The 55474-nt window shown below is 66.8% G+C and carries 60 protein-coding genes (1 of these 60 only partly in view); 26 read left to right on the top strand and 34 right to left on the bottom strand.

Annotation, left to right across the window (positions count from 1 at the left end; translation table 11 throughout):
- Positions 1-199: 199 nt before the first annotated feature.
- Complete coding sequence (locus tag ACWEKS_RS05880; protein ID WP_452339023.1) at positions 200-976, bottom strand: alpha/beta fold hydrolase; 777 nt, start codon at positions 974-976, stop codon at positions 200-202.
- A gap of 241 nt (positions 977-1217) precedes the next feature.
- On the opposite strand from ACWEKS_RS05880, the gene ACWEKS_RS05875 reads away from it, so the two are divergent.
- A complete protein-coding gene (locus ACWEKS_RS05875) occupies positions 1218-1841 on the top strand; it encodes a hypothetical protein (protein ID WP_452339022.1) in 624 nt (207 codons plus the stop codon).
- Between the two features lie 201 nt (positions 1842-2042).
- Here the strand turns inward: ACWEKS_RS05875 and ACWEKS_RS05870 are convergent, their stop codons facing one another.
- Positions 2043-2552 carry a hypothetical protein gene (locus ACWEKS_RS05870; protein WP_452339021.1) on the bottom strand — a complete coding sequence of 170 codons (510 nt, stop codon included), beginning with the start codon at positions 2550-2552 and terminating at the stop codon, positions 2043-2045.
- A gap of 179 nt (positions 2553-2731) precedes the next feature.
- The gene (locus tag ACWEKS_RS05865) at positions 2732-3127 is read right to left on the bottom strand and encodes a hypothetical protein (RefSeq protein ID WP_452339020.1); all 396 of its coding nucleotides are present in this window, start codon (positions 3125-3127) and stop codon (positions 2732-2734) included.
- A gap of 104 nt (positions 3128-3231) precedes the next feature.
- Between ACWEKS_RS05865 and ACWEKS_RS05860 the strand changes: the two genes are divergently transcribed.
- Together ACWEKS_RS05860 and ACWEKS_RS05855 are read left to right on the top strand one after the other, a co-directional pair.
- Entirely contained in the window at positions 3232-3687 is a 456-nt protein-coding gene (locus ACWEKS_RS05860; RefSeq protein ID WP_452339019.1) for a MarR family transcriptional regulator, read from the top strand.
- 547 nt (positions 3688-4234) lie between these two features.
- The gene (locus ACWEKS_RS05855) at positions 4235-4594 is read left to right on the top strand and encodes a hypothetical protein (RefSeq protein ID WP_452339018.1); all 360 of its coding nucleotides are present in this window, start codon (positions 4235-4237) and stop codon (positions 4592-4594) included.
- A 221-nt stretch (positions 4595-4815) separates the two neighbouring features.
- On the opposite strand, the gene ACWEKS_RS05850 is transcribed toward ACWEKS_RS05855, so the two are convergent.
- The 4 genes from ACWEKS_RS05850 to ACWEKS_RS05835 all read right to left on the bottom strand — a co-directional run bounded on the left by ACWEKS_RS05850 (position 4816) and on the right by ACWEKS_RS05835 (position 7952).
- On the bottom strand, positions 4816-5175 hold the full coding sequence (locus ACWEKS_RS05850; protein ID WP_452339017.1) for a VOC family protein: 360 nt from the start codon (positions 5173-5175) through the stop codon (positions 4816-4818).
- A 502-nt stretch (positions 5176-5677) separates the two neighbouring features.
- The gene (locus ACWEKS_RS05845) at positions 5678-6037 is read right to left on the bottom strand and encodes a hypothetical protein (protein WP_452339016.1); all 360 of its coding nucleotides are present in this window, start codon (positions 6035-6037) and stop codon (positions 5678-5680) included.
- Positions 6038-6472: 435 nt separating this feature from the next.
- On the bottom strand, positions 6473-6940 hold the full coding sequence (locus ACWEKS_RS05840) for a hypothetical protein (protein ID WP_452339015.1): 468 nt from the start codon (positions 6938-6940) through the stop codon (positions 6473-6475).
- Positions 6941-6944: 4 nt separating this feature from the next.
- Positions 6945-7952, bottom strand: a complete 1008-nt coding sequence (locus ACWEKS_RS05835; RefSeq protein WP_452339014.1) for a hypothetical protein — start codon at positions 7950-7952, stop codon at positions 6945-6947.
- Positions 7953-8775: 823 nt separating this feature from the next.
- On the opposite strand from ACWEKS_RS05835, the gene ACWEKS_RS05830 reads away from it, so the two are divergent.
- From ACWEKS_RS05830 to ACWEKS_RS05815, 4 genes are all read left to right on the top strand, one after another.
- Complete coding sequence (locus ACWEKS_RS05830) at positions 8776-8880, top strand: zinc-binding dehydrogenase (protein WP_452339013.1); 105 nt, start codon at positions 8776-8778, stop codon at positions 8878-8880.
- A gap of 11 nt (positions 8881-8891) precedes the next feature.
- Entirely contained in the window at positions 8892-9866 is a 975-nt protein-coding gene (locus ACWEKS_RS05825) for a MaoC family dehydratase (RefSeq protein WP_452339012.1), read from the top strand.
- A 625-nt stretch (positions 9867-10491) separates the two neighbouring features.
- Positions 10492-11529: a fused (3R)-hydroxyacyl-ACP dehydratase subunits HadA/HadB gene (locus ACWEKS_RS05820; protein WP_452339011.1), complete on the top strand. Its 1038-nt coding sequence runs from the start codon at positions 10492-10494 to the stop codon at positions 11527-11529.
- A 250-nt stretch (positions 11530-11779) separates the two neighbouring features.
- The gene (locus tag ACWEKS_RS05815) at positions 11780-12187 is read left to right on the top strand and encodes a hypothetical protein (protein ID WP_452339010.1); all 408 of its coding nucleotides are present in this window, start codon (positions 11780-11782) and stop codon (positions 12185-12187) included.
- 116 nt (positions 12188-12303) lie between these two features.
- Here ACWEKS_RS05815 and ACWEKS_RS05810 read toward each other — a convergent pair whose 3' ends face one another.
- Complete coding sequence (locus tag ACWEKS_RS05810) at positions 12304-12873, bottom strand: TetR/AcrR family transcriptional regulator (RefSeq protein WP_452339039.1); 570 nt, start codon at positions 12871-12873, stop codon at positions 12304-12306.
- 169 nt (positions 12874-13042) lie between these two features.
- On the opposite strand from ACWEKS_RS05810, the gene ACWEKS_RS05805 reads away from it, so the two are divergent.
- Both ACWEKS_RS05805 and ACWEKS_RS05800 read left to right on the top strand, forming a co-directional pair.
- The gene (locus tag ACWEKS_RS05805) at positions 13043-13987 is read left to right on the top strand and encodes an alpha/beta hydrolase family protein (RefSeq protein WP_452339009.1); all 945 of its coding nucleotides are present in this window, start codon (positions 13043-13045) and stop codon (positions 13985-13987) included.
- A gap of 280 nt (positions 13988-14267) precedes the next feature.
- Complete coding sequence (locus tag ACWEKS_RS05800; RefSeq protein ID WP_452339008.1) at positions 14268-14459, top strand: hypothetical protein; 192 nt, start codon at positions 14268-14270, stop codon at positions 14457-14459.
- Positions 14460-14816: 357 nt separating this feature from the next.
- Here the strand turns inward: ACWEKS_RS05800 and ACWEKS_RS05795 are convergent, their stop codons facing one another.
- From ACWEKS_RS05795 to ACWEKS_RS05775, 5 genes are all read right to left on the bottom strand, one after another.
- Positions 14817-15959, bottom strand: coding sequence for an RNA polymerase sigma factor (locus ACWEKS_RS05795; protein WP_452339007.1), 1143 nt, complete (start codon positions 15957-15959; stop codon positions 14817-14819).
- Entirely contained in the window at positions 15956-16363 is a 408-nt protein-coding gene (locus ACWEKS_RS05790; protein ID WP_452339006.1) for a YciI family protein, read from the bottom strand. Before ACWEKS_RS05790 ends, ACWEKS_RS05795 begins: the two co-directional genes overlap by 4 nt.
- Positions 16364-16411: 48 nt before the next feature.
- Positions 16412-16909 carry a pyridoxamine 5'-phosphate oxidase family protein gene (locus ACWEKS_RS05785; protein ID WP_452339005.1) on the bottom strand — a complete coding sequence of 166 codons (498 nt, stop codon included), beginning with the start codon at positions 16907-16909 and terminating at the stop codon, positions 16412-16414.
- A 106-nt stretch (positions 16910-17015) separates the two neighbouring features.
- Positions 17016-17378 (bottom strand): DoxX family protein, encoded by a 363-nt coding sequence (locus ACWEKS_RS05780; protein ID WP_452339004.1) that lies wholly within the window; start codon positions 17376-17378, stop codon positions 17016-17018.
- Positions 17379-17437: 59 nt separating this feature from the next.
- Positions 17438-17932 (bottom strand): cupin domain-containing protein, encoded by a 495-nt coding sequence (locus ACWEKS_RS05775; RefSeq protein ID WP_452339003.1) that lies wholly within the window; start codon positions 17930-17932, stop codon positions 17438-17440.
- 80 nt (positions 17933-18012) lie between these two features.
- On the opposite strand from ACWEKS_RS05775, the gene ACWEKS_RS05770 reads away from it, so the two are divergent.
- From ACWEKS_RS05770 to ACWEKS_RS05755, 4 genes are all read left to right on the top strand, one after another.
- Complete coding sequence (locus tag ACWEKS_RS05770; protein WP_452339002.1) at positions 18013-18879, top strand: LysR substrate-binding domain-containing protein; 867 nt, start codon at positions 18013-18015, stop codon at positions 18877-18879.
- Positions 18880-19236: 357 nt separating this feature from the next.
- A complete protein-coding gene (locus ACWEKS_RS05765; RefSeq protein ID WP_452339001.1) occupies positions 19237-19566 on the top strand; it encodes an ArsR/SmtB family transcription factor in 330 nt (109 codons plus the stop codon).
- A complete protein-coding gene (locus tag ACWEKS_RS05760; protein WP_452339000.1) occupies positions 19566-20282 on the top strand; it encodes a cation transporter in 717 nt (238 codons plus the stop codon). Before ACWEKS_RS05765 ends, ACWEKS_RS05760 begins: the two co-directional genes overlap by 1 nt.
- A 346-nt stretch (positions 20283-20628) precedes the next feature.
- A complete protein-coding gene (locus ACWEKS_RS05755) occupies positions 20629-21051 on the top strand; it encodes a nuclear transport factor 2 family protein (RefSeq protein ID WP_452338999.1) in 423 nt (140 codons plus the stop codon).
- A gap of 16 nt (positions 21052-21067) precedes the next feature.
- Here ACWEKS_RS05755 and ACWEKS_RS05750 read toward each other — a convergent pair whose 3' ends face one another.
- The gene (locus tag ACWEKS_RS05750) at positions 21068-22102 is read right to left on the bottom strand and encodes a cytochrome P450 (RefSeq protein ID WP_452338998.1); all 1035 of its coding nucleotides are present in this window, start codon (positions 22100-22102) and stop codon (positions 21068-21070) included.
- Positions 22103-22105: 3 nt separating this feature from the next.
- On the opposite strand from ACWEKS_RS05750, the gene ACWEKS_RS05745 reads away from it, so the two are divergent.
- Entirely contained in the window at positions 22106-22459 is a 354-nt protein-coding gene (locus tag ACWEKS_RS05745; protein ID WP_452338997.1) for a hypothetical protein, read from the top strand.
- Positions 22460-22607: 148 nt separating this feature from the next.
- On the opposite strand, the gene ACWEKS_RS05740 is transcribed toward ACWEKS_RS05745, so the two are convergent.
- The 3 genes from ACWEKS_RS05740 to ACWEKS_RS05730 all read right to left on the bottom strand — a co-directional run bounded on the left by ACWEKS_RS05740 (position 22608) and on the right by ACWEKS_RS05730 (position 25658).
- Positions 22608-23522: a D-alanyl-D-alanine carboxypeptidase family protein gene (locus ACWEKS_RS05740; RefSeq protein WP_452338996.1), complete on the bottom strand. Its 915-nt coding sequence runs from the start codon at positions 23520-23522 to the stop codon at positions 22608-22610.
- 282 nt (positions 23523-23804) lie between these two features.
- Positions 23805-24623, bottom strand: a complete 819-nt coding sequence (locus ACWEKS_RS05735) for a class I SAM-dependent methyltransferase (RefSeq protein ID WP_452338995.1) — start codon at positions 24621-24623, stop codon at positions 23805-23807.
- A 261-nt stretch (positions 24624-24884) separates the two neighbouring features.
- The gene (locus ACWEKS_RS05730) at positions 24885-25658 is read right to left on the bottom strand and encodes an SDR family NAD(P)-dependent oxidoreductase (RefSeq protein ID WP_452338994.1); all 774 of its coding nucleotides are present in this window, start codon (positions 25656-25658) and stop codon (positions 24885-24887) included.
- 330 nt (positions 25659-25988) lie between these two features.
- On the opposite strand from ACWEKS_RS05730, the gene ACWEKS_RS05725 reads away from it, so the two are divergent.
- Both ACWEKS_RS05725 and ACWEKS_RS05720 read left to right on the top strand, forming a co-directional pair.
- Positions 25989-26579 (top strand): TIGR03086 family metal-binding protein, encoded by a 591-nt coding sequence (locus ACWEKS_RS05725; RefSeq protein WP_452338993.1) that lies wholly within the window; start codon positions 25989-25991, stop codon positions 26577-26579.
- Positions 26580-26646: 67 nt separating this feature from the next.
- Positions 26647-27063: a DoxX family protein gene (locus tag ACWEKS_RS05720; RefSeq protein WP_452338992.1), complete on the top strand. Its 417-nt coding sequence runs from the start codon at positions 26647-26649 to the stop codon at positions 27061-27063.
- Positions 27064-27252: 189 nt separating this feature from the next.
- On the opposite strand, the gene ACWEKS_RS05715 is transcribed toward ACWEKS_RS05720, so the two are convergent.
- The 4 genes from ACWEKS_RS05715 to ACWEKS_RS05700 all read right to left on the bottom strand — a co-directional run bounded on the left by ACWEKS_RS05715 (position 27253) and on the right by ACWEKS_RS05700 (position 29707).
- Complete coding sequence (locus ACWEKS_RS05715; RefSeq protein ID WP_452338991.1) at positions 27253-27867, bottom strand: class I SAM-dependent methyltransferase; 615 nt, start codon at positions 27865-27867, stop codon at positions 27253-27255.
- 155 nt (positions 27868-28022) lie between these two features.
- Positions 28023-28439, bottom strand: a complete 417-nt coding sequence (locus ACWEKS_RS05710) for a nuclear transport factor 2 family protein (RefSeq protein ID WP_452338990.1) — start codon at positions 28437-28439, stop codon at positions 28023-28025.
- Positions 28440-28580: 141 nt separating this feature from the next.
- Entirely contained in the window at positions 28581-28811 is a 231-nt protein-coding gene (locus ACWEKS_RS05705) for a hypothetical protein (protein WP_452338989.1), read from the bottom strand.
- Positions 28808-29707: a LysR family transcriptional regulator gene (locus tag ACWEKS_RS05700; protein ID WP_379446028.1), complete on the bottom strand. Its 900-nt coding sequence runs from the start codon at positions 29705-29707 to the stop codon at positions 28808-28810. Before ACWEKS_RS05700 ends, ACWEKS_RS05705 begins: the two co-directional genes overlap by 4 nt.
- A 140-nt stretch (positions 29708-29847) precedes the next feature.
- On the opposite strand from ACWEKS_RS05700, the gene ACWEKS_RS05695 reads away from it, so the two are divergent.
- From ACWEKS_RS05695 to ACWEKS_RS05685, 3 genes are read left to right on the top strand one after another with little or no spacing between them, the layout of a single operon-like run.
- On the top strand, positions 29848-31242 hold the full coding sequence (locus ACWEKS_RS05695; RefSeq protein ID WP_452338988.1) for an MFS transporter: 1395 nt from the start codon (positions 29848-29850) through the stop codon (positions 31240-31242).
- Between the two features lie 17 nt (positions 31243-31259).
- On the top strand, positions 31260-32006 hold the full coding sequence (locus ACWEKS_RS05690) for a 3-hydroxybutyrate dehydrogenase (RefSeq protein ID WP_452339038.1): 747 nt from the start codon (positions 31260-31262) through the stop codon (positions 32004-32006).
- On the top strand, positions 32003-33958 hold the full coding sequence (locus ACWEKS_RS05685; RefSeq protein WP_452338987.1) for an acetoacetate--CoA ligase: 1956 nt from the start codon (positions 32003-32005) through the stop codon (positions 33956-33958). Before ACWEKS_RS05690 ends, ACWEKS_RS05685 begins: the two co-directional genes overlap by 4 nt.
- Before the next feature lie 32 nt (positions 33959-33990).
- Here ACWEKS_RS05685 and ACWEKS_RS05680 read toward each other — a convergent pair whose 3' ends face one another.
- The gene (locus ACWEKS_RS05680) at positions 33991-34200 is read right to left on the bottom strand and encodes a PASTA domain-containing protein (RefSeq protein ID WP_452338986.1); all 210 of its coding nucleotides are present in this window, start codon (positions 34198-34200) and stop codon (positions 33991-33993) included.
- A 239-nt stretch (positions 34201-34439) separates the two neighbouring features.
- On the opposite strand from ACWEKS_RS05680, the gene ACWEKS_RS05675 reads away from it, so the two are divergent.
- Both ACWEKS_RS05675 and ACWEKS_RS05670 read left to right on the top strand, forming a co-directional pair.
- Positions 34440-34934: a hypothetical protein gene (locus ACWEKS_RS05675; RefSeq protein ID WP_452338985.1), complete on the top strand. Its 495-nt coding sequence runs from the start codon at positions 34440-34442 to the stop codon at positions 34932-34934.
- Positions 34935-34966: 32 nt separating this feature from the next.
- Positions 34967-35359 (top strand): NUDIX hydrolase, encoded by a 393-nt coding sequence (locus tag ACWEKS_RS05670; RefSeq protein ID WP_452338984.1) that lies wholly within the window; start codon positions 34967-34969, stop codon positions 35357-35359.
- Positions 35360-35407: 48 nt separating this feature from the next.
- On the opposite strand, the gene ACWEKS_RS05665 is transcribed toward ACWEKS_RS05670, so the two are convergent.
- Positions 35408-36007 (bottom strand): TetR/AcrR family transcriptional regulator, encoded by a 600-nt coding sequence (locus ACWEKS_RS05665; RefSeq protein ID WP_452338983.1) that lies wholly within the window; start codon positions 36005-36007, stop codon positions 35408-35410.
- Positions 36008-36157: 150 nt separating this feature from the next.
- Here ACWEKS_RS05665 and ACWEKS_RS05660 point away from each other — a divergent pair, with 150 nt between their 5' ends.
- From ACWEKS_RS05660 to ACWEKS_RS05650, 3 genes are all read left to right on the top strand, one after another.
- Positions 36158-37003, top strand: a complete 846-nt coding sequence (locus tag ACWEKS_RS05660; protein WP_452338982.1) for an alpha/beta fold hydrolase — start codon at positions 36158-36160, stop codon at positions 37001-37003.
- The gene (locus ACWEKS_RS05655; protein ID WP_452338981.1) at positions 37000-39375 is read left to right on the top strand and encodes a beta-glucosidase; all 2376 of its coding nucleotides are present in this window, start codon (positions 37000-37002) and stop codon (positions 39373-39375) included. The genes ACWEKS_RS05660 and ACWEKS_RS05655 overlap by 4 nt, the downstream gene beginning before the upstream one ends.
- A gap of 693 nt (positions 39376-40068) precedes the next feature.
- Entirely contained in the window at positions 40069-40935 is an 867-nt protein-coding gene (locus ACWEKS_RS05650) for a MinD/ParA family ATP-binding protein (RefSeq protein WP_452338980.1), read from the top strand.
- 479 nt (positions 40936-41414) lie between these two features.
- On the opposite strand, the gene ACWEKS_RS05645 is transcribed toward ACWEKS_RS05650, so the two are convergent.
- From ACWEKS_RS05645 to ACWEKS_RS05635, 3 genes are all read right to left on the bottom strand, one after another.
- A complete protein-coding gene (locus tag ACWEKS_RS05645) occupies positions 41415-41912 on the bottom strand; it encodes a hypothetical protein (RefSeq protein WP_452338979.1) in 498 nt (165 codons plus the stop codon).
- A gap of 113 nt (positions 41913-42025) precedes the next feature.
- Positions 42026-43297, bottom strand: coding sequence for a GDSL-type esterase/lipase family protein (locus ACWEKS_RS05640; protein WP_452339037.1), 1272 nt, complete (start codon positions 43295-43297; stop codon positions 42026-42028).
- A gap of 126 nt (positions 43298-43423) precedes the next feature.
- Positions 43424-43702: a hypothetical protein gene (locus ACWEKS_RS05635; RefSeq protein WP_452338978.1), complete on the bottom strand. Its 279-nt coding sequence runs from the start codon at positions 43700-43702 to the stop codon at positions 43424-43426.
- Between the two features lie 92 nt (positions 43703-43794).
- On the opposite strand from ACWEKS_RS05635, the gene ACWEKS_RS05630 reads away from it, so the two are divergent.
- Positions 43795-44406 carry a TetR/AcrR family transcriptional regulator gene (locus ACWEKS_RS05630; RefSeq protein WP_452338977.1) on the top strand — a complete coding sequence of 204 codons (612 nt, stop codon included), beginning with the start codon at positions 43795-43797 and terminating at the stop codon, positions 44404-44406.
- Between the two features lie 303 nt (positions 44407-44709).
- Here ACWEKS_RS05630 and ACWEKS_RS05625 read toward each other — a convergent pair whose 3' ends face one another.
- The 8 genes from ACWEKS_RS05625 to ACWEKS_RS05590 are packed head-to-tail and all read right to left on the bottom strand — an operon-like array spanning position 44710 to position 54620.
- Positions 44710-45708 carry a phosphatidylinositol-specific phospholipase C gene (locus ACWEKS_RS05625; protein WP_452338976.1) on the bottom strand — a complete coding sequence of 333 codons (999 nt, stop codon included), beginning with the start codon at positions 45706-45708 and terminating at the stop codon, positions 44710-44712.
- Between the two features lie 60 nt (positions 45709-45768).
- Positions 45769-46437, bottom strand: a complete 669-nt coding sequence (locus ACWEKS_RS05620) for an FHA domain-containing protein (protein ID WP_452338975.1) — start codon at positions 46435-46437, stop codon at positions 45769-45771.
- Positions 46437-47726 (bottom strand): vWA domain-containing protein, encoded by a 1290-nt coding sequence (locus ACWEKS_RS05615; protein WP_452338974.1) that lies wholly within the window; start codon positions 47724-47726, stop codon positions 46437-46439. Before ACWEKS_RS05615 ends, ACWEKS_RS05620 begins: the two co-directional genes overlap by 1 nt.
- Positions 47723-48826 carry a phosphatase gene (locus ACWEKS_RS05610; RefSeq protein WP_452338973.1) on the bottom strand — a complete coding sequence of 368 codons (1104 nt, stop codon included), beginning with the start codon at positions 48824-48826 and terminating at the stop codon, positions 47723-47725. The genes ACWEKS_RS05615 and ACWEKS_RS05610 overlap by 4 nt, the downstream gene beginning before the upstream one ends.
- Positions 48823-51243: a tetratricopeptide repeat protein gene (locus tag ACWEKS_RS05605; protein WP_452338972.1), complete on the bottom strand. Its 2421-nt coding sequence runs from the start codon at positions 51241-51243 to the stop codon at positions 48823-48825. Before ACWEKS_RS05605 ends, ACWEKS_RS05610 begins: the two co-directional genes overlap by 4 nt.
- Positions 51240-52421, bottom strand: a complete 1182-nt coding sequence (locus ACWEKS_RS05600) for a hypothetical protein (protein ID WP_452338971.1) — start codon at positions 52419-52421, stop codon at positions 51240-51242. The genes ACWEKS_RS05605 and ACWEKS_RS05600 overlap by 4 nt, the downstream gene beginning before the upstream one ends.
- A gap of 7 nt (positions 52422-52428) precedes the next feature.
- On the bottom strand, positions 52429-53388 hold the full coding sequence (locus ACWEKS_RS05595; protein ID WP_452339036.1) for a glutamate ABC transporter substrate-binding protein: 960 nt from the start codon (positions 53386-53388) through the stop codon (positions 52429-52431).
- Positions 53389-53393: 5 nt separating this feature from the next.
- The gene (locus ACWEKS_RS05590) at positions 53394-54620 is read right to left on the bottom strand and encodes a hypothetical protein (RefSeq protein WP_452338970.1); all 1227 of its coding nucleotides are present in this window, start codon (positions 54618-54620) and stop codon (positions 53394-53396) included.
- Between the two features lie 360 nt (positions 54621-54980).
- On the opposite strand from ACWEKS_RS05590, the gene ACWEKS_RS05585 reads away from it, so the two are divergent.
- Positions 54981-55474 carry the 5' end (the start) of an ammonium transporter gene (locus tag ACWEKS_RS05585; protein ID WP_354846267.1) on the top strand. 928 nt of this gene lie beyond the right edge of the window, so the window shows 494 of its 1422 coding nt (coding positions 1-494); its start codon is at positions 54981-54983; the stop codon falls past the right edge of the window.

The raw sequence follows: 55474 nt of genomic DNA, 5'->3' as shown, positions 1-55474 counted from the left end.
GTCCTTCCGTTTGGATAGCGGACCCAGCGTGGTCACCTTCACACTCTCGGGTGGCAAGGTGGTGGCGAAGGGGCGGTTCCCACCGACCAATTGAGTGTCAGGCCGATGCTGCGGGCGGGCGGACCCCGTCCGGAGCATCGGCGTGGATCAGCAGCGGCGTGCCCGTGCAGGACTCCGAACTGCGGCGACCGGTGAGCGGCTAGCGGAAAAATTCGCTCAAGGCGGCCGCGACCGGAGCGAAATCGTCGGGATTGTGGGTCAGCCCGGCCAGCAACGTAAACCGTGAATCAGGCAGGGCCGCATCGAGTTTCTCCATGCTTTCCGGCCCATACCGATCGCTGGCGGAGCCCGCCAGCAGCAGGGCCGGTGTGGTCGCGGTGGACCAGCGGTTCAGGTCCGGATCCATCGCGGCGAGGCATTCGAGGTCGGCGATCATCCCGGGCGCACGGGCGGCCATGGCGGCTCCCATCGCACGCAGGACGCTATCCGGAGCCGGCGGATCGATGATGGCCTTGAAGAATTCGAAGACCGCGTCGGCGGGGTGGTCGGCGACGAGCTCGCGGGCTCGGTCCAGTGTCGGTCGCAGCGGGCCACCCGCGAACGCCAGGGTTGCCTCGTACAGTGCGAACCGCCTGATGTTCGGAATGCCTGCGGCGAGTGCCTCCAGGGTGACCAGGCCGCCCGCGGAGTGTCCGAAAACGAAGCTCGGGCCGTCCTGGCGTTCGAGCACGGCAGCGAGGTCCTCCACCTGCCGGGCGAAAATGCTTGGCCGCGTGCCGTTTCCGCTCGGCGCATAGTCCCGTCGACCGACCAATACCACTCGGTAGTCGGTGGCGAGCAGCTCGGCCAGCGGCTGGTACATCTCCATAGTGACCAGCGCGCCGTGCAGGATCACCAGCGGTGGTCCGTCGCCGAGCGTTTGGAAGACGATGCGGGTGCCGTCGGCCGAGACGACGCTGTCGGTTGTTGTCCACATGGACCTATCGTGCGCGGCACATCTCTCACCGCGCTTGCGAAGACCTTGCGCCGCTGTCGCAGTCGATGTGGGAGCTACGGGCCGGGCGGAGATTGTCGAACAGAGATTGATTCCGAATGAGGGCGAGGCCGCCCGGAATTGCATCCCGCGCTCATCGGCAGAGGAGTGCGTTTCTTGCTTCGGTCCGAGCGTTTGCAACCCCACCTCGCGCGCTGATCAACTGCGCGACAGAATGTCGTCCATGCATTTCCCGGGCCGTCTTCCGTTCCGTGGCCGGATCATCTGGCTCACGCCCGAACAGGGCGGACGCTCGTCGGGCCCACCAACCACACCGGTCGATCAAGACTATGCCTCAACGGCATTCGTACCGCCGCGCACCGTGAGCAATGGGTTGGCATCGTTCGTCCTGCGGGTGGACGATCGTACGGCGTGGAACTCGCCCGCCAACGCAGGATGGTTGATAGTCGAGAACACGGGCGTGTACAGGATCCAGGTCGGCTCGGTCGTTGTCGTCACCGAGGGATCGCGTGCGGTCGGTCACTTTCACGTGGATGAAGTGCTCGACGCTGAAGTCGCGATGCCTGCAGCAGGTGACCTGATCCTGGAAGTGGAGCCGCTCACCTACTACTCCTACAACGACGAGGCGGCGTTCTTCGAATGGCTCGATAAGCTTCCCTGCGTCACCTCATATCGAGGTCGAGGCAGGGCACTGTTCATCGCCGTCAACGTCGCCGCGGTCGACGATGAAGCGTTCCGCGACCTACTCGCCCTGTACCAGCGCTACGGATTGAGCCGCGACCCGTTGCGCAGGCTAGCTCCCGAACGCTTCACGGCATTGTTCGAAACGGCAGCTCCGACCGATTAGATGAATCCTGCTGCGATATAAGGAATTCGGCAGGATAGTGCGTTCCGTCAGCCTCGAATCGGCACGGCCGATTGATCTTCCGTCGTGCCGGCGCCGGCCAGTTCGGTCAGCGTGGTCCGCGGCAACAGCGGATACTCCCAGAGGCACGAACCACCACGATGACCCTGGTCTGTCTACCTTCGGACGCCTTTGCCCGCAGTATCATTCGCTAGGTGCTGCTTCGCCGCCATCTACCACCTCATCAGCAGTGTCTGGTGCCGAGGGCGGCGCTGGCTTGGCCGTCTCGTCACGATGGGCATCGATCGCGGCAAGAAAGCGCTCCACCGATTCTATTGATGTGTCGGCCATCTGGATCCTGGTGCCGTCGGGTAGATCGACGAGAAGACCCTTGATCCGGTAGCGGGCAACCCAATCCCGCAGGATTTCCACCAGCATCTTGACCGCCCCGCCTGCCCCCAGGGTCCCGAGCACCAGCGCGGTGAGTTCCATGACCGGTTCCGGCGGTCCGGTCAGTCCCGTGTCATCATCGATGAACGCGCCATTGCCCAAACGCTTTGTGCGAGTGCTGAGGTCATCCCACAGGATGTCGCTCGTGCTGTCGTCCGCCCAATACCTGATTCGCAATGAATCCTGACGCACGACGAAGCTCACCTCGATAGCGTGCTTGGTCGGTTCTGACTGGGACCCGTTGACGTCGTCCGGCATGCTCACCGCCACAGCCTGCCATCACCGCGTCGATACCGCCCGGCGTCGGCTGGCGCCGAGTGCGCGAACCGGAAGTGACTGAAGCAGACAGCACGCTCATCGGTATTCGGCCGGCCTCGGATGGCCACGGCCAGTTGATCTTTCTGGTGGCCGCGTTGGCCGGTGCGATTGGTGCGTGTCGGGGTTCAGATGGCTGCGGATGCTCGGCGGAGGGCGGCGAGGGTGGTTTCGGGGGAAGTGTTGAAGCAGAATCGAATTCCCGGGGCTGCTTCGGCCAGGACGTTGATGATGCGCTCGAAGAGCGGGGTGTGGTCGGGGAGGGCTCGTATCGCACCGCCGATCATGACGAGGTCGAACCGCTGGTGGGCGAGCAGGGTTCGTATTTCGGTTTCGGCTTCCTCGGGTGAAGCGCCGACAAGGTATGGGGTGACATCGAATTCGGTGTCGCGCAGGGCGTCGTTGGCGGCGTCGACCCTGGCGGTCAGCTGTGCCTCGTCCAGATCGGGGAAGCGGCTGTAGTCCATGGCACGGGGGTGCAGCCCGATGGTCAGTGCCCTGGGCCGCGCAATCGGTTCGGACATTGGTTCTCCTCTGTGGAGGATGGGACCCGCGTGTTCGCATGGGACGATGGAGGTCCGGTTCGACAAAATTGCTTTGTATGCAAAGATATTTTGGAGAGAAAGGTATGTCAACGGAGCCTGGCCTGTCCTTGGACGACAGCGTTCGCGCCATGGTGCTGCTCATGCCACGGCTGATCGGGCGCGCGAAACGCCTGCCGGTCCCGGCAGCGTTGCAATCATTCGATCTGGCGCCTCGCCATCTGTCGATGCTGACCTACGTGCTGTTCGACGGGCCGCTGACGGTGAACGAGCTGGCGCAACGGCTGGAGGTGGCGCCCACGACCGTGAGTCTGATGGTCGCGGACCTCAGCCGCCAGGGCGTCGTGGATCGACGGACCGACGACAATGACCGCAGACGAACCCTTGTCACCATCGCCGATGCCCATCGAACGGCGGTCGCGGCGTGGCTCGGTGGCGCGGACCGCGGCTGGCGTACAGCCCTGGGCCCGCTGACGGCCGAGCAGCGCGCCCTCGTGATAGCGACGCTTCGCGCCTACGAGGAAGCCGTCTCCGAACACTGACAATCCCACTGCCGTGCCACCAAATAACATGCGAAACACGTCGAAGTCCGCCCGCAACTCGGCATATGATGCACTGCCGACCGACGTAAGGCGCTCAGCCCGTTGATTTCCCGAGGGCCGGGGTGAGCACCGTAGGTCAGCGCGGTATGCGGCAGAATTGGGCGTTGCCGATGTGTGCACCATACCGGCTCGGCCGGAAGAAACGGCGTCAGCGCTCGCCTGGCGAGAAACGGCTGGTACTCCGATCCGACAACGAGCTTCGACACCTGTGCCGCGCCTACTCGGAGGAGGCGCGATGCGCCGGATGCTCGAGCCGCCGAGTACTGCACTCGGCAGTTGCGGACGTTCCGTCAGCCCCGGATCGATACGGCCAGTTGATCTTTGCCTGCCCCGCGCGGGCCGGATCGGTCAGCGTGGGTAGGGGCATGTCAGGATGTTGAGCGGGGCGAGTATTCGCGCTGAACTTCAAAGTAGCCAGCAAGGAATTGTTCATGACCGACAGATCGGACGGTCTCGTGCGCATGACCCGGGGCCTCGGAAGGATCTGGTGGAGCATTCTTCACCGTTCCTGCCTGCCGGGAGCGTGATCCGGCAGGCGTTCATCTACCAGACCGCGCCGAGCTTCGCCCTGTTCGTGATCACCTATCTCACCGGGCTCACGATGTTCTGGATCAAATACCGCTGTGTAGCAGTCACTCCCGACGCCATCTATGTGCTGGAGAGCAGCAAACTGTCCGGCGGCGCCAAGCCTGTGCGTCTTATCGGCACGATCCCTCGCAATACACGGCTCGGCCCGGTCTCCGGACGATGGGGGCAGATGACGCTTCTCGGTGAGCGCGCTTGGGTTCACAAACGTTTTCATGACCAAATCGAGGCCGCCGACCACGAGGCAGGCTTCACGCGATAGGCACCAGACCCGTCGCGTCGAATCCAGGTCCCGGGCCATGCTGTGCGCGCCATTCGGTTGAGCGCTACTGCCGGCGGTCGTACGGCGCTCTCCCCGTTGATCTTCCGCCGCACTACACTGGCCGGTTCGGTCAGCGCGGTATGCAGCAACTTACAGGACGTTCGCAATGGCTTACCGCGGTCATCGATACTGCCGAAATCAGTGACAGGTTGCAGCCCGCCCTATCGTGCCTGCCTCTCAGCGCTGCCGACGTACTCGATGCCGACGTACTCGAAGATGGCACCGTCGGGATGGCGGAGAATCGCGCGGAGCCCGTTCGGAGTGGGCTGTGGGGGAGCGATTTCGCTGGCACCGGCAATCCGTGCTGCCGCAACAACCTGATGGAGGTTCTCCACAACCAAGGTCGCCGCGATATCCGCGAAGCGCGTTGCGATTTCCTCAGGACCGCTGAACAGCAGAAACGGTCCGACTGCGGCCAGCTGCAACCCACTGAACTCGAATGAGTTGGCTGCCTCGCCTGTCAGCTGTTCGTAGAACGGAATCGCAGCGTCGAGGTCATGCACTTTGTGACGCAGGGTCACCGAAGTAACTGGCACACAGGACATCGTCGCATCAAACGCACCGGTCCGCCGTTCAGCGCCGCCGATGTGAGCGCGTAGAAGAGGGAATGAATGTACTCAATTCGGCATTACCGTGCAGTGCCGACGGCTGTGCGTTACCCGAGATGGTCTCTGCCCGTTGATCTTCGAGGTCGCCGCGTGGCCGATCTGAGCCGCGCGCTACGCGGTAGGAGCGTGCGCTGCCATGCGGGCATGGACGGCCAGCCCAACCGTTCTAAACATGCACTACAGCTGAGGAATTGGCGCGAAATTGCTGTTCTACAGCGGATTGTGCGGGATTGCACCGGTCGAACGGAACTCGGCATGTGTAGACACTGGCTGGCCTCGGTTCGGCAACAGCCGGTTGATCTTCCGCGGTGCCGCGCTGACCGATTCGGTCAGCGCGACCAGCGGCAAGAGAGGACGTTCTCAAGTGTGGTCTCGCTGATGCGCTTGCTCGGCGGGTGGCTGTCGCCCGATGCGATTATTCGTGGGCGGCGATTTCGGCGCTGAGAGTCTGGACGGCTTTGTCGTACTGGTCGCGGTCGAACAGGAATGGGCCGAACGCGGTGTAGTCCCGAGTGGTGCGGTAGGGCTGTTCGAAGCAATCCCACACGACGAGGTTGCCGGTCAGGGTGACGCGGGTCAGCAGCGCCCAGCAGCCCAATTCCCCGCAACTGCAGACGAGTACGGGTGTCTTCTGTCCCGTCGTGAGGGGAGATGATCCGTGGAAATGGTCCATCGCTCGCCCGAATCGGACGAAACGTGGAACGAGACCACCGTAGACACCGCCCGCGGGCTGCATACTCGCGCTGATCTCGAAGCTGTCGATGAGATCGGTCAAGGGGATGGTGTCGATGCAAGCAATGGCCCGGCGGACATTCCCGTGTCCAGGTGGTCCTGGGCGGTAGTCAAATCTGATCTCGCTGGTGGTAGTCCGGCGCGGGCGCCGCAATCGCTTCCGATCTCGGGAAGGCAGCCGGTCTGCGCCCTCATGACGACGCATGTCGGCAGTCAGGGCCTCTCCGGGGGTCACCGGCTGAGGCGCACGGCGCCCTTTCCACACGAAACAATCACGGCCTCAACGTAACCAGCGATTGCACATCCAGCAAGGCGAACGCTGCCCGCTGTGCTGGTCGGGTGGGCGCTCATCGGCATTTCAGGGCGTTCGGCGCGCTCAGATCAGCACGGCCGGTTGATCTTCCGCTGCATCGCGGTGGCCGGTTTGGTCAGCGCGACATGAGCCATGAGGGTGTGCGACTACGCTCGGTGGGTGCTGTCAGAGCTGTAGTTCGGCGAGGACTGGGTTGGCCGCGAGCCGCGGATACTCCTCACAGAGTGAGGTCAGGACGGTGTCCCGAAAGGCCACCCATGCGTCTCTGAGCTCGGCGATGTCGCAGACCGCCTCAACGGCCGCCTCGACTGTCGAGTACGCGCACGAGATCCGGACCCTGCCGGCCTCGGGCGTGAACACGATCAGGTCGTCATTCTCAGTGAACCCAAGCCTGAAACGCTCGCCCCGTTCCATGTAGTCCGGCACTCGCTGCATCGACCAGACAAAGTCGAGCACTGGGGTCCACGACCACGGCGGGGCCAGCTCGACCCCGTCGACTATGAACGACAGGTCCGACAGGAAGTAGTACCAGCGCAGATGAACTCGGCTCACGGTCGCAAGGTCGACCCCCTCCTGGTGCTCGCGGCCATGCTCGACATATCTGCCGGACCGGAGATACTGCATCTTCACCATCAGATCACCCGCATTCGATCTCGTAGCGATACCACTGTCGGGGATTGCCCTCTTCGTGGATCCAGAGGTTTCCGTCGCGCCCGATCCTTCCTCGGGCCCAGTGTGTGGGCGGCCGACCGCCCGGCAGAAGCAGAGTCTCCCTACCGATTTCGGTGATCTCTGCATCCTGTCTGCGCGCTCGACGGATCTGCCACACGATCGCCTCGCCGCGACGATGGTGGTCCAGGAACGCGAAGGTCGATCCTGACACCGCCAGGCCGTGACATCGAGTGACCGGATTCGGTGTGATCGATCGGACTCCGCACGCATCGATCTCTACCAGCGGGAATTCGCTGTAGGGGCAAGCATGGACCAGTGACTGACCGACATTCAATGCGTAGCAGTCACACCAGTCGAGCTTGTCGCCGGTGTCGTCGAATGCGAACCAGGGATCGCTGCCAGGATCGTCCCAGCGGGCCAGGCCGGGCATATAGCTGCATGACCAGGTGCCGTCCGGGCCGAGTAATTGATATGTGGCTTCGTCGAAGTAGCTGATCCAGATCCTGCCACTGGAGTCGGTGAGCAATTGCTCGATGCCGTCTCCTGCGTAGAAGGCGCCCACGGGGTTTCCGGTGCTGTCGAAGGCTCGGACGTTGCAGGGCAAGATAACGTCGTTGGCTGGAGTCGACTGTTCGTACGTCCGACCGTAATCCGGGTGTGGAATGCGTGCGGCACCTGCGATGACACCCTCACCGAAGGCGTCGATCGTGGAGAACCACTGATCCAGGCCGTGCAGCGGAATCTCGTGAACATCGTCGCCGTCGCAGATGACGGCGGTCGCATCGAAACGCGGTATCGGCGGACTCCACGGCCCTTGCCGCCTCCACGGCAGGCCCGACGACCCATCCTGTGCGGGATCGACGAGCAAGACGAGCAATCGGCCACGGTGGTCGATCGTGGAAGCAAGAAGATCAAATCGTGCGTAGCGCTCCGGCAGGGTTGCGTGAAGCGCGAGATGGCGGCTACTGGCCACAGGCCTTTCCGGTTGTCATGCACGCGATCATGCCACAACAGAACGCTCTCGGTGCGCTCACATCTGAGCCACAGTCGGTACGAGCGCCCACAACCAGCGGCTGGCTCGGTGGCCGAGATGATCTCTGCCCGTTGATCTTCCGGCGCTCCGCGCTGGCCCGTGCGGTCAGCGCGAGATCCGGTGGCGTACGAAGACGGGCACCGGGCGCATCAGCCGAAGACAGCTGCCGGACTGTCCGGCATTCGGCATGTGCGCGCACTGTCGGCGGTCGTACGGCGCTCTGCCCGTTGATCTTCCGGTGTCCCGCGCTGGCCGGTTCGGTCAGCGCGGTATGCGGCATTACCGTGCGTTTCCTCAGCAGTGTTATGCATGTGGGTTCGGTTGCCGAGATGGGTTAGTGCACCGTCTACGAATCACGGTCGCCGAAACCCGGCAGATCGAACACGTTCAGGCACGCCGGCACCGCCCGGATCAGTGCTGGGGGTAGACCCGAGAAGCACACGCGTGCAATGGATCTCGGTGCGCTCTCGATGATCGACCACTACCGCGATGATGTCGTCGCGCGTACGGGAACTGATGCCGGGAGCAGGGGTGCACGTGGTTCTGGACCATGTTGGCGCGCCCGTGTTCGCGAACGCGATCCGCTAGCTCCGGCACTACGGCCGATACGTGAGCGCCGGGGTCACCGCAGGTCATCTCGCCGAGCTCCATCTCGGACGGGTCTTCTAGCGAGGGCTGTCGATACTCGGTGGTGTGGCGACCCGACGAACAGCGGGTTCGGCAGGTGCTCATCGAGCTGTTGCGCCTCGTCCAGTAGGGGGCGGTGACACCCGCTGTGCGCCAGGTATTCTCGCTCGAGCGCATCGCAGATGCACACCACCTGATGGAATCGTCAGATTTCTTCGGCAAGATCGTCCTCTCCGCCTGAAAGCAGGTCGCATGTTCGAATTCGTCGTTCACGGTTCGCATCTCATGCAGTTCGCGCGGGCGATCGGCGACACGGATCCGGAATTCGAGGATGTCGGTCGTTTGTCGGCGATCGAGCCCGATGCGCTCGTGGCTCCGCCGACATTCCTGATGGCTGCGGACCAGTTCGACCCCACCTGTCCGCGGCGTCCGCAACCGCACGTGCCCTGGATCGGGTCGCAGCCCCGCACGCTCGAGCAGCAGGCGTGGTTCCACTTGGAGCAGCACTTCGTCTATCACCGGCCGGTGCGTGCAGGGGATGTACTGACAGTCGATGCGCGGTCCGGCGCGGCGTGGGAGAAGAGTGGACGTCGCGCCGGCACAATGACGTTCAGCGAGACTCTCACCGACTACAGGGACGCTGACGGTGCGCTCGTCGCCAGCGCGCGCTGGGTCTCGGCCATGGTCGAGCGCAAGCCCGACGCTCCAACACCTGCGGGCAAGCCTGAGCAGTCCAGCACTTCGAGCGTCGTGAGTGGCCCGGAAGATTCTGCCGCAGCAGAACTCGTGGTCGGAAACACGTGGAGCACGGTCCTGGTCGAGGACCTGACCCGCACCCAGCTCGTGATGTACGCCGGTGCGTCCGGCGACTTCCATCCCCTGCACAGCGACGACGTCTACGCCCGTGACCACGGATTTCCCGGGGTATTTGCGCATGGCATGCTCACAATGGGGATGACCGGACGTATTATCACCGATCGCTTCGGTCATGCGAGCGTCCTGTCGTTCGGTGGTCGCATCGCCTCACAGGTCTGGCCCGGGGATAGCCTGACTGCCAGAGGTGAGATCGCAGCGCTACGCGAGAACGAGAATGGCCAAACCGTCGCGGACCTCGAGGTCGTGACGGTGAACCAGGATGGAACGCAAGTGTTCAGCGGAGAGGCGACGGTGCTACTTGAACAAGGTATGGACGCTTCCGAGGGCTCGCCGTCAGGCGCTGAGCGCTGAGCGCACGCATGCCGTCCGTTGAGTTAGCCGACCCATACTTTGCGACTATTGCTGAGGACAACGGTACGTCGAATTTGTCCAGCGGAAGAGGATCGCCCGATACAGTCATGATCACATTCGGTTCGTATGTGAATGTGCGCTCGTCGTTTTCGTCGTCGTCCTCTTCTTCGTCGTCGTCCTCGCTCTGGATGTCCAGATCGACGTAGTGGAGGAAGACAGCTGTCGCCGTAGCTGCTTGGCGGGCGTGATCGTACCCGGCGAGCCAGCAGCGTTCGGCGAGTCCGTCGCCGAGGTCGGTGAAGCGGTGGACTGAACCACGGGGTCCCGTCAACTGCACATCGCACCAGACCGATTCTCACGATCGAACGCTCATCGGCAGAAGAGGATGTTCTGGGCCGCAGGCGTTCTCGCTGTCGGTCGCGGCCGCCCTGGCCGATTCGAACCGCGCGGGTTGCGCCATGAGTGGATGTGCTTCGGGCCCTGGGCTGAGGCGTCGGCCGACTCGTCGGCAAGACCGTTTGTTCTCTTTAGCAAGCTTGCCGTCCTATGGAAGAGTGGTGCCCGCTCGTGAATTCGGCTCTGCGGATCCGGGTCTGAGGTTGGCGAACGATGAAGGGGTGGCTTGATGGAAGCAGCATTCGATGTGGCCGGGCTGATCGGCTATCGCTATCGCGTCGATGACTACTACGAAGTTGGTCGGGAGAAGATCCGCGAATACGCGCGAGCTGTCCAGGACTCCCATCCGGCACACTGGAGCGAGTCCGCTGCCAACGAGCTCGGGTTCGCCGGGCTGATCGCGCCGGCGACGTTCGCTTCGATCGTGGCGATGCGGGCCAATCGTGATCTGCTCGAGAACGTCCTGGCCGGCTACGACATGTTCGTGCACACCGACCAGGTCTTCGAGATGTACAAGCCCGTCCTGGCCGGTGACCGATTGATCAGTGATGTCGAACTGTCCTCGGTTCGCCGTGTCGCAGGCAAGGACCTGCTCACCGTCACCAATACGTTCACCGATCAGTCCGGCCAGATCGTGCAGATCATGCACACCACGATCGTCGGCATCACCGGCGATGACGTCGATGCCGACATCAGCGATGCCATCGGCGGCGTGATCATGAGCGGTTTGGAACCCGCGCCCGCGCCCGCAGCCTCGGCGCCACACGCCGGACACACACTGACCGATCAGCCTGCACAGGCCGCCGCCCGACATTCGCACGTATCGCGAACACGTTTGCCGCACACGGCAATCCGTTTCGAGGACATCGCCGTCGGCGACGAGCTACCGGCCCGGACAGTCCGACTGACGCGGGGCGACCTGGTGAACTATGCGGGAGTCGCCGGTGATGTGAACCCGATCCACTGGAACGAGGAAGTCGCTTCATTGGCCGGCCTTCCCGATGTGATCGCGCACGGCATGCTGACCATGGGCCTGGGGGCGGGGTTTGTCACCGACTGGCTCGGCGACCCCGGTGCCATCATCCGGTACGGAGCCCGGCTGTCGAACTACACCGTCGTCGGAGCTGTCTCGGCCGGGGACGTGGAGTTCACCGGGCGGATCAAATCGATCGACCCAGAAACCAGAACCGCCACAGTCGTTCTCACCGCGAAGTCCGCTGGGCGCAAGATCTTCGGTCTGGCCACCATAGACGTCCGCCTCAAATAGACGGGCGACTCCATGATGGCGCGCTCGGCGATCTGATGTGTACCGATCGCGCTCATCGGCAGAAGTGGATGTTCCTGCGCCGCAGTCGGTCTCGCCGCGGACCGGTCTGCGTTGGCCGGTTCGGTATGCGGCAAGGCAGGATTTTGGCGTCGGGATGTCATCGTGAGTTCTCGATGTCGCTGCTGATCAGCATGAACAGAGCTGGAACCATCCCGCGGCAAGAAGGTGCCCGCCACGGCATGATGGGCCCATGACGAAACCGGCGCCGTCCCAGGATGGGGTGAATGCACGAAGGTCGGCAGGGCGACTGTTCCTCGGACTGATCGTCGGTTTGGTTGGCGGGGTGGCTATTACGACGGTCGCGGCAGCCGGATTGTTCATGCATCGCACCGATACGGTTCAAACGTATCCGGCATGGTCGGCCGACAACTACGCTGCCGCGGTGAAACGAGTACATAGCCCCATGGATCTCGACCGCTACGAAGTCTGGCTCGGACGATTGGTCGACGGCGGGGTACCGCGCGGTCACGTCGTGACGATACCGCTCGCTTGGAGCACCCAGCCGCGCATCGACTGGAATCAGGACATGGTTGTCCTGCATTTCGAGCCCGGCGGTGAGATCCGTGTTCCGATGACGATGGTGCTGGATACCCGGTAGCCCAGAATCGCTTGGGGGCGTGAGGGTTCGGCGTATATCGGGTGGTTGCGGCCCGGCGGGGTAGTAGTGGCGATGCCTGGCCGGATGTGGCTGTGCACCTTCGAATTTCGCGGTCGTTACCGCCGGCACCCGTCGAGCAGCAGGCCGATGGTGAGATGCACGTCGTAGTTCGGGTCGACCATCTCTGCGCCCGCGCAGATGTCGCCGATGGCGCGCAGCAGTTGATAGGCGGAGACGTCGGCGGTGATCTCGCCGGCGTTGCGGCCGGCGGTGAGGAGACTGTCGAACACCGGCACGAGTCGGTCGAGGAAGAGTGTGTGCAGGGCGGTGAAGCTGTCGGGGTCGCTGCGCATCGCAGCGGCGAGTCCATGCTTGGTCACCAGGAAGTCCACGAACAGATCCACCCATCGACGCAGTGCGGCGAACGGTGAGGACTCCGCCGCGAGCAGAGCGGGTCCGGCCTCGGCGCAGGCGTCGATCTGATGGCGGTAGACGGCCGCGACGAGATCCGCTCGCGTGGGGAAGTGGCGGTAGATCGTGCCCATGCCGACGCCCGCCGCGGCGGAGATCTGGCGTACCGGTGCGTCCACGCCGTGGGTGACGAACACCGATGCCGCGGCATCGAGCAGGGCCCGCTCGTTCCGTCGCGCGTCGGCGCGTTTGGCCGAACTGGCGGCGGCCGGCATTCGCTCGTCGCGTGCGTCCACGTGACTTCCCTTCTTCACGGCAACGGTTGCCAATCGGAACACTGCTCCGTATATTCGGAACAGTGCTCCGCTTGAGTATATCCGCGGGTTCGCGCGGATTCTCGACCCCGCCACGGCGCAGCGCTCATCGCTATCGAAGGGAAACCTCATGCCCGGACCAGACACTGCCGCCCGCAGCGCTGTACCCGCCCTGACCACCCCGATCATCAGCGTCAAACCGGTCGTCCTGCCCGCGCCCGAACGCGGCGACGACCTGCAGGTGCGCGTATCCGCACCCATCGTCGGCACCGGTCTGCCCATCGTCGTGCTCGCCCATGGCTACGGCGAGTCGATGTCCTCCTATGACCCGCTGGTCGACTTCTGGGCAGGCAACGGTTTCGTGGTCGTGCAGCCCACATTTCTCGATTCACGGACCCTCGGCCTCACTCCGGCCGATCCGCGTTACCCGGACATCTGGCGCGTTCGAGTCCGCGACGTCACGCAGGTACTCGACCAGCTCGACCGGATCGTTGCCGCGATTCCAGGGCTCGACGAACGCATCGACCGCGACCGTATTGCCGTCGCAGGACATTCCTGGGGCGGACAGACCGTCGGCATGCTGCTCGGCGCACGCGTCATCGGCACGGACGGGCAGCCCGGACCCGATCTGAGCGATGCGCGGGTGAAAGCCGGTGTCCTGCTTGCTACTACCGGCCTCGGCGGCGACACCCTGACCCCGTTCGCCGCCGAGAACTTCTCCTTCATGAACCCTGACTTCGACAACCTGACCACACCGACCCTGGTGGTCGCGGGCGATCACGATCAATCCCATCTCTCGACCCGCGGCCCCGACTGGTTCACCGACGTCTACGCCTACAGCCCTGGAGCCCAAAGCTTGCTCACCGTCTTCGGCGGCGATCATTCACTGGGCGGAATCCATGGCTACAACGCCAAGGACACCACCGATGAAAGCCCCGACCGCGTCGCGCTGATCCGTAAGGCTTCGTGGGCCTACCTCCGCAGTGCCCTCGGAATCGATGACATGGCATGGAAGCAGGCGCAGACCGATCTCGCGCAGACAGCCGATCCGATCGGCCGCATCGACCACAAGTAGAGGTACCCATCGCAAGGCGGTGACCGGCTTCAGTGTTCTGGTAGCCAGCGGTAAGCTGCTATTGACGTCTTCCTCGGTACCCAATGACGTCTGGTCGGTGCTGCAGCTGTCGGCCCGGCTGAATGGGCGTTCCTGTCGGGACGCATGATGAACTTCATCAAGGAGCGAATCGGGTGTCGCAAAGTCGATTCGGCACGTGACGCACACGCAGACCCAGTCCGGTAGCTCGGCAGCGCCGCCCAGTACCCGGACGTCTCAAAGCTCGTTGTAAGGAAGCAAAATGTCTACCAAGATCATCAAATCCCTTGCCGCGACTGTTATTGCCGCGCCCCTGCTCGTCCTCGCCGCGCCCGCCGCAACTGCCGATTCGACTGCCACGGCGCCACCGTCGTCCTCCGCCACTCCGGTCGACGGATCGTTCGGATCAGCTACGTGGTGTATCCCCCTCGGCAGTGTCGTCTGGTGCATCTGAGTGAGCGTCTGAGAGCTCCGGTGTGGGTGCGTGACGCTCGAGATTCGAGTGAACTCCTGGCAGAGCGGTGATTGCTGAAATCAATTGCTGTACAAGGAGTTCATTCGTCGTCATTGCGTATTCCCGTGTGTTCGTCGTGCCCGAATGGCATTGCGTGGCCGCATGACCAGCAGATTCGAGCAGTGGCGTCGCGCAGTCTTCAGGGAGCAATCCCGACGACTGCCGCATTACATAATCGGCAGGAGAGGACGTTCTCGGCCGCAGTCGGTTCCGTGTGCCGGCCAAACAGTACTGGCTGCTCGCGTCCGTGCGGTGCTGCCACCCGGGAGGTCGAATGTGGTTGTGCAGCAACTGGGCTCAGCGCAGCAGCTGCCGCACCCGGGCTGCCTCGCGGGTGAGGTGGTCGCGCTCGGGCACGGTGGTGGCTGCGCGGAATGCCTCGGCGTAGAGGGTGGCGGCCTGCTCGAGGTTGCCGGCGCGTTCGTGGAGGTAGGCGCGGACTGCGGTGTGGCGGGGGAGTTCTGGGTCCAGTTCGGCAAGCGCGGCCAGGCCGGCCCGGGGGCCGTCGGCCTCGCCGACTGCCACTGCGCGGTTCAGGCGCACTACCGGGCTGTCGGTGAGGAGTAGCAGTTCGTCGTACCACTCCACGATCTGTACCCAGTCCGTTTCGGCGGTGCTCGGGGCATCGGCGTGCAGGGCGGCGATCGCGGCCTGGGCCTGGTATTCGCCCAGCCGGTCGCGGGCCAACGCGGTCTGCAGAATCGTGACCCCCTCGGCGATAAGGCCTGTGTCCCAAAGGGATCGGTCCTGGGCTGCAAGCGGCACAAGGCGACCGCCCGGGCCGGTGCGAGACGCGCGGCGAGCATGATGCAGCAGCATCAGCGCGAGCAGCCCCGCGACCTCGGGCTCGCCGGTCGAGGCGGCGAGCTGGCGGGTGAGGCGGATGGCTTCGGCCGCCAGGTCGACGTCCCCGCCGTAGCCCTCGTTGAAGACGAGGTAGAGCACGCGCAGCACCGTTGTGAGGTCGCCGGGCCGGTCGAGTGGCAGTCCCGTGATCCGCCGTTTGGCGCGGCTGATCCGTTGCCCCATAGTCGCTTCGGGGACGAGATAGGCCGTGGCTATCTGCCGGGTCGTCAGGCCGCCGACAGCGCGCAAGGTCAATGCGACGGCCGACCCGGGGGACAGGGAGGGGTGCGCGCACAGGAAATACAGCCACAGTGTGTCGTCCGTGGCGGGCACCGGACCTGCCGGAGGCTCGACCTCCATGGCGAGTTCCCGCCCCCGCCGGGATGTTTCGGCGCGGGCGGCATCGAGGAACTTGTGCCAGGCGGCCGCGACGAGCCACGCCTTGGCATCGCGCGGTGGCTCGTCCGGCCACGTTTCCAGTGCCCGGATCAGCGCCTCCTGCACCGCATCCTCGGCCGCGGCGAAGTCGGCTCCGCGGCGGACGAGGACCCCGATCACCGCGGGTACGAGTTCGCGTAGCAGCGACTCGTTCACTCGGTGACCGTGGGTGACGCGGTGAGAAACGGTCGCAGCTCGAGCCACTCCTGGATCGGCTTCCCGTCCGCGCCCGGCGCTGCGGACAGCTCGCCGGCCAGCTCGAGCGCCCGCTCGTAGGTCTCGACGTCGATGATCATCCACCCGGCGATCAGATCCTTGGTCTCCGCGAACGGGCCGTCGGTGACCGGCGGGCGACCCTCGCCGTCGGAGCGGACGAACGTGCCCTTCGGCGAGAGCGCCTGACTGTCGACGTACTCGCCGGTGGTCTCGAGTCGCGCGGCGAAGTCCTCCATGTACTGCACGTGGGCCGAGATCTCCTCCGGCGTCCACTGATCCATCGGCACGTCGTTGACCGAGGCCGGCGCGCCCCGGTAGTGCTTGAGCAGCAGGTATTTCGGCATGATGTTCTCCTCGGTTCGTACGGCCCATTCTGGCCGCGTTCGATCGGTTCAGGCGCTCTGACGCTCGGCCCGTTGCCGGACCAGTTCTTCGACCGCGGTCGGGAGGGTGGTTTCGAAGTCGATGAGTTTGACCCACGTCGGGGTGATGACAATCCGGACCATGCCGTCGTACAGCGAGCGAACCTCGGCCTCCCACTCGACCCGCTGCTCCGGGGTCATCTCGTAGCTGCCGTTCATCCGCAGATACTCCTCCGGGATGCCATCCACCACATCCATCTCTGCTCGACCGCGGATGAACAGGATCTTCGGCGGATGCACCTCGGTATCGATCGTCAGCGCGACCTCCGGGTTGCGCCGCAGGGAGGGCAGCTTCGGAGCATTCTTCGTGGTGCAGACGACGATCTCCGAGCCGTTCCAGGTGAATGCGATCGGGATGTTGCGAGGCGTGCCGTCCTTGGCGACATAGGCCATCCGCAGCAGGTCGCGAGCCAGCAGCTCCTGGCTGATCGGGAGGTTCAGGATCGCGGTGATCTCGTTCGCTTGCATGATGTTCGCTCCTTCGTCGGTGTCGTCGAGGCCCGTTCGCCTCCGTACCCTGGGACGGAGCCGCCCGGGCGTTCTCGACATCCACGACTCGAGAATTTCCGGACTTTCACATCCAGGTGGTCGCGAACAAAACGGTCACGGCTGCTGTGAGAAGAAGTGCGATGTTGAGGGCGACTTTTCGATCTCCGCCGGTCAGGTGGACCGGGATCGCACCGAATTGCAGGAGTGCGAACCCACCGGCCGCGATCGCAGCGAGCCAGGGCGCGACGCCGGTCAGGGGTGGAAGGATCAGCCCGAGCGCGCCGAGTACTTCGAGCACGCCGATGGCGCGGACGGCGGGTAGGGGTGTGCGGTCCACCCAGGCCATCATGGGCCGGAGTCGATCCCGGCTTCGGGTGATCTTCAGTGCGCCCGCATACAGGTAGAAGAGCGCGAGCAGGCCGGCGGCGATCCAGAATGCGATGTTCACAATTCCTATCCAGTGGTGACATCAGTGACCGTGACGAAAGCGCCTCGGTCCGCTGGGGTTCAGGTGAAGTCGGTGGCCGGTGCGGTGGCGTAGTGGCTCATCACGTCGATGTTCACCTGTGGTGTCAGTTCCCGGCCGTCGGCGATCATGTCCTGTAGGTCGCGGAAATACTGCACATACAGGTCGGGTGTGAAGGTGCTGAGCATGACGGCCGGTTGGCCGGTGATGTTGGCGAAGGTGTGCGGGGCGCCGGGTGGGACCATCACCAGCGTGCCCGGGGTCGCGTCGTAGACGGTGTCGCCGACGGTGAACCGCACCGTGCCGGAGATGATATAGAAGCCTTCGTCGTGCTGGGCGTGCCGGTGCTGCGGGGGTCCCGGAGTGTAGGGGGCCACGACGGATTCGGCGAGTCCGAGACGGTGGCCGGTATTGCTGCCGTCCTCGAGGATACGCATTCGCGTGGCACCCAACATGATCACCTCACCCTCGCCGGGACGCACTATCGAAACCGCTGTGGCGGAGTTCGTTTCGTCGCTGTGTGCTTCGTCGGTCATATTTCGATTGCACCGCCGAGACACCGGAGGTGTCCAAGACCTGTTCCGCGATCCCGATACCGGACGGGTATCGTGCCGGTGTGGAGCTACGTACGCTGCGTTACTTCGTAGCTGTCGCCGGGGAACGCCACTTCGGTCGCGCCGCCACCCGGCTGCACATGAGCCAACCGCCGCTGAGCCGCGCCATCCGGCAACTGGAGGCGGAAGTCGGTGCCGCCCTTTTCGATCGGTCGCCCACCGGTGTCGATCTCACCCCGGTCGGGGCGGTGCTACTCGACGAGGCGCGTGCTCTGCTCGAGCAGGCCGACCGGGTCAGCGTGCGGGTGGCCGCCGCGGCCGGAAACGCGATCCTCACCGTCGGCATCCTGGGTGACGCCGCCGACCCCGGCATCACCAGACTGGCTGCCGCTTACCGCCACCGGCATCCCGAGGTGGACATCCGTATCCGCGACACCGACCTCACCGACCCCACCTGCGGGCTGAAGGCCGGACTGGTCGACGTCGCCGTGACCCGTGCACCGTTCAACGACACCGCCCTGACCGTCCGTGAACTACGTGCCGACCGCGTCGGAGCCGTACTACGGGCCGACGACCCGCTGGCTCACCGCGACCACCTGAAACTGACCGACCTGGCCGACCGCCGCTGGTTCCAGTTTCCCGCCGGCACCGACCCCCTCTGGCAGACCTACTGGAACGGTGGCGAACCGCGCGAGGGCCCGGTCGTGCGGGTCGTTCAAGAATGTGTGCAAGCCGTGCTCTGGAACGGCACCGTCGGCATAACTCCGCTCGGGCACAACGTGCCCGAGGGACTGGCCGTGGTCCCGCTGATCGATATGGCGCCGAGCAGGGTGGTGGTGGTCTGGAACGAGGGCGACGCCAACCCATTGATCCGATCGTTCGTGCAAACAGCAACGGCCGCATACCTCGATCCCCCCTCTCGGCGGTGAATGCGACTCGGTCCACGAATTGACCCAACTCGGCCCCCGAACAGCCAGTATGGCTCGACACGCACTGGAATCGGCTACTCGAGCCTGGTGGTAAGTCCGAGGTACCCGTGCGAATCTCTCTAATCGGCTGCCCGCCAGCGGTTTTGGTGTGGCTTGCGTCCCATCGGGTCACCGTGCGGGTGTGGCCGATGGGGTTTGCTCCGGCTCGGTCGGCGGGCTCAGATGCCCCCTGCCCGTTGATCTTTGGGGCCCTTCATCGCCGTTCCACGGCGGGCGGCCGCGGCAAGAGCTCGCGTTGGTCGCGCCTTCTCATGATTCATGATTTTCTGAATACAGATTCTTCTGTACTGTCATGGTGTGGATACCCTGCTGCGTCGCGATGCGCTGGCCCGCTTCGGGCACGCCTTGTCGGACCCGACTCGCACCCAGATCTTGTTGAGCCTGCGCCGGGCGCCGGCGTATCCGTCCGATCTGGCCGAGCAGATCGGGGTGTCGCGTCAGATTCTGTCGAATCACCTTGCGTGCCTGCGGGGTTGCGGGCTGGTGGTGGCGGTGCCGGAAGGGCGGCGCTCGCGATATGAGCTGGCGGACGCTCGGATCGGGCGGGCTCTCGATGATCTGACGGGGCTGGTGCTGGCCGTCGATCCGGCGTGCTGCCCGGACTCGGGCACCGAGGGGTGCTGCTGATGCCGCAGTCGCTGGGAATGCCGTCGCTGCCTGCGGTGGTGGAAGTGGGGCCTGCGTCGCAGCGGCGGGCGTTGCTGGCGCGTCGTATTCGCTGGTTCGTGGCCGCGACGATCACCTACAACGTCGTCGAGGCGATCATCGCGCTGAGTGAAGGCAGGCGAGTGTCGTCGACGGCGTTGATCGGGTTCGGGTTGGACTCGGTGATCGAGGTGTCTTCTGCGGCCGCGGTCGCGTGGCAGTTCACCGGCCGCGACCCGGAGAAGCGGGAGAGGGTCGCGCTCCGGGTCATCGCGTTCTCGTTCTTCGCCCTGGCTGCCTACGTCAGCGTCGACGCGATCAGCGGCCTGCTCGGGGTCGGGGAGGCTCACCATTCCGCGATCGGCATCACCCTGGCAGCGGTGAGCCTGGCGGTGATGCCGGTGCTGTCGTGGGCCCAGCGCCGTGCAGGGCGTGAACTCGGATCCGCTTCCGCGGTGGCCGATTCCAAGCAGACGCTGCTGTGCACTTACCTGTCGGCGGTGCTGTTGGTGGGACTGCTGCTCAACAGCCTGTTCGGCTGGTCGTGGGCCGACCCGATCGCCGCACTCGTCATCGCCGGTATCGCGGTGAAGGAAGGCATCAACGCCTGGCGCGGCGACACCTGCTGCCCGGCACCGGCCGCGTCCACCACGAACCCCGACACCGCGGCGCGCGACTGCGCTTGCTGCGACGACTGAGCCACCCCGCAGGACAACGAGAGGCTGCAAGGTCATACCCCTACGGCAACGATCTCCGGACCCGCGGTGGTGATCGCGAACGCAGCCCGCAGCGGATGCCCGGCGCGAGTGTCGCCCTAGGCGCCGTCGACGCCGCCGGCTCCCGGTACTGGCACCAACAGCTCTACCAGCGCGAAATGCCGGCCGCGAGGTCCGTTTCCCGCCCGGCGATGGACGCACCTGGAACGCGCGCACATCGTCGTGTCGCAGCCGACTGTTGACCAATCCGAGTGCGGGTAAAGGTAATTGTCCCGATCAGCGAGACGACCACGGGTCGGGAGGTGGGTTCGGCCGTTACGGTCCGGCAATGACTAGCGAACGGCATGCAGTTATCGCTCTACTCCACAGGTATGCCGATGCGCTCGACCGGCGTGACTGGGCGGGCCTCGACGGCGTGTTCGCGCCCGATGTGAAGGCGGATTACGCGGGGGCCGAAATCGTCGACGGCCGAGACAATCTCGTCAGGATGATTCGTGGATATCTCGACAAGTGCGGTCCCACACAGCATTTGATGGGGCACGAGCAAGCGGCTGTCGACGGCGAGCGTGCCACGGTGTCGGCGAAGATGCGGGTCCACCATATCGGTGCGAATCGACCGGATCTCGTGTTCGAAGTGTTCGGTTGGTATCACGCCGAGGCTGCCTACACCTCGGACGGGTGGCGGATCGTGGGCTGGCGGCAAGAGGTCACCCACGAGGTCGGGACCCACGAGGTGTTCGGCCGTGCGTAGGCGAGACTCCGGCAGGTCAGGGCGCGACGGGCTCGAAGCGGAGATGTAGTTCGCGAGGTGCGCCGACGCTGATGCCGACCGACCGGTGCACTTCGGCGCCGGGGGCGAGGCGGAAGCCGGTGAGGCGGTTCAGGAGGCGGGTGATGCCGATGTCGAGCTGCATGCGGGCGAAGTGGCGGCCGACGCAACGATGGATGCCGATGCCGAAGGCCAAGTGCGGGTTGCGGTTACGGTCGAAGTCGAGTTGGCCGGGGTTGTCGAAACGGTCGCTGTCGCGGTTGCCCGAGCGCCAGTGGACTGCGATGCGGTCGCCCTTGGCCATCGGGACGCCGAGCAGGTCGTTGTCCTCCATGACGAGTCTGCCCATGACGCTCACGGTCGAGGTGTAGCGCAGCAGCTCGTCCAGATCGCCTGCGGCCCAATCAGGTTCACGCAGGCGCGCTTCGAGGCCGGGTATCTCGGTCAGGAACTCGGCGATGTAGGCGAGTGCGCCGCGGGTGGTGTCGAGCCCGCCCAGCAGTAGCACGGTGACCACGCCGAGCCGTTCCTCCATGGTGAGCGGTCGGCCGCCGGCGACGGTGGCATCGACAATATACTGCAGCAGATCCGCGCGCGGCGCGGCCTCGCGTTCGGCCATGAGCTCGGCGGCCAATGCCGCGACGGCGGCGAAACTGTCGGGCGTGTTCTGCACCGACACCTGGGTGACGGCATCGACCGCGCGCGCCAGCCGCTCCTGGTTGTCGTCGTCCAGCACGATCTTCGCCAGCGCTCCCGCGGTGAACGGGATCGCGAACTCGCTGACGAACTCGACCTCGCCGCGGCCGGCGAACTGATCGATGAGTTCGTCGGCGAGGTGCTGCACCACCGGCGCGTATCGTTGCAACGCCGACCGTGAGAACGGCCCGTTGAGGAACGCCCGGAAGTCGTGATGCAGTGGCGGATCCACGTCGATGGGCGGCAAAGCGACTGGTACTGAAGTCAATCCGGGCATGGTCGAACTGAAGATGTCCGGGTGCGCGGCCACGGTGACAAGGTCTTCATACTGCGTCACCACATGCATTCCACCACCGAATCCCGAATGCGCGACCGGACATTGCCCACGCGCCCAGGTGAGCTGATCGTCCAGCCGCGCGCAATGGCCCTCATCGAACCAGTCGAGATGATCGAAGAACTCCTGATGGCTGTCGGTCACGGCAAGCCCCTTCCCACCCCGAGCAGCAGTGCGCTGATGGTGCGCCCGGCAGCGGCACGGAGTCAACCCGTCCGGCGCGTCGAAATCCGTGCCGAACGCCTGCGCTCAGGATGGATAGATCGGCGGAACTGCTCATGGCTCAACGACATTGCTGCCATGGGATCGGGATATCCGGTCGACGACGGAGTCGCGTACCGGGTATCGGAGGTTCGCTGAGGAAGTTTGCCGCGGGTGACGGGCTGCCGGGACCTGGCGGTACGATTGTGACGCCTCGCGATGCCGTGGAACGCCAACGGTCCGAGGCGATTTCGGGCCGCTGGCGTTCGTGGGGCCGGGATTCGCAGGTGGCCTGCGGTGGTCGGCGCTAACGGATCGGCAGCGCGCTGAAGATGGGGTTGTAGGCCCAGTTCAGCAGGCGCTCAGCGTCTTCCTTCGCGGCGCGGCCGCTGCCGGGTGAGCTGTGCAGGACCACGCCGATCAGCGGTATTCCAGCCCGCACCGTCTCGAACAGTAGACAGGCTCCCGCGGCGTCGGTGGATCCTGTCTTGATGCCGATGGTGCCGGGGTACTCGTGCAGCAGCAGATTCGTGGTCTGCCAGTGGTGCTCGCGATTGCCCGGGCCGGCGGGCAGGTGATAGCTCTCCGACCCCGCGATCTCGCGGAACACCGGCAGGCTCATCGCGCGCAGGCCGAGGGCCACCAGGTTCGCCGGTGTGGAGTAGGTGGAGTAGTCGTCGGGGGAGGGCAGTCCGCTGGGGTCGGCGAAATGTGTCCCCGCCAGGCCCATTTGACCCGCGGTGTCGTTCATTCTGGCGATGAAGCCGTCTTGGCCGGGCCCGTATGCCTCGGCCAGGGTATAGGCGGCGTCGCAGCCGGACGGCAGCATCATCGCGTACAGGGCCTGTCGTGTGGTGAACACTTCTCCGGGGACCAGGCCCGCGCTGCTTCCGTCGTGCCTGGTGCAATAGGACATGCTCTCCGGCGGCACGGTGACAGTCCGGTCGAGGTCGCCGGCATCGATCACGACCAGTGCCGTCATCACCTTCGCGATGCTGGCTATCGGGACCGGCGTGTCCGGCTCTCGCGACCACAGCATCGTGCCGGTAATTCCGTCTGCCAGTTCAGCCCCCGGCGCCTGTATTCCGTCCGGCTCGGAACTCGGCCAGGGCAACAGGCCATTCGGGGCACTCGCGGCGGGAGCGGCCGCGACGCCATGGCTGACCGCCACAATCAGCGCCCCTGCGACGGCAGTCTGCAACAATCGAGCAAATGTGGGCATGGCGACATTCTGCCTTTCGATCCCGTTGATCCCAGGGATTTCACTGCCGGGATTGTCGCAAAACTCGGGCCGTTCGGGTCGACGCCGATTGCGTATGTCCTGGTTCCCGTGGATTCCGAGTTTCGTTGTCGCTGACGCCAATTCGTCGGCCAGAGCCTCAGATCGATCCGATGCCGGGTGAGCCATGCAGCAGAGCGAATTGCGCTCCGGCGGTATCGGTGCCGGCGAGGAAGCTGTGAGCGTGTCGGTTTCGACATAGCGCAAGTTGCGGCGGAATGCTGCTTAATCGGCTGGCCGCCGGGCTGTGATCTGCAGCCATCGGATTGGCGCGTCGAACTCGCCCGGCCCATATCGCCGGTGTAATTCCGTGGTTGCGATCGCGGTCGCGGATTGGACGTCGAGGGACGAGTGGCGTTCGATTTCGCCACGCAGCGGGGTTCCCTGGCAGAACGCCACCGCACCGGTCTCCGGCGTCGAGTGGCTGGAACCCTCGATGTATTCACCGGTGATCCGGTCGAATCCGGCCGTTTCGAGTTCGCCGCGGATTCGGTCGATGTCGAAGTATCCGTAGGGCGTGCGACGGAAGAACTCGAGCGGCTCGTCGGGTGCTGCCGCGCACAGTGCCCCGGTGATGACAAGAGGTACGGCGTTGTGCTCGATCCGGTCCCAGACGTTGAAGGCGAACATGCCATTCGGGCGCAGCACCCGGAGCGCCTCGGCGTATCCGCGTACCTTGTCGGGCAGGAACATTGCACCGAATTGGCATGCGACCACATCGAAGGAGCGGTCGGGGAACGGCAGGCTCTGGGCGTCCGCGACCTGCCAATGCACCCGCTCGGAAACGAGCCGGGCTGCGGCCGCTGTCACCATGGGTTCGTTCAGATCGGTTGACACGATGTTGTGACCGCCCAGCCGGGCGAGTTCCCTCGTCAGCGCCCCGGTCCCGGCAGCCGTTTCGAGAATGTCGACGGCGTCCGCCGTGGCCACCGATTCCGCAAGTAGCCGAGCCGGTTCCGCGAAGATCATCGGAACCAGCAGGCTGTCGTAAATCTCGGGAATCGACCCGGTGAAGGAGGCGTCCCCGCGTCCGGCCGTGGTCACGAGCCCGGCCTCGGATCGCCACTCACGGCACGTGATGCTACCGCCGGCACCTGGATACGCGAGTCGGACGCGCAGGCTTCGAGTGAACCTCCGGCCGACCTGATACGTAAGAAGAGATGAAGAACAACGCATTCGACGCTTGCATCGGATGGACGAATGTCGCATCCGATGCATCGCCCTCGGCTGGTGTTCCGTAAGACCCCCCGACCAACGGAACACCAGCACCGAGGCCCTCCGCCGCGACGATCGCCATTGCCGTTGTTATCCGAACATCCATTGACCGCCATTGACGTGGATAACCGCACCGGTGATGGCGGCTGAACGCGTCGAGCACAGGAAGGCGCATGCCCATGCCAGCTCCTCGGGCGTCGGCTGTCGTCGGATGGGGATGGCCGGGAGGAAAGTCTCCGTTCTTTCCGGGGTGACCTCGGGATGGGTCTGCATGTCGCGGGCGGTGTCGATGAATCCGGGAGAGACATCGTTGACGGTGATGCCGTACTGGCCCAGCCCGGAGGCCAGGGACTTGGTCAGGGTGCGCAGGCCGCCTTTACCGACCGAGTGGGGGACCCGGGTCCAGCCGCCCAGCCAGCCATCCTCGCCGTTGATATGCACCACCCTTCCCCAGCCGCGCTCGCGCATGCCGGGCACGAACGCTTTGGCCAGGTACCACGAGGCGGTGAGTTGCTGGTTCAGGTGGTAGTGCCATTCCTCATCGGTGATCTCGAAGAAGTCCTTGTAAAGCCGTCGGGCTGCGTTGCTGACGTAGATATCCACGCCGCCGAATGTCGCCTCGGCCTGGGTCCGCATCCGCTCCACGGTCGCCTTGTCGGCGGCGTCACCTATCACCACCAGGGAGCCGACGCCGAGATCCGCGGCCTCTTTCGCCACCGAGTCGGCTTCCGCCTGATCGCTGCGGGTGTTGACAATGACGTTCGCGCCGCAGCCGGCCAGCTCGAGCACGATCGCCCGCCCGATATTCCGGCCCGAGCCCGTGACCAATGCTGTCTTACCTGCAATTCCGAAGACGTCGCTCATGTCCGCCTGCCTTTGATTCAGAATCTGCGGTGATGGTGGTTCCAACCCGAGATGCCCGGCACCGTCCCGCCGCCGGCATCACGCCACGTTCATTACCCGGCCCAGCACAATCGTCTCGCTCCACTCGCACGAGTCAAGCGCGGCTACACATCCTTCTCCGCGGTGCCGACGGCATCCTTCACATGCTGTGACCGGAAGCGGTGTCGAATCGCGTGGGCATAACGGACCGCCAGTGCAGCCGTTGCGGATATTCGCCTGTGCCACCGGGTGCGGTCGCCGTGACGTACTTTTCCAAGAACACACGGCCGGCCTCGGCATAGCGTCCTCGGCATGAACACGATTCTTTCAGCGATGACCGAGTGCGCCGCTGAGGCTGGGCGGGTGGCTCGGGGAGTTCGACCGGAGCAGTTGTCGGCGCCGACGCCGTGTACCGAATTCGATGTGCGGACGCTGATCAACCACTGGGTGCTCTACTCGTCCTACGGGCTGGAGTGCCGGGCGCGGCGGCGGGCGATCCCCGACGATCTGAGTGGCCGTGATTTCACGGCGACGGCGGATTGGGCCGAAGAGTATGCGGCGCAACTGGATCGAGCAGTGCAGGCATGGGCCGAGCCCGCGGTGTGGGAGGGCGAGATCGACCTCGGGTGGTCCTCGGTGCCCGCGTCCGACGTCGCGGGAATGCTGCTCGCCGAGCTCGCTCTGCACGGGTGGGACGTGGCGGCGGCGACCGGACAAGAGTTCCGGATCTCCACGGCGGCCGCCACGACCATCGCAGAGATCATCGACTCCAGTGCGAAGGAATACCGCTCGTACGGCATGTTCGTCGCGGCAGTCGAGGTGGCCGATGACGCAGAGCCGTTCGTGCGGGCGGTGGCCGCATCCGGGCGAAATCCGCAGTGGGCGACCAGTATTCGAGCGTAGGTGGCGAACCCATCTCGCCTGCGCACTGGGCGTGTCACATTTCGGCCGTGCGGGTGGTCATGGCGGTATGACTATCGCTCACACCTGGTCCGGATGGGTCGCGACCGGCTTCCTGTGGTTCCTCGCCCTCGAGTTCATGATGGGAGCGGTGACCAAGTTCTGGCCCGGGCCGACGTTTTTCGGGCCTGCGTACTCGATCAAATTCGCGGAGTGGGGGTGGCCCGCCTGGTTCCGGTTCGTGGTCGGCGGGATCGAGGGGGTGTGTGCGCTGCTGTTGGTGATCCCGTTCCACGAGGCACGATTCCTCGGCGCCGCGGTGCTGATACTGGTGCTGACCGGCGCTGTGGTCACGCACATCATCAACCACCACGGGCCGAAGGAGAGTTTCGCGGCACCGGTGCACCTGGCGATCATGGTGATCGTGGCCCTCGCGACATGGCCGACTCACTGGATGGACGTGCTTCGGCCCGGGCAGTGGGCGTAATTGAATGTTGCGGTGGGCGAATAGGATTCGCCCACCGCGACCATCTCGTATGCCCCGTATCTCCGACCGTGAGGCCACGCGCCACTGCACCGGAGAGGGATGCCCTGGACCTGAATTACAGGATGTTCGGTGTTGCAGCGGACCAGATTCCACCGGTCAGGGTTGGGATTTCCTGGGGCAGGGCAGGTTTCAGTCTGCGCGCGAGAACACCGCCACCAGAAAGTCGGACTGGTCGGTGAATGGGCGTAGGTCCCAGGTCGAGAGCTGCAAATCCACTGTGAGTCCGGCGTTCTCGGCGTCGGTCAGGAACTGCGGGAACTCGTAGCCGCGGTCGGCTCCGAAACCTGTGACCACCCGGCCACCCGGGGCGAGGTTGCGGGCGAAACCGGCCAGCACCGCCCCTCGGGTGGAGGGCGCCAGGAATGTCATCACGTTCCCCGCGCACACGATGACATCGAAGTCGGCGGTGATGTTGCGGGCCGGCAGGTCCAGTTCGGCGAGATCACCCACAATCCAGGTCGGGCCGGGATGGTCGTGCTCCGCGGCAGCGATCAAGACCGGATCGACATCGACGCCGACCACGATATGACCCGCGTCGTGCAGGTAGCCACCCACACGTCCCGGACCACACCCCGCATCCAGGACCCGGCTACCGCGGTCGAGCATCGCGTCGATCAGCCGCGCCTCCCCGACGATATCCGCGCCTTCGGCCGACAATCTCCGGAACCGCTCCACGTACCACTTCGAATGCGCAGGGTCGGCGGCGGTGAGTTCCTCCCAACGGCTGGGGGTACGTCCGCTCATGGATGGCTCCTCCTCGGTCGGGTCCGTGCCCTGTCCACTGTGCCACCGCCGCGCGGAGGCCAACCGGTCGGTCCCGTTTCCTTCTTCGACCCGCGCCGTGTCGCCTCCTTCGACCCGGGCTGTGTCGTCGCGATCGTGGGCCTGTGCCCCGGTGATCAGGCGTTCTCGGCCAGAGCGGCCAGGACCGCCGAGGTGTCGTGATAGTAGGGCCGGAATTCGGTGATCAGGCCGTCCTGGAAGCTGATCCACTGCAGCAGCGAGGTTTCCAGTACCCGTCCGGTGTGCCGGGCACGCAGCCGGCCTCGGCTGTAGGCGACGACCCGTTCCCCTTCGCTGAGGAAGTGCTGCTCGTCGAACCACAGGCCGTCCCAGCTGTCTCCCATCGCGGCGAGGAATTCGCGGATGCCGTCGTGCCCGTGCCACTGCCCGCCGTAGGGCAGGCTCGAGGCCTGGTACATCACGACATCCGGCGCCAGATACCGAGCCATCTCCTCGAACCCGGCCCCCTCGGTGAGGTAGGCGGCCTCGGCCGCATAGAAGGCCCGCAGGGTGGTCATCGCATCCGTTGTCATGCTCACGATGGTCATCGACGCTCACCGCCCGCGCTGGCGAGAATCGGCCGCGGTGTCGCGATGCCCGTGGGTGAATTCGCCGCGTGGCTACCGAATCCATCCCCGTACCCGAATCATGGCGGGTCCGATCGGCGGCGGGCCCTACGCCGACTCGTTCGGCGGATCAAGTTCAGGTTTCTCCCATGGCGTGATCTGTCGAGGTGTCGTGATGTTCGCGTGGTTCAGGAAGTCTTGCTCGGCGTCTATTCCCAGGTCGGCGCGCATCAGTGCCCGCAAGGTCCGGTAGGCGATCTGGGCCTCACGCCACGCGGCGGTGAGCTTCTCGAGGTCCGGCTCTCCATCCCGCGTCGGTGATCCGGTGGAGTGGGTCAACCCATGAGCATGTCGCGGTGGGTGTCCACCTGCTCGCGCAGCGCCTCGACGAGGGCGGCGACTTCGGGGCGGCGCAGGGTTTCCGGGCGCGCGACGAGCCAATAGGTCAGGCGCACAGAGATTTCCGGCAGCACGCGGGCCAGATCGGTGTGGCGGTCGGCCATGAAGCAGGGCAGCAGGCCCAGCCCGGCGGCCGCCCGGGTCGCCTCCACGTGCACGAAAACATTGGTGGAGGAGATGGATTCGCGCATGGCGGGCGCGAAGGTGGGGGCCAGGTCGAGGTCGTCGACCTGGAGCATGGAGTCGATGAAGTAGACGAGCGGGTGGCGGGACAGGTCTTCGAGAGCCTCCGGGGCGGGGTGATCGGCAAGATAGCCGTGGGAGGCGTAGAGCCCGAGTGTGTAGTCGCCCAGGGCGATGGCGCGGGCGCGGCGCAGTTGCGGTTTGCCCACCACCACTTCGATATCGAAGCCCGACCGCTGCAACGACGCCAGCCGGGTGGCGGTGACGATCTCGACGGACAATCCGGGATGGCGGCGCTGCATCCTCGCGATGGCGGGCGCGGCCACGTAGGCGCTGAACCCGTCGGTGGCCGACATGCGCACCACGCCTTCGAGTTCCGGGGTGTCGGAGGTCAGCGAGCGGACCGCGGATTCGATGGCCTCGGCGGCGGTGAGCGCCTCCCGGCCCAGATCGGTGAGCTCCCATCCGCTCGCACCGCGAATCAGCACCCGGCCGCCGAGCGCCTGCTCCAGCGCCGCGATGCGCCGCGAGATGGTCGTGTGGTTGATGCCCAGTTCCTCTGCCGCCGAGACGTAGCGGCCGGTGCGGCCCACCGCGAGCAGCACCAGCAGATCGTCGGGGCTGAGGCGGGTTGTGGTGGAGGTCACGCTCATTTCTGCATTCTTGCAGATTGTGGCTGCGGATCTGGTCATTGCGGGCGCGCCGAGTGTGCACGAATACTCCTTGGCATCGAAGTATGTGGGCCGCATCACAGATGAGGGGTGAGGCGGCCCGAGCGTGAAGGAGTTGCGCGATGAGCCTCCCGGATACCGAACCGGAAGCCCGCGGCGGCCTGGCCGGATTGCGGCGCGTGGTCGCCGCGTCCATGGCGGGGACCGTGGTCGAGTGGTACGAATTCTTCCTCTACGGCACCGCGGCGACGCTGGTGTTCAACAAGGTGTTCTTCGCCAAGGGCACCAGCGACCTGGACGCCATCCTGGCGGCCTTCATCACCTACGCGGTCGGCTTCGCGGCACGGCCCTTGGGCGGCATCGTCTTCGGGCACTTCGGCGACAGGTACGGGCGCAAGAAGCTGCTGCAGCTGAGCCTGATCCTGGTCGGCGCGGCCACCTTCCTGATGGGCTGCCTGCCGACTTTCGGGCAGGTCGGCTATCTGGCCCCCGTACTGCTGGTGGTGCTGCGGTTCATCCAGGGCTTCGCGGTCGGCGGTGAGTGGGGCGGCGCGGTACTGCTCGTCGCCGAGCACAGTCCGAGCCGCAGCCGCGCGTTCTGGGCGTCGTGGCCGCAGGCGGCGGTGCCGGTGGGCAATATGCTCGCCACCATCGTGCTGCTGGTGCTGACCTCGACACTGTCGGACGCGGCGTTCCTGTCCTGGGGCTGGCGGGTGGCCTTCTGGCTGTCGGCGGTGGTGGTGCTGATCGGCTACTACGTACGCACCAAGATCACCGACGCGCCGATCTTCGTGGCCACGCAACAGCTGGCCGAGCAGGAGAAGGCGAACTCCTTCAGCGCGCTCGAGGTGCTGAAGCGGTACCCGCGAGGTGTGTTCACCGCCATGGGACTTCGGTTCGGTGAGAACGTTTTCTATTATCTCGTCGTCACTTTCAGCATCACGTATCTGAAAGTCCATGTGGGAGCGAACACCAAGGTGATCCTGTGGTGGCTGCTCGCGGCGCACACCGTGCACTTCCTGGTCATCCCGCTGGTCGGACGGCTCAGTGATCGCATCGGGCGGCGGCCGGTCTACCTGGTCGGTGCGCTCGCCGCAGCGACCTGGGGTTTCTTCGCCTTCCCGATGATGGACAGCAAGCACAACGCGGTCATCCTGTGCGCCGTCATCATCGGCCTGGTGTTCCACGCCTTCATGTACTCCGCGCAGCCGGCGATCATGGCCGAGATGTTCCCCACCCGCATGCGGTATTCCGGTGTGTCCCTGGGCTATCAGGTGACCTCGCTGGTGGCGGGGTCGCTCGCGCCCATCATCGCGGTGCGGCTGCTGGAGTCCTACAAATCCTCGGTGCCGATCGCCTGGTACCTGGCGGCCTCGGCGGCGGTGACCGTGGTGGCGGTGCTCTTCGCCCGCGAGACCAAGGGCGCCGACCTGGCGGCCATCGACCGGGCCGACGCGGAAAGCCTGGCAGCGCAGCGTAATTCGATGCACGACAGTGCGGAGGTGAAGGTGGCATGACCGAGACGACCGGACCCCTGGGGGAACTGGCGGGACGCAGGGCCCTGGTGACGGGCGGGGCGAGCGGGATCGGCGCGGCCTGCGCCCGCGAGCTCGCCGCCCGCGGCGCGCAGGTGACCGTCGCCGATATCGACGGCGAGGGCGCGGAGAAGGTGGCCGCCGAATTCGGCGGGCGGACATGGCAGGTGGATCTGTCGGACGTGACCGCCCTGGAGGACCTCCGGCTGGAGACCGACATCCTGGTGAACAATGCCGGCGTCCAGACCGTCAGCCCGATCACCGACTTCCCGCCGGAACGGTTCCGCAGGATGCTGCGGCTCATGGTCGAGGCCCCGTTCCTGCTCACCCGCGCGGCCCTGCCGCACATGTACGCCCAGGGGTACGGCCGGATCGTCAATCTCTCGTCGGTGCACGGGCTCCGGGCCTCGGCGTTCAAATCGGCCTATGTGACCGCCAAGCACGCGCTGGAAGGGCTGTCGAAGGTGGCGGCTCTCGAGGGCGGGCCGCACGGGGTGACCAGCAACTGCGTGAATCCCGGCTACGTGCGAACCCCGCTGGTGGACAAGCAGATCGCCGATCAGGCCGCGGCGCACGGCATCCCCGAGCAGCAGGTGGTGGAGCGGATCATGCTGACCGACAACGCGATCAAGCGGCTGGTGGAGCCGGAGGAGGTGGCCTCGCTGGTCGGCTGGCTCGCCTCGGATGCGGCGCGGATGGTGACCGGGGCCTCCTACACCATGGACGGCGGGTGGAGCGCCCGATGACCGAGATCGCAGCGGTGCCGCAGTGGGTGCCGGACGAGGGCGCTATGGCGGCGGCGCGGATCACCGACTTCGGTCGGTTCGTCGAGCGGCGCTACGGGATTCACACCGAGAATTACCCGGAGCTGTGGCGCTGGTCGGTGGGCGACATCGCCGGATTCTGGCGGGCGGTGTGGGAGTACTTCGAGGTCGGCGAGGAGCCCGCCGAGGTGCTGGCTTCCAGTGACATGCCGGGGGCGCGGTGGTTTCCGGGCGCCCGAGTCAACTATGTCGACCAGATCATCCGGCACGCCCGCACCGACCGGCCCGCGATTGTCGCGCTCAGCGAGGACAGCCCGGTGCGGGAACTCTCCTGGGCGGAAATGCTCTCCCGCACCGCGGTTCTGGCTCGCTCACTGCGCGAATTGGGTGTCGGTCGCGGCGACCGGGTGGCGGGCTACCTGCCGAACATTCCCGAAGCCGTGATCGCCTTCCTCGCCACCGCGAGTATCGGCGCCGTCTGGAGCGCCTGCGGACAGGATTACACGGCCGCGGCGGCGCTCGACCGCCTCGGCCAGCTCGAGCCGGTCGTGCTCATCACCGCCGATGGCTACCGCTACGGCGGCAAGGCGCACGACAAGATCGCCGAAATAGCTACTCTCCGTGACCGTTTACCCTCGTTGCGGGGGACCGTGCTGGTGTCGCGGCTCGGCCGAACGCTGCCCGACGCCCTGGACTGGAGCGACGCCACCCAGGATCTGTTCGCGCCGCAACCACCCGCGCTCGCCACCGAGCCCGTCGATTTCGAGCATCCACTCTGGGTGCTCTACTCCTCCGGCACCACCGGCAAGCCCAAGGGCATCGTGCACGGCCACGGCGGCGTGCTGCTGGAGCATCTGAAAGCCCTTGCCCTGCACTCCGATATCGGGCCGGACGACACCTTCTTCTGGTACACCAGCCCCAGTTGGATGATGTGGAACTTCCAGGTCTCCGGGCTGCTGGCCGGCGCGACCATCGTCTGTTACGACGGCAGTCCGGGCCATCCCGCGCCGGATGCGCTGTGGGCGTTGGCCGCCCGCACCGGCGCCACAGTCCTGGGCACCAGCCCCGGGTACGTGCTGGCCTGTGAGAAGGCGGGCGCCCGTCCGGCGCTCACCCACGATCTGCATGCGCTGCGGCAGATCGGCGTCACCGGTGCGGCCTTCCCGGCGTCCTCGTCGATGTGGTTGCGCGACAACGTCGGTGATATCCCGGTCTCCTCGATCAGCGGTGGCACCGATGTGGTCTCGGCCTTCATGGGCGGCACGCCGACCGTCCCCATCTGGCCCGGCGAGCTCTCCGCCCCGTATCTCGGGGTGGCCCTGGAAGCCTGGGACGAATACGGTCACTCCGTCCACGATGCGGTGGGCGAGCTGATCGTCACTCAGCCGATGCCCTCCATGCCCGTCGCGTTCTGGAACGACCCCGACGGCGCCCGCTACCGCGACGCCTATTTCGACATGTATCCCGGCGTCTGGCGGCACGGCGACTGGATCACCCGCACACCGCACGGCAGCGTCATCGTGCACGGGCGGTCCGATTCCACCCTGAACCGCAACGGTATTCGGATGGGCAGCGCCGACATCTACGACGTCGTCGAGGCGCTGCCGGAGATCGCCGAATCCCTGGTTCTGGGCATCGAAGAGCCGGGTGGCGGCTATTGGATGCCCCTGTTCGTGGTGCTCGCTCCGGGACGCGAGCTCACCGACGAGCTGCGGCAGCGGATCGCTGCTGCCATCCGGACTGCTTTGTCGCCCCGCCACGTCCCCGACGTGATCATCGCGGCCCCCGGCATCCCGCACACCCGTACCGGCAAGAAACTCGAAGTCCCGCTCAAGCGCCTGCTACAGGGCGCGGACCCCGGTCGCGTCGTCGACCCCGCCGCGGTCGACGACCCCGGCTTGCTGTCCTGGTATCTCGGCCAAGCGCCTGCCTAGCCCGTCACGCAGCGGCGGTCGCCGTCGAGTCGTCAGCGCCCACACCCGCGAGGGCCGACCATGATGGTCACCGTCGCGTCGACGGCGACCGCGGTGCCCGCCGCCGGACTCTGGCCGACCACCTTGCCGACCTTCGCGGGATCGGTGACCGTCACTGTGGATTGCTGCACTGTTCCGTGCCAGCCGAGGGGTTGCAGCGTGGTGGTCACGGCCGCGGGCGTGAGAAGTGGATATCGCGCCACGCGCGCGCACCGAAACGTTCCGCGTGTCGGGTGCGGGTGGGCGGCCCTGCGACGATCGGACGGGACCGCGGTAACCTGCGGTTCTTACAGAGTGAACCCGGCATTCCGGTCACGCGAAACGGCGTTGGGGGCGCGCTGGCGGCAATGACCTTGTAGTCTTTCACAATTCGGCCACGCCGCTTGGCTAGTGTCGGGTGAGCCGTGCATCTGTCGATCAACAGCGAAGGGGATTGTCGGACGTGGACGTGGGAGCAGTGGCGGCGGCCGCGCAGTCGGGTCGCAGCAGCGAAGCCATCGTCGCCGACACCGAGAAGCAAGCCATCGATCTGCTGACCAATATCGGTCGCTACTACCAGGCCATGTACAACCTCGGTGACATCCGTTCGCCCGGAGCCGAATTGCGTGCGGCCTGCTCGAAGCTGCTCACGGTCGCGAATTGGCTGGACACCGCCCGTGACGAGCAGCTGACCGACGTGCCGGAGCCCGCCGACTCGGCCGGGCCGTCGCAGGGACGCTCGCTGCCCCGGGTGGTGGCCGATTTCCTCGCCGAACACCCCGAACAGACCTGGACCCCGGCGGAAGTGATCGCGGCGCTCCAGAGTCGCGGCGTGGAGCTGCCGATCAGCGCCCGCCACCACGTCGCGGTCGCGCTGGGGCGAATGGCGCAGCGCGACAACAGCAATGTGCGCAAACTCGATCGCGGGAAGTACCAGTACGCGGTGGACTCCGCGTAATCCGTCCCCGTCGGTTCACGCATGATCGACGGGTGAAAGAAAAACATTTGGTGTACTGCCGGATCGAACGCGCCGGCACGATCCTGCTGATCCGCAGGGCCGCCGGGGTTTTCCTGGACGGGCGGTGGGAGCTGCCGGGCGGTGGCGTCGAGCCGGGCGAGCGACCCGAGCAGGCCGCGGTACGCGAGGTCGCGGAGGAGACCGGTCTGGCCATCGAGGTCCTCGGCGAGCGCTCGGCACACGAGTGGATGGATGTGGCCGGACGCCCGCTGCGGATTCACGCGCGGGTCTTCGATGTGCGCGAAAACGGCAGTGGTGCGGTGATTCTCAATCCGGACGAGCACGACGACCATGCCTGGGTCACGGCGGAGCAGGCCGCCGGGCTCGATCTCGCCGAGCACTTCCGCGATGCGGTGGCCGGATGAAGCGATAGGAGATGCCGGACGAGCCGCTGCGAGATGGGGGATGGCGCGCTAGGAGATGTAGGCGATGAGTTCGTCGACGTAGGCGCGGAAGAGGGCGGCCATGTCGACCGTGTCGGGATCGACCAGCCATTGCAGCTGCAGGCCGTCCATCATGGCGAAGACCTGGCGGGCTGTGGCCGCGGGGTCGATGTCCTTGCGGATGCTGCCGTCGTCGATGCCCGCCTGTAGCGCTCCGGCGAGGTAGTCCTGGAGCAGGCGGTAGCGGTTCAGCGCCCACTCGTGAGCCGGATGGTCGGCGGTGACCGCCTCGCTGGTGAGCACGGTGAACAGCCGGACCAGCCCGGGCACGTGCATATTGTGCTCGACCAGCTGGGCCAGGCGGACGAGGGCGTCCTTGCCGCGCAGCTGCTGGTCGAACCCGAGGCGGTCGTAGTCGAGGCGGTCGCGGTAGTCGAGGACCGCCGACAGCAGCGCGGCCTTGTTCGGGAAGTAGTGCAGCAGCCCGGGCTGGGACAGGCCGCAGCGGTCGGCGATCTCGGCGATGGAGGCACTGCGATAGCCGTTGTCGGCGAAGGCTTTCAGTGCCTCGTCGATGATCTGCTCGCGGCGGTCGTCGCCCCGTCTGCGGCGTCGGGGGTGGGGCGTCATGAGGTGGGACACTAGTCAAGCGGGTTGATCAGGCAAACCTGGACCATGGTTACGAAACGATAACAGTACCTAGTGACTACTCGGTAAACTGGATTTCCACTGGCACACTCGTGCCAGCCGTACAGGGCCGTACGAGGGAAGGGATTGCCGATGAGTCAGGCCCCGATCATCACGCCGATCACGCTGCGCGGAGCGGCCGGGAAGCTGGCCGCATGGGAGGTCGAGCCGCCGGCCGGGGTCGAGCGGCGCGGCACCGCGCTGCTGGTGCCGGGCTTCACCGGCTCCAAGGAGGACTTCGAGGAGATGCTGCCGCTGCTCGCGGCGGCCGGGTACCGGGCGGTCGCCTATGACCAGCGCGGGCAGTGGGAGTCCGAAGGGCCCGAGGAGGTTTCGGGGTACACCCTGGCCGATTTCGTCGGCGATCTGCAGGGCGTGGTCGACCAGATCTCGCCGGCCGAGCCCATCCACCTGGTCGGGCATTCCTTCGGCGGCTACGTCGCCCGCGTCGCGGTGATCGAGCGGCCGCAGCGGTTCCGCAGCTTCACCCTGCTGGCGTCGGGCCCGTCCTCGGTCGCCGACATCAATTTCCCGCCGCCGCTGCTGGTCGCGCAGGCGGTGGAAGCCGGTGGGCAGGCGGTCATCTGGGAGCAGATGAACGCGGTCATGGCCCAGGCCGACCAGCAGCCCGCGCCGCGGCGCCGGGAGTTCCTGCGGGAGCGGATCCTGCGTACCAAGAAGGCCAATATCGTCGGCATCCTGACCTGCATGGCGGAGCCGCCGGTGAAAGATCCGGCGGTGCTGCGGGATTCGGGTGTGCCGCTGCTGGTCGCCTACGGCGACACCAATGACCTCTGGGCGCCCGAGGTGCACGAGCGGTTCGCGAAGCAGCTGAACGCGAAGACCGCCGTCTATCACGGCTCCGGCCATGTGCCGAACGAGGATGTGCCCGCGCAGGTCAGCGCGGACCTGGCGACCTTCTGGAAGGAACAGGAATGACCGACGTCATCGACGACCTCCTCGGGAAGCTGGATCTTCCCGCCAAGATTCGCCTGATCTCGGGCGCGGGCTTCTTCCGCTTCGCGGGCGAACCGGGCATCGGGCTGGCCGAGATGCCGGTCTCCGACGGCCCGTCCGGCGTGCGCGGCGAGCAGTGGGACGAGCGCGACCCCTCGGTCAGCCTGCCCTCGGGCACCGCCCTGGCCGCCACCTGGGATCGCGACCTGCTCACCGGGATCGGCGCGCTCATCGCCGCCGAGGCCCGCCGCAAGGACGTGTACGCGGTGCTCGGGCCGACCATCAACCTGCACCGATCCCCGCTGGGCGGACGGCATTTCGAATGCTTCTCCGAGGACCCTATGCTGACCGCCGAGATCGCCGACGCCTACGTGCGGGCGGTGCAGGCGCACGGGGTGAGCGCGTGCCCGAAGCACTACGTCGGCAATGACTCCGAGACCGAGCGGTTCACCGCGAATGTGGTCGCGGACGAGCGGACGCTGCGGGAGCTGTACCTGTACCCGTTCGAGCGGTCCGTCGAGGCGGGCGCGTGGATGATCATGGCCGCCTACAACTCGGTCAACGGCGCCACCATGACCGAGAGCGACCTGCTCGACGAACCGTTGAAGGGGGAGTGGGGCTTCGACGGCGTGGTGGTGTCGGACTGGACCGCGGTGCGCTCCACCCTCGGCGCGGCCAAGGGCAACGACCTGGCCATGCCCGGTCCCTGGGAGCTGTGGGGCGCGCCGTTGGAAGCGGCCGTCCGCAAGGGCGAGGTGCCCGAGTCCGCGATCGACGAGAAGGTGCGGCGCATCCTGCGATTCGCCGTCCGGGTCGGCGCGTTGAACGGAACGCCCAAGCCCGTTCCGACCTTCAGCGACGAGGCGTCGCAGCGCCTGGTGCGCGAGGCCGCGGCCAAGGCCATGGTGCTCGCCGCCAACGACGGCACCCTGCCGCTCGGTAGGCCCGCGCAGGTGGCGCTGCTCGGATCCGCCGCCGCCGAGCCGCGTTTCATGGGCGGCGGCAGTGCGACCGTGATTCCGGCGCACACCACCTCCCCGCTGCAGGGGCTGTCGGAGGTGCTGCCGGTGGTCCACACACCGGGTGTGCACCTGAGCGAGAACATGATTCCGGTTCCGCTGGACCTGGTCACCGACCCCGAGACCGGCGAGCCGGGGTTGTCGCTGCGGTACCTCGACGGCGACGCCGTGCTGGATACCGAGCATCGGCGGGCGGGCAGCCTCATGCTCTTCGGCAACCCGAATGCCCTGCAGGCCAAGGCCATCGAGCTGCGCGGGCGACTGCGAGCCGACGTGGCGGGGGAGTGGCGCATCGGGTTCGCCGGTGTGGGCACGCTGACCCTGACGCTGGACGGCGAGCAGGTGCTCGAGGAGACCGTGGTGCCCGCGGGCGCCGATCCGGTCGAGATGCTGCTGAATCCGCCGCAGCGGTTCGTGACCCGCACCCTCGCCGAGGGGCAGGAGGTCGACGTGCTGGTGCGCATGATGCCGGACAACGGCTTCCCTGCCATGGGCATCACCTGCGCGGTCGGCCGTCCGCGCCGATCGGATGACGAAGAGTTCGCTGCCGCAGTGGAATTGGCGCGGACCTCCGAGGTGGCGGTGGTGGTCGTCGGCACGACCGAGCGGATCGAATCCGAAGGCTTCGACCGCACCACGCTGCGGCTGCCCGGCCGGCAGGACGATCTGGTCGCCGCGGTCGCCGCGGTGAACCCGCGCACCATCGTGGTGGTGAACTCCGGCTCGCCGGTGGAGATGCCGTGGCGCGACGATGTCGCGGCCGTGCTGCTCGCCTGGTTCCCCGGGCAGGAATTCGGCGCGGCGCTCGCCGACGTGCTCACCGGCGCCGCCGAACCCGGCGGCCGCCTGCCCACCACCTGGCCCGAAACGATGGCCGACGTGCCCGTGCTCGACACCAAGCCCGGACCCGACAATGCGCTGCCCTACGGCGAGGGCATTCACATCGGCTACCGCGCCTGGCTGAAATCGGGTGTGGCCCCGGCCTATCCGTTCGGCCACGGTCTCGGCTACACCACCTGGGAGCTCGACGAACTGACGGTGTCCGGCCGGACCGCGACCGTCGCCGTCCGCAATACCGGTGACCGCCGGGGCCGTCAGGTCGTGCAGGCGTATCTGTCGCGCGAGCACAGCGACGTCGACCGGCCGGTGCGCTGGCTGGCCGGATTCGCGGTGGTGGAGGCGAACCCGGGTGAATCCGTCACCGCCACCATCGACGTGCCCAAGCGCTCCTTCGAGCACTGGACCGATCAGGGCTGGGCCATCGAACCCGGGACCTTCACCCTGCACGTCGGCACCTCGGTGACCGCCCTCCCCCTCACCGCCGACATCGGCTGATCGCCTCGACCGCAACGGGTTCCGGCCGCACCACGGCCGGAACCCGTGCTCTTCGCACGCCCTGGACAACCCGTGGCTCATTCCGCTGGCCTTCGCCTCGGTGAACGGACCGGCCCTCGGCTGTTTCATGGCCGTGGACCTGGTCACCATGGTGCTGCCCAAGGCCGAAGATGCCGCCCGCGAGATGGGGTGCTCGATATCGCCAATGCGGGTCCCCGAATCGTCGGGCCTTTCGTGGCGTCGGCAGTGGTGAGCTTCGGCGGGTATCGGCCGCTATTCCTGGTCGGTGGCCTGCTTTCGGTGCTGGGGGCGGCCGCGGTTGTGCCGATTCGGGCGGTGCGCTGACATTCAGTGCCGGAGTTTCGGTGGGGCTAGGGATCCTGCTGCTTGCCTGCCAAGATCAGGTAATATCTGGCCACATTGAAAGGGACTGCACGGCAACCCTTTTGCACTCTTGATCGACAGCTAGGCGGGTAGGGGGTATCCGGGGGCAGAACTCGAGGCTTCAGCGAAGCTGTCGAGGCGCAGGGGCCGCTCGTCGACGCGGTGTGGGTGTCGACGGCGAAATGGCAGGGGGTTGGCTGCGCCACCGATCGTGCACGCGATGGATGACGCCGGCGTAGCCGTCCTCCGCGACGTGGTGACCAGACGATTCCGCAGCATCGTCTGCCGCTCGCATCAAAGGAATCCAGAGTGTCCGAAAATTTCCCGGATCATCCCGCCGCTCTTTCTTCCACTCCCACAGACCTTTCCCTGCTGTTGCGTCCGGCCCCGCCCGGCGCGCCCACCGACATGGTGCGCGTGCAGCCGCGCAACGGCTACCTGCTGTGGGCCGACCTGCCGCCCGTTCTCGTCCTGGGCAGCTCCGGCGGCTCCGGCGCGACCACCACCGCCCTGGGCATCGCGGGCGCGGCCGCCTACGACTACGGCGAACACTCGCCGATCGTCGTCGACGCCACCACCACCGGCGGCGACCTGGCCGCCCGCGGGTGCGACACCATCGACGCCGCGGGGACCGTCCAGTCCTGGCTGAGGATGACCCACCGCAGCCTGCCGTCCACCGTGATCGACAGTTGCGGCGAGAACAGCTCCGGCGTAGGCGTATTGCCCCGCGGTCCCGAGGCGCTGCCCCGCCGCGAGACCTACTCCTCGGTGCATCGCGACCTGGTCGAAGCCGGCTGCCTGCCCGTCTACGACGGCGGCGCGCCCGTCACCAACCGCATGGTCGCCCCGCTGCTGTCGGATTCCCGGATCTCGCTGGTGATCACCCTCGCCGCCCGCCCCGACGCCGTGAATCGGCTCAAACCCGCCCTGATCTGGCTCGACGACAACTACAGCCAGTACCACCTGGCCGAAGCGGTCATCGTCGTCACGCGTCAGTACCCGAAGGACGGGCCGCTGGTCACCGAACACGTCCGCAAATATCTCGGCGACGTGGTCCGGGCGGTCGCCGAAATCCCCTATGACGCCCACCTGGGTTCCGGCGGTCCCATCAGCTGGCGCCGCCTGGCGCCACCCACCCGCGCCGCCTACCGTCAACTCGTGAACCTGCTCCGCTAGTACCCGACATTTCGAAATGCCTGTGCGGCTTGATCCGTCGGCGCGGTTCTTGCTGGCAGGATTACGCCATGAACGCATTCGAGGTGGCGATGATCGTTCGATTGCGGTACAGCCGCTGAGAAGTTCACGGTGTTGGCGTAATTCCCTGTTCGAATGCATCTCACGAGACATGGATTCGAGGGCATATGACGAATGCTCGGCGGTTACAGCGGCAGGTTGATGGTGGGGGAAGTGCGCGTTCGGCAGCGCGAACACGATTGCCGGCGGGAGTGCTGACATATGTCGCATTCCTGCTGACGGCCCTCGGTCTGATACTTATCGGACCGGTAGCCGCAGGTTTCCTGATCGAGGCGAGTGGGGGCGGGGCCACCGGGCCGGGAGCAATCGCGGCGCTGATCGGAATGGCGACCTTCATCGCACTTACGCTGGGGGCCGGATCCTGGATGTTCTGGACAGCCAGGCGCAGCCCGGCCCGGGAATCACACTCGGGTACGTGATCGGCGCAGCAGAACGACTGCCCCGACGACGATGACGATGCCGACCGCGAGGAGGACCGAACCGAACACCGCGAGGAACCAGGCCTGGCCGGAGAACGCGGCAATGGTGCCCGGGAGCGCCAGCCAGATGATGGTGCCGAGGATGGCGGAGAACCATTCCGCGGGGCTGCGGCCGCGTTGCCATCCCATCGTGGCCAGTTCCGATTTGATGGATTCGCCGATCCGGTCGGGATCGCGGTTCCAGTGGTGCGGGGCCTCGCCCTCGCTGTTGGGCCAGTAGTACCGGAAGAACTGTGCGCGGCTGTGCTTTTCATTGAGCCGCAGGAAATAGCTGTAGGGGGTCCGCGTGCGGTCCTTGTCGTAGGGCCGTTCGACCCGCAGGCCGTCGTGGACCGAGCGCACGGTGTAGGGGCTGCCGTCGAGCACCATCCGCAGGCGGCTCTCCAACAGCACCTTCGCCGACGGAATCGGATAACTCACAAGATCATCGTAATCCAACCGAGACCATTTGTGCGGCAATCGAACTGGTGGGCACGAATCCATGGGGTGGCATTTCCGAATGCGATTGTCTCTCGATGCAATGCGGCGAATTATCAGCCCTGGCCGCCGAAGGTGGTGAGGTCGATGGCATCGGCCATGGCCTGATATCCGGCCGCGTTCGGGTGGAGGTTGTCGGGGCCCGCATAGCGCGGGGCCAGGACGGAGGGGTCGGCCGGGTCGCGGAGGGCGGCGTCGAAGTCGATGACGCTGTCGGCGAGCTGCTGCCCGCGGATCCAGGAATTCAATTGCCGGCGAACGGGGTCGGCGGCGGGGAAGGTGAGGATGCTGTCGTTGAGGGCGTTGGCGGCAGGCAGGATGGTGCCGAGGTGGACTCGCAGACCGGCGGCGTGCAGTCGGCCGATGAGCTCGGTGTAGCCGCCGACCAGCTGGTTGTAGTCGGCGCCGATCGGGATACCCAGGTCGTTGATGCCCTCCAGGATGATGACGTCGGTGACGCCGGGCTGGTCGAGCACATCGTGCTGGAGCCGGGCGGTGGCGGCGGGACCGAACTGGGGGATGAATCCGTCTCTGGTGACCCGGTTTCCGGAGATGCCGGCATTGACGACGCTGTACGGCAGACCGGCCTGATCGAGCCGCCGCTGTAGGAAGTCGGGGTAGCGCTGGGCATGGTCGACCACCCCGGGGTCCTGCGGAAGGCCCAGGAAGTTCGAGGCGACATAGCCGTCGGTGATCGAATCACCAAGGGCGACAATGGTGCTCACCGTCCCGGGCGCTCGGACGTCGAGACCGGACAGGAACGGCATCGAGGTGGTGTGCAGCGGCAGACCCGCCCCGGCGGGGTCGCCGGCCGTGTCTCCGGCGAACGGGAGACTGTAGAAACTGGTGGCGTTCGCGTCGAAATGCTCGGTGGGCAGGACGTCCGGACCGGCGACGTAGACGCTCACGGCCAGGGACTCGAAAGCGCCGAAGGACAGATCGATCGGATCGCTCACGACCTCACCCCACGCCGCGGCCGTCACGCTCGGGCTGCGGTCGAAGGTCACCTCGCGCATGGAGTCCGGCTGCACCGCAGCACCTTCGGACTGCTTGGCGATGGTGACATGAGCGAACTCGACCGGCGTGGGACGGGTGCGATTGGTGAGGTGGATCCGCACCGTCGTGCCGTCCCGATGCGGGGTCACGATCAGCCGGTAGGTCTGGTCGGACAGGTGCAGCTGCGGCGCCTCGGACGGATCCACGACGCCGAACGAATCCGACGGCGCGGCCATCCAACTGCTCACCCAGTGCCCGCCATCGCCCGTCTCGCCTGCCGATGCCTCGGCCGCGGCCGGAGCGATCCCGTGCCAGGCCATGGCCGCCAGCATCGCCACCGCGCCACCCCTCCTGCCGGCGTTCGCGAGACCGGACGGAGAGGTTGAGCGGCATCGCGGTGTCATGCTGGCCGACCCTAGCAATCCCTGTAATTCCTTACAGAGTTTTCGCCAAGAAGATCAGCTCACCGACAATGCCTCGCGCAGCACCGTATCGAAGCCGATCGGCTCGCGGCCGATCAACTCCGCCAATGTCGGGTCGACCGTGGCGAATTCACCGGCGCGTTCGGCGGCGAAGATATCCACCATCATGTCCGCCTGCCATCGCGGGGCACCGTAGCTCACCATCTGCTGCCGGAATTCCTCGTCGGAAACGGTGACGCGCTTGATGGTTCGGCCCGTGAGCTCGGCGGCGAGGGCGGCGACCTCGTCGAAGTCCATGGCCTGTGCGGCGGTCAATGGCGGTGTGGGACCGTCGAATCGACTCTCCTCGGCGAGGATCGCCGCGTCGAAGCCGCGGCCGATCTGCTGGAGCGGGGGGCCGGGACGCGGTGACCACTCGCGCGGTCGCCGACGCGGCCGGGTTGCAGCCACCGGCGATCTACCGGCTGTTCGGTGACAAGGACGGGCTGCTGGACGCCGTCGCGGAGTACGGTTTCGCGAAATTCGTGGCTGGCAAACGCGTCGACCCCGACCCGGCCGATCTCATCGAAGACCTGCGGGCGGGGTGGGACCTCGCGGTCGAGTTCGGCCTGTCCAACCCCGCGCTCTATACCCTCATGTACAGCGAACCCGCCGGCGCCGGGTCGGCCGCATTCCAGGTCGGACTGGAGATCCTGCGCGGACGCGTCCGTCGGCTCGCTGCGGGCGGCTGGCTACGCGTCGACGAGCAGCTAGCGGCCGGGATCATTCACGCCACCGGCCGGGGCGCGGTCCTGACCTGGCTGTCGCTCCCGGAAGCTGACCGCAACCCGGCCCTGCTCACCGCTCTCCGAGAGGCCATGGTCTCCGCGGTCACAACCGAACAGCCTGCCGTTCGAGACGCCGGCCCGGCGGGCGCTGCTCGCGCTCTGCGCGCCGTCCTCCCCGAAGAGACAATGCTCACCACCGCTGAGCAACACCTACTCCGAGAGTGGTTGGACCGTCTCGCAACCGACCACTGACCGCGCCACGCAGCGTGGTCGGGACTCGACCGGGCGCTGCCATCCGCTCGTCGCCCCCGAAAGGGGTTGCGCCGCCGCATTCCTCAGGGCCGGCTGGTCGGTCGAGCCGGCCGAGGACTATGAGTTCGTGGTGAGCACCGATTGGGTGACGCGGCGGTCGATGACCGGCTACCGGCTGGTCCGGCTGGCCGGAAAGATCGAGCCGGACCGATGGGACGAGCTGGTCTAGGTGTTCGCGGCGCAGGGCTGGAAATTCGGCGGCGAACTCTACGACGGCGACACGATTCTCGCCGAGGTCGAGCCTTAACCGATGTTCTTGGCGAGCAGGAGGTCGAGGACCCGGGTGTATTGGTCGGGGAAGTCCATGGGGACGATTCCGTAGTGGGCGGACTGGGTGGTGTGGGTGGTCAGGTAGTCGGCGAGTTTGGGCATGATCGCTGCCGCGTTGTCCTTGGGCCAGGCATTGTCGGCGAAGCTGGTGAAGTTGATGTACTCGAGGGTGTTGGCGGGGTCGGCGGCGGCCTTGTCGAGACAGGCCTTGACGTAGTCGAATTTGTCGCCGCCGGAGGAGCCGAAGTTCGAGGATCCGGAGTCGAGGCCGGCCAGGCCGTGGTCCTTGTAGTGGTCCTGGAGATAGATCCGGTCGGTGGTGAAGACGCCGTTGTCGCCGCCGGGCCATTGCAGGCAGCCCAGGGAATTGGCGAACTGGGCGATGAGGACGATGCGGCCGCGGGCCTCACCCAGCGCGGGGAAGCGATTCTCCAGCCAGAACAGTGAGCGGTAGCCCTTGGTGTCGAGGTAGCCGTTGAAGATCCGCGCGAAATCGGCGCCCACGTCGTTATTGGTGCCGTCCTCCTTCTTGACCCGCATGACGAGGACTTCGCCGGGATTGCCGGCCAGGAAGGCCCGGCACTGGTCGAGCACCGTATCGAAGGTGATGCCCTGGTAGAAGCCGCTGTGGTACACGCCGAAGGAGTCCGCGGTGTGGTCCTGCAGGCCGTTGCAGCGGATGTCCAGGAAACGGATGCCGTGCGCGAATTGGTCCGGGAGCGACCAGTTCTGGGTGTGCGACCACTCGGTGCCGTTGGCGGCGCTGGTGCAGCAGGAGTCGTGGGTGCCGGGGATGGTGAGGCGCAGCAGGGAGGTGGTGTCGGGGAGCGCGGACATCCACGCCTGCGGTGGTGCGCCGACGGTTCGCGCGTGCGGGATCGCCTGCGCCGCAGGGCCGGTCAGGCCGGTGGCGAGCGCGCCTGCGGCGGCGGCCAGGGTGGTGCGGGCGAAGTCTCGGCGGGTCAAGCTCATAGAGCGGGGAGCCTAACCTGGGCAATGGACCAAGATCGCCGTTTTGCCCGAATTGTGTGGTCAGCCCGGTTCGGTGGTCAGGGTGATGGTGGTCCAGCCGCCCACGTGGATGCGGTCCCCCTCCTGCAGTGGCACAGGCGTTTTCGGCGGGATGGGGTGGGGGCTGTCGTTGAGACAGGTGCCGTTGGTGGAGCCGAGGTCGGTGACCGTGAGCGTCCCGCCGTCGAGGTGCAGGATGGCGTGCGAGCGCGAGACCGCGATATCGGCGGGCGCGACCGAGAGGTCGATGGCGGGGTGCACGCCCTGCGAGACGCTGCGCTTGCCGATCAGGATATTGGGCCCCTGCAAGGGGATTCGGCGGTCGGGGTAGTAGTCGGGGAAGTCGACCCGCTCCAGATCGGGTCCCTTCTGCGCCTGCATCCGCGCGTAGTGCGCCCGGTCGGCGGAAATGGTGGCGACCCAGACCGGCGCTGCGGCTCCGTTCTCGACCGCCCCGGATTCGCCGCCGGTCGTCGCCGGCTCCGCGCTCACCGGTGGCGCGGGCGGAGGCGGCGGCAGCGCCGAGTCGTGCCCGCAGTTCTCGCAGAACCGACCCTCCGAGGGTGCTCCGCAGGACGGGCACATCGCCAGTTGCGGTGTGGCGCCGCCGAATTGACCGCCCATCGGCGCACCACAGAAATCGCAGTAGTCGGTGGCAGTGGTCTCGTGCCCTTCTGTGCAGAGCGCCATCACGGCTCCTTGCGGACTCGGGCGGTCTTGGTGGAGCGGACGTCGAGAGCCATCTCGTCGGCGGGATCGATCTTGTTGCGCAGGCGAATGGTTCCGGTCCGCTCGTCCACCACGTCGACGACACTGAGCAGCAGCTTGGCGGTGTTCTCATTGCCCGACTCGCTGGCCAGGTGGTACGCGCGCTGGAGTTTGGCCGTGGCCGTGGCGAAGTCGCCCTGCTTGCGCGCGGTCAGGCCCTCCTGAACGGTCTGGGCCAGCTCGGCCTGTCCGGTGTAGTGCGCGACCCGGCGGCTGATGATCGCCGACTTGTCGGTATCGGTCGTCCAAACCGCCTTGACCAGACCCTGCCCGAGCACGTCGCCCTCGGCGAGCACGCTCACCCGCGCGGCCAGCTTCTCCCGATCCGGCGCGGCCGGCTCGAGCTCCAGCTGGATGTGATAGTCGCGATCCTCGGCGCCCCAGGAGCCCAGCGGATATTCGCCCACCTGCGGCCCGACCTCGGTGCGTCGCGCGGTGAGATCCTCGATGAACGGCGCGACCTGCTTGAGGAAGACGATCTTCGCGCCCACCGGTGTCCACACCCGCATGGTCAGGTCCGGAATCGCCTTCTCCATCGACGATTCCATCGTGGCCGCGAAATCCTGGGCCAGCAGATCCGCGGTCGCCACGGTGTCGATGGTCCCGTGCAGCGCGGAGGCGATGGGGCGCACCTCGTTCGGCTCCCAGTCCACCCCGACGCCACGGCAGTCGCAGGTGAAGACACCGATGGACTGGCGGATCTCCTCCGCCAGCCCCTCGGGCGTCTCGTGCTCGTTCTTGCCGTCGGTGAGCAGGATGGCGTGCACCATGGCCCCCGGGTGCTGCTGGGCGATCAGGCGCGACAGTCCCAGCCAGGTGCCGATCGCGGTGCCGCCGTGCGGAACCAGCTTGTCCAGCGCTCGCCGTGCGTTGGCGCGCTCCTGCGGGCTGGCCACCGCCGAGGGCCCGCGGTGCGGAAACACCACCTGCGCCTTGTCGGTACCCTCCACGATCGCGAACCGGGTGCCGTCGGGCATGACGTCCAGCGCCGCCAGCGTGGCCCGCCGGGCGCCCGCGAACTTGTCGGCCGCGCCCATGGACCCGGAGGTGTCGATGATCAGGATCTCGACCCGAGGCGGCGGCGCCACCGACACCACCAGATCGCCGGTGGCCTCGACGGTGACGATGGCGTCGACCGTGCGCACCCCCTCGGCGAGGAATGCGTTCTGGTCGATGGATACCGAAATGCCTTTGTTCTCAGCGGAAGTCACGCTGTGTCTCCTGATGGTGCGAGGGACGGGACGGGTACGAGGGCGACGGTGATGTTGTCCTTGCCGCCCGCACCGAGCGCGTGCTCCACCAGGGCGCGCGCCGCGGGCAACGGCGCCAGCGAGCCGGTGAAGCGGGACAGGGCCGCTGCCTCGGGGAGGTAGTTCCACAACCCGTCGGTGCACACCAGCAGCACCCCGGGCGCGTCGGTGTGCAGGGTGCGCACGCAGGTGGGCGACCACTGGTGTTCGCTGTCGGCCCCCAGCCAGCGGGTGAGCACGTGCGCGTGCGGGCCGTCCATGGCGGTGGCCGCGTCCAGCACGCCGTTGTCGACCATGGCCTGGGCGAGAGAATCGTCGACGGTGAGCCGGTCGGAGTCGTCGCCGCGCAGCCAATAGGCGCGGCTGTCACCGACATTCGCGACGGTGATGTCCGCGCCGCCCGCGGCGTCGAACTGCACGATCGCCGAGACATAGGTGCACGACGGTGCTTTCCCGTCCGGCGAGCCGACCGCCTTGACCGCGTCGGCGGCGGCGGTGAGCCCGGCCATGACGCAGTCCTCGGCGGGCTGGTCCGCGGCGAGGGCGGCCAGGCAGGCGTCCAGCCCCGCCCGGGCCGCCGCACCCGAGGCGGCCTGCGGATCCTCGGAGGTCGACACCCCGTCACAGACCGTGATGACCGCGGCGGCCGGCCGATTCGGCACCGCGCCGTCCAGCACCGCCGCCGCGACCGCGTCCTCGTTGCGGGCGTGCAGCAGGCCGCGATCGGTGATCAGGCACGCGGTGCCCAGGTCGAATTCGAAGCGATCCCGTTCGGGCCCGAGTTCACCGCAGGTGGCGCAGTAGCCGTCCGGGTCGAATTCGGTTCCGCCGCAGCCGGTGCAGTCGGGCGGCGGACCGGATTCGACGGTGGCCGTGGTGCTGGTGGGTGCGAGCCGGGCACTGCGCGCCGCCTCGGCCACCGGCACGGTCGAGCCGGAGCCGGGCCGGAATTCCTTGGGCGGCAGCGCGATCACCCGGATGCCGAGTTTGCGGCCGCAGGCTTCGCAGAACCGGTCGGTATCGGCGGCGAAGGTGCCGCAGTGCGGGCAGCGGGCCGTCACAGCAGCGTCCTCGGGCGCACCGCATTGGCCTGTTCCACCAGGGCGATCCGTTCCCACATGTCTTCGGTCTCGTGCGCCAGGTCGCGATAACAGCGTTCCAAACCGGTACGTACCCCTTGTTGATCGAGCGCCACCCCCAGCAGCGGGGAGTGGTCGGTGGGCACCCTGCCCAGGCGCAGCCAGCGCAGCGCCGCGTCCAGGACTCGCAAACGGGCCTGCGCGGCACGGCGTTTCGAGTCCAGGGTCAGACTATCGATGCGTTTGCCGGCATCGCGAACCAATTGTTCGGTCAGCTCGGCGGGCTCGGCGACGGCCAGCAGCGTCTCGACCGCGGTGACCCCGGCCTCGGTGTGCACCGCCGAGGCGGCGTCGACCTGATCGAGCACCGTCACCGCGCCCGCCCGGTCGCCGGCCGCGCTCCGCAGCCGGGCCGCGCCGAAGGCGGCGCTGGTGAAGGAGCGGTCGGTGCGCCAGACCAGATCGTAGTAGCGTGCGGCCCGCTCGCGCGCGGTCTCGGGGTCCAGTCCGTCCGCGGCCATGAGCTCGGCGGTGACGGCCAGGGCCAGCTTCGGGGCGGCCTCGCCCGGCAGCGCGCTGCAGAGGGCGTCGAATTCGGCTGCGGCGGCGGGCCAATCGCGCTGCAGCAGGCGGGCGAGGCCCGCGAACCAGGTCAGCCGCCAGTCGCCGGACAGCGTCTCGCCCACCGCGTCCAGTCGGCGCAGCGCATCGTCCGGATCGCCGAATTCCAATGCGGCTCGGATCAGCCGGAGCGGGATCTCCACCGACTCCTCGCGGCCGGTGACCACCGACTGCAGGCCCGCGGTGATCTCGCGCTCCAGGTCCTCGGGCGTGACCGCGCTGGTGGAGGCCAAAAGTGCCGCGCCGCTGTCGCTCGGGTCGACCAGTGGAACCGGCAGCGCCGCGATGAGGGCGCGAGGATCACCGGGCAGCTGGTCACCGATGCCGAACACCCCGCGCGGCGGGCCGAACCGGGTGGACAGTCCCGGACGGGGTCGCCCGTCCTCGGTGGCCAGCACCTCGCGCAGAATGCCGGTGAGCTGATCGCCCATCTCGGTCATGGAGGTGAAGCGCGCGTCGGGCTCGATATCGGTGGCGCGCACCAGGAATCGGTACAGCGATTCGTGGCGGGCCATGAGCGGTTCGAGCTCGGGACCGGGCAGCGGGCCGAGTTCGTTGTTCACCGGCGGGATCCGCATGATGAGCGCCGCCAGCGTGCGGCCCACCGTGTACACCTCCGACGCGACGGTCGGCCCGGTCTGCGCGATCTCCTTGGCCTGGTAACCCGGTGTGCCGTAGATGGTTTCGTTCTGATCGTGCAGGCCGACGACCGCGCCGAGGTCGATGAGCTTGAGCTGCTCCTCGGTCTGCATGACATTGTCGGGTTTGAAGTCGCAGTAGGCGAGCCCCCGGTCATGGAGGTACTCGAGCGCGGGCAGCATCTCCAGGATGTAGGCGATGGCCCGCGCGGGCGGCAGATACCGCTGATCGGCCGTGCGCTGTTCGCGTAGTAGCTGTTTGAGCGATTTACCGCCCACGTACTCCATCACGATGTACCCGACCGGCTTGCCGTCCGGCCCGGTGTCCTCGGCGAAGTTGTAGATCCGCACGATATTCGGGTGATCGACCTGCGCGAGGAACCGCTTCTCCGCCACGGCCGCCCGCATGGCGTCCGCATCGCCGGTATTGAGCAGGCCCTTGAGGACCACCGGCCGGTCGTCGACCTTGTGGTCCACCGCGAGATAGATCCAGCCCAGGCCGCCGTGCGCCAGCGGGCCGAGCACCTCGTACTGGCCGCCCACCACATCACGGCCGGACAGCTTGGGGGTGAAGGAGAATCGCGTCCCGCAGTGGGCGCAGAAGCCCTCGGCGCGACCGGGCTGACCATTGCGGCTGCGCCCGACCGGCCGATTGCACCGACCGCATTCGCGATGGTTCTCCGGCACCTCCGGATCGACGAGCACGGCCTCGGCCGGATCCCGGCGCGGCACCGACGGCACCTTGACCATGCCCGCGCCCAGCCGGCCGCGGCTGGCTCCGGAGGCTCCCGACCGTCCGGTGCGGACCGAGCGCCCGCTGCGGGAGGACCGGCCGCTGACCGTCGATCCCGTGCTCATCGCCGACGCATGCCCGGTGTCGCGCGCGGTGGTGGCCAGCGCCGACGGCGACGCGGGCGCGCTGCCGCACACATCGCAGTAGCCGTCGAGAATCGTTCCGGTGCAACCGGGTTCGGCACAGCGGTCGGAGCCGACGGCGCTCGCCGCGCCGGCAGCGCTGGTCCCGGTCGGCGTGGCCGGCCCGCCCCCGGTGGCCGCGGGCGCCGCGCTCGGGGCGGTGCCGCAGACCGTGCAGTAGCCGTCCTCGATGGTCCCGGTGCAGCCGGGCTCGGTGCAGTTCATGATCGCCTCCCCGATTTCTGGTCGATGAGCTGGCGGTAGTCGGTGATGGCGCGGGTGACCGCGGCCAGATCGCAGGGCCGGCGCGAGAGCAGCCCCGCGGCGATGCGGGCGGCGGCGAGCACATCCTGGTCCTCGGCCACCCCCAGCCGGGCGGCCTTGGCGCGGTAGGAACTGAACCGCCCCTTCAGTTCCATCCGCCGATCGAGCAGGCCCTGCGCGAGTTGTTCATTGCGGGTCGCCGCGGCGAGCGCCCCGGTGATGCGTTGCCGCAGCTCCCACAGCACCGTGGCCACGGACGGATTGGCTTCCAGCGCGGTCAGTTCCGCGCTGTACACGGCACTGTCGTCCGGATGCCGGGGGAGCGGCGCGGCCAGAATGGTGCGCTCGACCTCGGTGCGGGCGCGATCGGCTCGCTCGTAGGTCTTGCGCAGTGCCTCGACCCGGGCCCGGGACCGTTCGATCGCCGCGTCCCAATCCGTCGAGATGGCCCGCAGTTCGGTCAGTACGGTCGCGGCCTCGCGCATGCGCCGGGACAACTCGCCCAGGCGACGGTCGAGCGCATCGGGTTCGAGGGCCAGGGGATCGGTGGCGACCTGCATGGCGAGGGCGTCGACATCGCTTGTCAGCGACTGTAATTCGGGAATCGACATGCCGGTGCGGCTCAGCTCCGCCTGCAGCGGCGCGATATCGGTCATCACCCGAGCGTGCACCGCCTCCACCGCGTCGAGCACCCGCACCACGGTCGGGAAGGCCGCGCGCATGCGGTCCAGCATCTCGGTGATGCCGATCAGCTCGATCTGCTCGCGCGGCCCGCTCAGCGAACGCTGTGACATCGGAATCGTGCTGCGCGACACCTCGACCGGCTGTCCGCGCAGCAGGCGCGTGAGCTCCTCCCGGTCCAGCGCGTCCAGGCGTCGCCGCCCGCGCGCGGTCCGGGCCTGGTCCAGCACGGTGCCCAGCCGCCCGAAGTCCTCCCACATGAGTTCCAGCGCCGCCCGCGCCGCCGCCCAGCGCTGCTCGGTGACACCGGTGGGCGGGAAGCGGCGCAACAGCACCAGCCCGGGATGCTTGTCCAGCTCCACCAGGGTCGCGGCGATGGTCTCGATTTCGCGTGCCCGCTCGGCGATTTCACGATCTATCTCGGCGACGCTGAGAATGTGCCCAGGATTCTCGTGCATGACCGGCTCAGTCGCTGTACTTGGGCGCCGGGGGACCGTTGGACGGCCCGAGCACGCTCAGCCGCTGGTTGTAGATCCGCTGCCAGGTACCGTCGGCGCGCACCCGCTCCAGCACGCCATTGACGAACCGCACGAGATCCGTGTTCTGCTTCTGCACTCCGATGGCGTACACATCGGTGGCCATGGCGTCGCCGACCACCTCGAGATTCGGGTCCTGGATCTTCAAGCCGTACAGCAGCGGCAGGTCGGTGCTGGCGGCGTCGACCTCGCCCTGCTGCAGCGCGGTCAGGCAGTCCAGCCAGTTCTCGATCCCGATCACGATGGGGCGCTGGGGAAGTGCGAACACCGCGTCCAGCGTCGTCGAGTTGGGGATGCCGCAGACCTTCTTGCCGCCCAGATCGGCCGCCGAGCGAATGCCCGAGCCCTTGGTCACCAGCACCCGCTGGTCGGTCTCGAAATACACGGCGGAGAACTGGACCTGCTGGCGGCGCGCGCAGGTCGGCGTGAAGTTCTGCACGACCAGGTCGACCTCGTTCTTCGCCAGCGCATCCGCGCGATGGGCGGAGTCGATGGGACGCAGGTCCACGCGGCCCGGGTCGCCGAACAGGTCGCGGGCGATCTCGTGGGCGAGATCGATATCGAAGCCCTCGAGCTCCCCGGTCGACGGATTGCGGTAACCGAACAGGAATTGGTTCTGGTCCACCCCGATCCGGATCTTCCCGCCGGCGACGATGTTCGCCATCGTCGACTGGGCGGGCATGGACCCCGGCTGCGGTTGCGGACTCAGCGGCCGCAGGCTCGCGGTCGGGTTACAGGACTGGTCGGCGCGCTGATTGGGCGCGGTGGCGAGGACGGTGGCGCCCGCCGGCAGCCGGCTGCCGGACGGCAGCTGGAAGGGCGCGGCATCCGGCGTCGACCCGCACGCGGCGGCCAGCAGCGCCACGGCTGCCACCATCAGCATCCGCATCCGCTTCACAGGAACTCCTTCAACCGCGGCCACACGCCGACGACGATCGATCCCGCCGCCGCCAGCAGCAGCACCAGCGTGCCCAGCGGGCTCAGGGTGAGGGCATTTCCGGCCGTGTTCACATCGTCGCGCACTTCCTGGCGGGTGCGCTCGAGTTCGGCCTTCAAGGCGTCGTCGAGGGCGGTGAACTGGGCCGCGGATCCCGCGCCGTCGGTCTTGATCGACTGGTCGACCGCCCCGCGATAGTCGTTGGACTTGTAGGCGGCGAGCTCCTTCTGATGGCCGTCCTGCCAGCCCGAGAAGGCCTTCGATGCCGCGGAATTGCCGCTCAGCAAGCCGGCCAGATCCGCGCGCAGCTGGTCGCTGCCGGCGGTGAAGCGCTGCTCGCTGGCGTCGACGTCGCCGCGGGTGATGAGCTGCAACGTCTCCTCGGTGCGCGCCTGCTGGGCGAGAATCCTTGCCTGCGCGAGCCTTTCGAAGCGGGCGGTGGCCCCGGTGTCGATGGCCGCCGTGGTCGCGGCCGTGGTGGCGAGGATCCACAGCAGCGCTACCACCGTCAGACCGCCGGCCGTGACCACGCCCGGATTGATCCAGCGGTTGGTTCGCCGCACCAGAATCCACGAGCCGTAGCCGCAGGCCGCGAGCAGCAGCACCAGCGTGCCCGCGCTCCACCAGGGCAGCCCGGTGATCGCGCCCTGATCGCTGTGCAACTGTGCGAGGCGAATGTGCTCCAGTTCGCCCGCGTCCTTCAGGATCGAGCCCTGCATGAGCGCCGACGCCTGCCGCAGATACGCGGAGCCGACCGGCAGGCCCTGCCGGTTATTGGCCCGCGCCGCCTCGACATAGCCGGTGTAACTGGGCAATTCGGCCGAGATCCGGCCCAGGATGGTGCGGGTCTCGGCGTCCGCGGCGCCGGTGGTGGCCTCCGCGAGCGCGGCGGCCGCGTCGGTCAGCGCGTTCTCGTAGCGGATCCGCACCTCGGGCGACTCGATCCCACCGGAGAGATAGGCCGTGGACGCCGCCGCGTCGGCCGTGGACAGTGCCACGTACAGCCGCTGCGCGGCATTGGCCAGAGGTTCGGTGTGTGCCAGGACGGTGTCGTGGCGTGTGATCTTGGTGCTCTGCTGCTCGGCGGTCACCAGGCCGCCGAGCAGGGCCAGCAGTGCGAGGGCAGCGCCCACCGCACCGATGACGCCGGGCGCGGTGCGCACGAAGCGTCGCGTCCATTGCATGCCCCCGCGAGTGATCGCCGCTGAGCGACTGCGAATGGTCGCCGGTAAGCGACTCCTCAACTCCGTTTCCCCCGTTCGACCGGCCGGTGCTCCCCGTAGCCAGATCGTACGGTAGCGATCGCACCCTGTCGATCGAGTTCCAACCGGTCGGAATTCGCTGAGCGGGTCCATCATTTCGAATGCACGTGCATTCATGACCGGACCATGAAATCCAGATTTAACCGCGTGTAATCGCCGGGAAATGTTCCGGCACAACACTTGGTTCACCCGATGTGACCTTAGACACCTTATGTCACAACGTAATTTAGTGCTGGAGCGAGTCTGGTGCCTGCCCGCTCCGCGGTGAGGTAGCGCTGAAACATGTCACCGTATCCCGACTGGCTGAATCCCGGCGACAATGCCTGGCAGTTGGTAGCCGCGACTCTAGTCGGCCTGATGAGCATTCCCGGTATCGCGATCTTGTATGGCGGTCTGGTGCAACGCAAATGGGCCGTCAATACCATGCTCATGGCGTTCACCGGATTCTCGCTGGTCCTGGTGGTGTGGGTGCTGTGGGGCTTCAAGATGGGGTTCGGCGAGCCCGTCAAACTGGGCCCAGGAATACTGCGGGCCGCAATCGGCAAGCCGCACACAATTCTGAGTTCCAATAATCAAGAGCAGGCCGTGATTCCGCTGCTCGACGGGCTCATGCCCAAGTTCCGATTCTCCCAGACCACGCTGGCCTACTTCCAGTTCGTGTTCGCGGGCATCACACCGCTGTTGTTCCTGGGCAGCGTGATCGGGCGCATCAATTTCAAGGTGTGGCTGATCTTCGTCCCGCTCTGGTCGACGCTGGCGTATTCGGTCAATGCCTT

It is taken from the genome of Nocardia sp. NPDC004711 (genome assembly GCF_053601595.1).
The sequence above is the reverse complement of the archived record's forward strand: the minus strand, read 5'-3'. Positions and strand labels throughout refer to the sequence as shown.

Bases quoted from the DNA above. Each gene is read 5' to 3' on its own strand.
- ACWEKS_RS05785 (WP_452339005.1), bottom strand. From the start codon at position 16,909: ATGCAAGCGAACGAGATCACCGCGATCCTGAACCTCCCGATCAGCCAG.
- ACWEKS_RS05655 (WP_452338981.1), top strand. From the start codon at position 37,000: ATGACCGACGTCATCGACGACCTCCTCGGGAAGCTGGATCTTCCCGCC.
- ACWEKS_RS05800 (WP_452339008.1), top strand. From the start codon at position 14,268: ATGTCTACCAAGATCATCAAATCCCTTGCCGCGACTGTTATTGCCGCG.
- ACWEKS_RS05825 (WP_452339012.1), top strand. From the start codon at position 8,892: ATGTTCGAATTCGTCGTTCACGGTTCGCATCTCATGCAGTTCGCGCGG.
- ACWEKS_RS05685 (WP_452338987.1), top strand. From the start codon at position 32,003: ATGACCGAGATCGCAGCGGTGCCGCAGTGGGTGCCGGACGAGGGCGCT.
- ACWEKS_RS05840 (WP_452339015.1), bottom strand. From the start codon at position 6,940: ATGGTGAAGATGCAGTATCTCCGGTCCGGCAGATATGTCGAGCATGGC.
- ACWEKS_RS05700 (WP_379446028.1), bottom strand. From the start codon at position 29,707: ATGAGCGTGACCTCCACCACAACCCGCCTCAGCCCCGACGATCTGCTG.
- ACWEKS_RS05710 (WP_452338990.1), bottom strand. From the start codon at position 28,439: ATGACAACGGATGCGATGACCACCCTGCGGGCCTTCTATGCGGCCGAG.
- ACWEKS_RS05820 (WP_452339011.1), top strand. From the start codon at position 10,492: ATGGAAGCAGCATTCGATGTGGCCGGGCTGATCGGCTATCGCTATCGC.
- ACWEKS_RS05695 (WP_452338988.1), top strand. From the start codon at position 29,848: ATGAGCCTCCCGGATACCGAACCGGAAGCCCGCGGCGGCCTGGCCGGA.
- ACWEKS_RS05815 (WP_452339010.1), top strand. From the start codon at position 11,780: ATGACGAAACCGGCGCCGTCCCAGGATGGGGTGAATGCACGAAGGTCG.
- ACWEKS_RS05625 (WP_452338976.1), bottom strand. From the start codon at position 45,708: ATGAGCTTGACCCGCCGAGACTTCGCCCGCACCACCCTGGCCGCCGCC.
- ACWEKS_RS05740 (WP_452338996.1), bottom strand. From the start codon at position 23,522: ATGCCCACATTTGCTCGATTGTTGCAGACTGCCGTCGCAGGGGCGCTG.
- ACWEKS_RS05665 (WP_452338983.1), bottom strand. From the start codon at position 36,007: ATGACGCCCCACCCCCGACGCCGCAGACGGGGCGACGACCGCCGCGAG.
- ACWEKS_RS05620 (WP_452338975.1), bottom strand. From the start codon at position 46,437: ATGGCGCTCTGCACAGAAGGGCACGAGACCACTGCCACCGACTACTGC.
- ACWEKS_RS05725 (WP_452338993.1), top strand. From the start codon at position 25,989: ATGAACACGATTCTTTCAGCGATGACCGAGTGCGCCGCTGAGGCTGGG.
- ACWEKS_RS05660 (WP_452338982.1), top strand. From the start codon at position 36,158: ATGAGTCAGGCCCCGATCATCACGCCGATCACGCTGCGCGGAGCGGCC.
- ACWEKS_RS05860 (WP_452339019.1), top strand. From the start codon at position 3,232: ATGTCAACGGAGCCTGGCCTGTCCTTGGACGACAGCGTTCGCGCCATG.
- ACWEKS_RS05715 (WP_452338991.1), bottom strand. From the start codon at position 27,867: ATGAGCGGACGTACCCCCAGCCGTTGGGAGGAACTCACCGCCGCCGAC.
- ACWEKS_RS05865 (WP_452339020.1), bottom strand. From the start codon at position 3,127: ATGTCCGAACCGATTGCGCGGCCCAGGGCACTGACCATCGGGCTGCAC.
- ACWEKS_RS05590 (WP_452338970.1), bottom strand. From the start codon at position 54,620: ATGCAATGGACGCGACGCTTCGTGCGCACCGCGCCCGGCGTCATCGGT.
- ACWEKS_RS05600 (WP_452338971.1), bottom strand. From the start codon at position 52,421: ATGCACGAGAATCCTGGGCACATTCTCAGCGTCGCCGAGATAGATCGT.
- ACWEKS_RS05775 (WP_452339003.1), bottom strand. From the start codon at position 17,932: ATGACCGACGAAGCACACAGCGACGAAACGAACTCCGCCACAGCGGTT.
- ACWEKS_RS05755 (WP_452338999.1), top strand. From the start codon at position 20,629: ATGACTAGCGAACGGCATGCAGTTATCGCTCTACTCCACAGGTATGCC.
- ACWEKS_RS05730 (WP_452338994.1), bottom strand. From the start codon at position 25,658: ATGAGCGACGTCTTCGGAATTGCAGGTAAGACAGCATTGGTCACGGGC.
- ACWEKS_RS05720 (WP_452338992.1), top strand. From the start codon at position 26,647: ATGACTATCGCTCACACCTGGTCCGGATGGGTCGCGACCGGCTTCCTG.
- ACWEKS_RS05760 (WP_452339000.1), top strand. From the start codon at position 19,566: ATGCCGCAGTCGCTGGGAATGCCGTCGCTGCCTGCGGTGGTGGAAGTG.
- ACWEKS_RS05880 (WP_452339023.1), bottom strand. From the start codon at position 976: ATGTGGACAACAACCGACAGCGTCGTCTCGGCCGACGGCACCCGCATC.
- ACWEKS_RS05790 (WP_452339006.1), bottom strand. From the start codon at position 16,363: ATGCCGAAATACCTGCTGCTCAAGCACTACCGGGGCGCGCCGGCCTCG.
- ACWEKS_RS05875 (WP_452339022.1), top strand. From the start codon at position 1,218: ATGCATTTCCCGGGCCGTCTTCCGTTCCGTGGCCGGATCATCTGGCTC.
- ACWEKS_RS05745 (WP_452338997.1), top strand. From the start codon at position 22,106: ATGCATTCCACCACCGAATCCCGAATGCGCGACCGGACATTGCCCACG.
- ACWEKS_RS05805 (WP_452339009.1), top strand. From the start codon at position 13,043: ATGCCCGGACCAGACACTGCCGCCCGCAGCGCTGTACCCGCCCTGACC.
- ACWEKS_RS05605 (WP_452338972.1), bottom strand. From the start codon at position 51,243: ATGAACTGCACCGAGCCCGGCTGCACCGGGACCATCGAGGACGGCTAC.
- ACWEKS_RS05810 (WP_452339039.1), bottom strand. From the start codon at position 12,873: ATGCCGGCCGCCGCCAGTTCGGCCAAACGCGCCGACGCGCGACGGAAC.
- ACWEKS_RS05595 (WP_452339036.1), bottom strand. From the start codon at position 53,388: ATGCGGATGCTGATGGTGGCAGCCGTGGCGCTGCTGGCCGCCGCGTGC.
- ACWEKS_RS05640 (WP_452339037.1), bottom strand. From the start codon at position 43,297: ATGCTGGCGGCCATGGCCTGGCACGGGATCGCTCCGGCCGCGGCCGAG.